The following is a 54060-nucleotide window of genomic DNA, read 5'->3' as shown; positions in this document are numbered from 1 at the left end:
TTCGATCGGATGTTTGATCGTCCGCGCCCCCATCGACTGCCGGAAAGCTCCTGATGCGTCGCGTCCTGACCGCCCTCGCCGCCTTCTCTGTCACGGCCGCGCTGATCCCCCAAGCCGCTGAGGCGCAAAGCGGACGCCCGCAACAAGGCCAGCAGGCCGAAAAGGCCCCCGCCCGTCCCGCGCGCATCGCACCGCTGAGCCGTCGCGCCAACGCCGGCCCCTGCCCCTTCGTGAAGATTCTCTACGATGCGGCCCGCTACGTCGAACTGTCGGACTATGAGCGCCCCTCGGCCAACGGCGTGGGCTTTACCGGCGAGATCGAGGGCGTCAGTTCCGACTGCGTCTATCGTGAAGACGACCCCATCCGCCTGGACATGAACCTGCTGTTCAGCCTGGGCAAGGGTCCGCAGGCCGAGGGCGACGCCCGCACCTATCGTTACTGGATCGCCGTGACCGAGCGGAACTCGGCGGTCCTGGCCAAGGAATATTTCGACCTGCCCGTGACCTTCGGCGGCGCCGATCGCACCCAGGCCGAAGCCAGCCAGACCATCGTCATCCCGCGCGCCGAATCCACCACCAGCGGCGGTAATTTCGAAGTCCTGATCGGCTTCGACGTCACGCCGCAGATGGCCGAGTTCAACCGATCCGGCAGCCGATTCCGCCCGACTTCGGGCCAGCAGACCAACTAAGACATGACCGACCTCAAGACTTCTCTCAGCGAAGCGGTCGGAGCCGCCTTCGCCGCCGAAGGCGTGGACAAGGCCCTGGCCCGCGTCACCGCGTCCGACCGTCCCGATCTGGCCGACTTCCAGTCGAACGGCGCCCTGGCCGCGGCCAAGGCGTTGAAGGCCAATCCGCGCGAACTGGCCGCCAAGGTGGCCGAGCGTCTGGCCGCCGATCCGCGTCTGTCATCGGTCGAGGTCGCCGGTCCCGGCTTCATCAACATGAAGCTGTCGAATGCGGCCCTGGCCCAGCGCGCAGCCGAGGTCGCGGCGGACAAGGAACTGGCCGGCGCCTCGCGCGTCGAACCGCGCAAGGTGGTCATCGACTACGGCGGCCCGAACGTGGCCAAGCCGATGCACGTCGGCCATTTGCGCAGCGCCATCATCGGCGAGAGCCTGAAGCGGCTGTTCCGCCTGCGCGGCGACCACGTGACCGGCGACGCGCACTTCGGCGACTGGGGTTTCCAAATGGGCCTGCTGATCACCGCCTGCGGCGACGAAGGGCTCGCGGACGCCTTCATGGTCGAGGGCGACGGCCCCTTCCCGGCCGAGACGCCGGTGACTCTGGCTGATCTGGACCGCCTCTATCCGCTGGCGGCGGGCAAGGCCAAGGAAGACCCCGCCTTCCGCGACCGCGCCCGCAAGGCGACCGCCGAACTGCAGGGCGGCCGCCCCGGCTATCGCGCGCTGTGGTCGCACTTCGTCGCCGTCAGCCGCGAGGCGCTGAAGCGCGAATATGACGACCTGTCGGTCGACTTCGACCTGTGGAACGGCGAAAGCGACGCCGATCCGCTGATGGACGAGATGATCGCCGACCTGAAGGCCAAGGGCCTGCTGGTCGAGGACGACGGCGCCCAGGTGGTCCACGTCGCCCGCGACGGCGAGACGCGCAAGAAGAAGCTGGCCGACGGCTCGGTGATCGAGGCGCCCTCGCCCCCGCCCCTGCTGGTCATCAGCTCCGAAGGCTCGGCCATGTACGGCACGACCGACCTGGCGACGATCCTGGACCGCAAGAAGTCGATTGCGCCCGACCTGATCCTCTACGTCGTCGACGAGCGTCAGGCCGAGCATTTCGAACAGGTCTTCCGCGCCGCCTATCTGGCCGGATACGCGCCCGAGAAGTCGCTGGAGCACCTCGGCTTCGGCACCATGAACGGCGCCGACGGCAAGCCGTTCAAGACCCGCGCGGGCGGCGTCCTGAAACTGCGCGACCTGATCGATCAGGCGACGGAAAAGGCGCGCGAGCGTCTGCATGAAGCCAAGCTGGGCGACGACCTGCCCGCCGAGGAGTTCGAGGACATCGCCCATAAGGTGGCGATCGCCGCGCTGAAGTTCTCGGACCTGTCGAACAACCGCACGACCAGCTACGTCTTCGACCTCGACCGCTTCATGAGCTTCGAAGGCAAGACCGGCCCCTATCTGCTATATCAGGCCGTGCGGGTGAAATCCTTGCTGCGCAAGGCGGCGGAACAGGGCGTGGCCCTGGCCCCCATCGTCATCGAGGAAGCCGCCGAACGCGATCTGGCCCTGACGCTGGACGCCTTCGACGCGGCCACGGCCGACGCCTATGACAAGCGTTCGCCCAATCTGATCGCCGAGCACGCCTATCGCCTGGCGCAGAGCTTCTCGAAATTCTACGCCGCCTGCCCGATCCTGGTCGCGCCGGACGCAGCGGCCAAGGGCTCGCGCCTGGCCCTGGCCGCCGCGACCCTGCACCAGCTGGAGACGGCGCTGCGCCTGCTGGGCATAGAGACGCCCGAGCGGATGTAGGAACAGCTTCCTTCTCCCGATGGGAGAAGGTGGCCCGAAGGGCCGGATGAGGGTTCCCGGCTGAAGTCGGCGCAAGCCGTCGTGCGCCCTTGCCAACGTCTCCGTCATCCTCGGGCTTGTCCCGAGGATCCAGACGCTCAGACCTTGCCGCTGTGCATGCTGAGCTTCGACTTCAGACGTTGTGTTTATGGATCCTCGGGACAAGCCCGAGGATGACGGCGACTTAAAAACCCGGCATGGATGACGGCAAAGGTCGGGACCGCTAGGCTGCACGCCACGCTACCGGAGCCCTCCATGTCCCTCGACGCCTTCATCGCCGGCCTGCCCAAGGCGGAACTGCACCTGCACATCGAGGGCTCGCTTGAGCCCGAACTGATGTTCGAACTGGCCCAGCGCAACGGCGTCGCCATCCCCTATGACAGCGTCGAGGCCGTGCGCGCGGCCTATGACTTCTCGAACCTGCAGGACTTCCTCGACATCTATTACGCGGGCGCGGCCGTGCTGCTGACCCGTCAGGATTTCGAGGATCTGGCCTTCGCCTATTTCCAGCGCGCCGCGGCCGACAACGTGCGCCACGCCGAGATCTTCTTCGACCCCCAGACCCACACCGACCGGGGCGTCTCCTTCGCCGTCGTGGTCGAGGGCCTGATCGCGGGGATGGATCGCGCCAAGGCGGAACTCGGCGTCACCAGCGGCCTGATCCTCAGCTTCCTGCGTCACCTCAGCGAGGACGAAGCCTTCGCCACGCTGGAGGCCGCCAAGCCCTATCTGCACCACTTCATCGGCGTCGGACTGGATTCCTCCGAGGTCGGCCACCCGCCGTCGAAGTTCCAGCGCGTCTTCGCCGCCGCCCGCGACTTAGGCCTTAAGCTGTGCGCCCACGCCGGCGAGGAAGGCCCGCCCGAATATGTGCGCGAGGCGCTGGACCTGCTGCACATCGACCGCATGGACCACGGCAACCGCTCAATGGAGGACGAGGCCCTGATCGCCCGTCTGGCCGCCGAACAGATGACGCTGACGGTCTGCCCCCTGTCGAACCTAAAGCTGTGCGTGGTCAAGGATCTGAAGGACCACCCGGTCCCCGAGATGCTGCGCCGGGGTCTGCACGTCACCCTGAACTCGGACGACCCGTCCTATTTCGGCGGCTATGTGAACGCCAACTACAGCCAGTTGGCCGAGGCGGTCGGTCTGACGCGCGAACAGGTGGTGCAACTGGCGAAGAACAGCTTCGAGGGCAGCTTCCTCAGCGACGCCGACAAGGCCGCGCGGATCGCCGAGGTGGAGGCCTACGCGGCGGCGAACTGAGCCGCCCTCCCCCTCTTCGCCGTCATCCTCGGGCTTGACCCGAGGATCCAGAACCGCTCCGGCCGGATGCGTGCAGACGCCAGTGTTTCATGCCGTGGCTGTCGGCCAGGCTGGATCCTCGGGTCAAGCCCGAGGATGACGGCAGTGGGGAACAGGCCGGTCATCCGACATCCGACTCCCACACGCACAATGTTCCTGATATGTTCACGTCATGGAGCATCCCGGCCGACAGCTTGATGAAGACGCCGCAGGCCTACGCTGGCTGTTCATCGACCTGAACGCCTTCTTCGCCAGCGTCGAGCAGCAGCGGAACCCCGACTGGCGCGGCAAGCCCGTCATCGTCCGCCCGGCGATCAGCGAATACTCCGGCGCCATCGCCGCCAGCTATGAGAGCAAGGCCTTCGGCGTCCGCACCGGGATGCAGGTGGCCGAGGCGCGCCGCCTGTGCCCCGACCTGATCGTCGCCGAGGCCCGGCCCGACCTCTACGTTCAGGTACACAAGCAGATCATGCATGAGATCGACCGGCACGTGCCGGTGTGGAAGGTCGGCTCCATCGACGAATGCTCGTGCCAGCTGATCGGGCCGGAGCGGCGCGAGACGAACGCCGTCGCCCTGGCACAGCGCATTCAGGCGGGCATCCTTGAGAACGTCGGCGAGTGCCTGCGGTCCTCCATCGGGCTGGCGCCTTCACGGTTTCTAGCCAAGACGGCCTGCGGCATGAAGAAGCCCGCCGGGCTGACCATATTGCGCGCCCATGAACTGCCCGGCGCCATCCTGCACCTGCCGCTGTCGCAGTATCCGGGTGTCGGCTCGCGCATGCAGCAAAGGCTGGCCGCAGCGGGCGTCACGGACACGGCGGGTCTGTGGAACATGACCGCCAAGGAAGCGCGGGCGGTCTGGAACAGCATCGAGGGCGAGCGTATCTGGCGTGGCCTGCACGGCCTCGACAGCGAGCCGGCGCCGGAAAAGCCCCCCGCCTCAATCAGCCACAGCCACGTCCTGGCCCAGGCGATGCGCAACCCGGACAAGGCGCGGGCCGTCGCGCGGCGGCTGATGGTCAAGTGCGGGGCGCGGCTGCGTCGGATGGGGCTGACGGGCGCCGGGATCAGCCTGCATCTCGACATGGGGCCGAAAGGCGCCAAACGCGGCTGGGACACGACGGGGCTGACCCGCGCCGTCGCCCCGACGCAGGACACCTTCGCCTTGCTGGCCGCGCTGGACGCGCTGTGGCGCCGGGTCGAGCCGGAGCTGGAGGCCGGGCGGCTGAGCTATGTCGGCGTCGGCGTCCACGGCCTGAAGGCGCGCGGCGCCTTCGAGGCCGATCTGTTCGACATCGGCCCGGATCAGGGCGGCGACGCGCCTTCCTTACGCCTGTCGCAGGCGCTGGACGCGCTGAACAAACGCTATGGCAAGGACACGGTCAGCATCGGCCCCAAGGCGGGCCTGCCCGACTACATCGGCGCCAAGATCGCCTTCACCCGCATCCCCGACGAGGCGGACTTCTATGAGTGAGGGATCAGGTCTGCGGCCGCGATCTCGGCGATCTTCAGCGCGCTGAAGCTGGCCTTGGCGGCGGCCGCCGTGTCCGGGGCGATGGCGCGGCAGGCGTCCGCGATGACTACGGCCTCGAAGCCCTCGCGCACCGCGTCCTCGGCGGTGAAGCGGACGCAGTAGTCATAGGCCAGACCGCACAGGAAGACGCGCTTCACGCCCAGATCGCGCAGCAGCCCCGCCAGACCTGTCGCCGTCCTGTGGTCGTTCTCATAAAAGCCGGAGTAGCTGTCGACCGCCGGATTATAGCCCTTGCGGACCACGGCCAGCGCCTTGGTCACGGCAGACGCCGCGTCGGGGTGGAAGTCCGCCCCCGGCGTCCCCTGCACGCAGTGATCCGGCCACAGCATCTGGGGGCCATAGGCGACCTCGATCTGCGTGAAGGGCGCCGCGCCCGCGTGGTTGGAGGCGAAGCTGATCTGGTCCGGCGTGTGCCAGTCCTGGGTGGCGATGACGGTCGTGAACCGCTCCGCCAGTCGGTTGATCAGGGGCATGATCGCCGCCCCGCCCTGCACCGCCAGGGCGCCGCCCTCGCAGAAGTCGTTCTGGACGTCGATGACCAGAAGGGCGTCAGAAGCGGCGATCTGCATGGCGTCAGGCCGCCGCGATCTGGTCGACTTCGGCGGCCGAGCCGAGGACGACCGGCACCCGCTGGTGCAGCTCGGTCGGCGTCACGTCCATGATGGCCTGCTTGCCGTCGGTGGTGGACTTGCCGCCCGCCTGCTCGACCAGGAAGGACATGGGGTTGCCCTCATACATCAGGCGCAGCTTGCCCGGCTTGTTCGGCTCGCGCTTATCCCACGGATAGAGGAAGACGCCGCCGCGCATCAGGATGCGGTGCACGTCGGCCACCATGGCGGCGACCCAGCGCATGTTGAAATTCTTGCCGCGCGGGCCGTCGGCGCCCTTCAGGCAGCCGTCGACGTAGCGCTGGACGCTCTCAGCCCAGTGGCGCTGGTTCGACATGTTGATGGCGAACTCTTTCGTATCGGCAGGAATGCGCACGTCCTCATGCGTCATCAGCCAGCGGCCGTCGGGCGCCAGGGTGAAGCCCGCCACTCCCTTGCCCGTCGTCAGCACCAGCATGGCTTGACCGGCGTAAACGGCGTAGAGCGCCGCGACCTGCTGACGGCCCGATTGCAGGAAGTCGGCCTCGGTCGGCTGGGCCGACGGCGCCTTCAGCACCGAGACGATGGTGCCGACCGGCGCATTGATGTCGATGTTGGACGAGCCGTCCAGCGGATCGAACAGCACCAGATACTCGCCCGCCGGGTTGGTGGAGGGCTGCACCGTGTCCATTTCCTCGGACGCCACGCCCGCCACCGCCGGATTGGCCAGCAACGCCTCGGTCAGGATGTCGTTGGCGATGACGTCGAGCTTCTTCTGCTCCTCGTCCTGCACATTGACGGCGCCCGATGCGCCCAGGGCGCCGACCAGGGCGCCGCCCGCCACCACCTGGCGGATCTCGACACAGGCGGCGGCCGCCGTCGTCAGCGTCTCGACCAGTCCCTGCGGCAGGTCGAGGGAGGCGAGGTGGGCGGCGAGATCGGTGCGGGCGGTCATGACGTCCTTGAAATCCTGTGGGCGAAGCGCGGTTCCACCCCCTCATGGCCGTTCGGATCGATCGCGGCAAGTCCGGCGCCGCTTGACTTCGCGCCGGAGTCGGGGCCTTAGGTCGAACGCTCTCGCGGGAGAGATCGGGTCCGTTCGCGGCGCCCGGAGCCGAAGGCGCAACCGCCCCGGAAACGCTCAGGCAAAAGGACCGCGAAAGCGCACGGACGCTGGAAAGTCGCCGAAGGATCGTCAAGAATCCGAGGGCGCGCCGACGGAGCAAGGCCGCCCCTTGGGAGGGAACGGTCGGAATCTCTCAGGCTTCAGGACAGCGGGGGCGCGACGACGGCGGAGCTATCGCCGCAACCCGCGACCCGGAGGCGACGCCATGAGCGATCAGGCCCTTAAGACTACCCCACTCAACGCCGCGCATCGCGCGCTGGGCGCCCGCATGGTCGGCTTCGGCGGCTATGACATGCCGGTCCAGTATGAAGGCGTGCTGGCCGAGCACCGCTGGACCCGCGAGCACGCCGGCCTGTTCGACGTCTCCCACATGGGTCAGGCGCGCATCACCGGCGCCGACGCCATCGCCCAGTTCGAGCGCTTCGTGCCCGGCGACTATGCGATCGTGAAGCCCGGCAAGCAGAAATACTCCCTGCTGCTGAACGGCCAGGGCGGGATCATGGACGACCTGATGGCGGGCAAGCCGTTCGAGGACGGCCTCTACGTCGTCGTCAACGCGGGCAACAAGGACGCCGACTTCGCCTTCCTGAACGCCCATCTGTCGGGCGATGCCAAGCTGGAGGTGCTGGACCGCGCCCTGCTGGCCATCCAGGGGCCGGAAGCCGCCGAAGTCATGGCCAAGCACGAACCGGCGCTGGGCGACATGGGCTTCATGGACTGCCGCACCATCAGCCTGTTCGACGAGGACTGCATCGTCTCGCGCTCGGGCTACACCGGCGAGGACGGCTATGAAATTTCGGTTCCGGCCGCCGCCGCAGAGCGCGTGTGGAACCTGCTGCTGACCGACGCCCGCGTGAAGCCGGTCGGCCTGGGCGCGCGCGACAGCTTGCGTCTGGAAGCCGGTCTGCCGCTGCACGGCCACGACATCGACGCCGAGACCACCCCGGTCGAGGCCGCACTGACCTTCGCCCTGTCCAAGTCGCGCAAGGAACGCGCCGACTTCGCCGGGGCTGACGTCATCCTGAAACAACTGGCCGAAAGCCCGGCTCGCGTCCGCGTCGGCCTGCACGTCAAGGAAGGCGCCCCCGCCCGCGAAGGCGCCGAGATCGCCGACGCCGACGGCGTCGTGATCGGCAAGATCACCTCGGGCGGCCCCTCGCCGACGCTGGGTCACAACATCGCCATGGGCTATGTGCCGCCGGCCTTCGCCGAGCTGGGCACGGTCCTGAAAGTCCTGGTGCGCGGCCGTCCCGCCGCCGCCGAAGTCATCGCCACGCCTTTCGTGGCGACCCGCTATTATCGCAAACCCAAGGCCTGAAGAGGGGTCAGTACATGAAGTTCACCAAGGATCACGAGTGGGTTCGCCTGGACGGCGACGTCGCCACAGTCGGCATCTCCAAGCACGCCGCTGACGCGCTGGGCGACGTAGTGTTCGTCGAGACGCCGGAAGCCGGCAAGACCGTCTCGGTCGGCGACAGCTTCGCCGTCGTGGAATCGGTCAAGGCCGCCTCGGACGTCTACGCCCCCATCGCGGGCGAAGTGATCGAGGGCAACGCCGCCCTGGCCGACGCCCCGGAAACCGTCAACGCCGATCCCGAAGGCGAAGGCTGGTTCGCCAAGATCAAGGTGTCCGACGCCTCGGTGCTGGACGGCCTGATGGATCAGGCCGCCTACGACGCCTATCTGACCACCCTCTAAGACCCGCCGTCGTCCCCGGACGGCGCGGCGCGCCGATCCGGGATCGCCGGATTCCCCGCCGCTTGAAGCGCTCCCGGAGCGTCGCCCCGCGCGACCTCCGGGATGCCGCCGAGGACTCGTAATGCGCTACCTCCCCCTGACGCCCGACGACCGTGAGGCCATGCTGGCCGCCATCGGCACCAAATCCATCGACGACCTGTTCATCGACGTGCCGCAGGCCGCGCGCCGCGACGGCTTCGTCGACCTGCCCCGCGTGGCGGGCGAACTGGAGGTCGAACGCGCCCTCTCGGCCATGGCGAGCAAGAACGCCACGGCGGGAACCGCGCCCTTCTTCTGCGGCGCTGGCGCCTATAAGCACCACATCCCGGCCACGGTGGACCATGTGATCCAGCGGTCGGAGTTTCTGACCAGCTACACCCCCTACCAGCCGGAAATCGCCCAGGGCACACTGCAGTACCTGTATGAGTTCCAGACCCAGGTCGCGAACCTGACCGGCATGGAAGTCGCCAACGCCTCCCTCTATGACGGCTCGACCGCCATGGCCGAGGGCGTGCTGATGGCCACCCGCGTGACCCGCCGCAACAAGGCCGTCATCTCGGGCGGCGTGCATCCCCACTACGTCAAGGCGACCGAGACCGTGGTCCACGCCGTCGGCGTCGAGACCCAGGCCCTGACCGCCGCCGTTGACGCCGAAGACGCCGTCATCGCCGCCATCGACAAGGACACGGCCTGCGTCGTGGTCCAGACCCCCAACGTCTTCGGCACGGCCACCGACGTGACCAAGATCGCCGAAGCCGCCCACGCCGCGGGCGCCCTGCTGATCGTCGTGGTGACGGAAGCCGTGTCGATGGGCCTGCTGAAGTCCCCCGGCGAAATGGGCGCCGACATCGTCGCGGCCGAAGGCCAGTCGATCGGCAACGCCCTGAACTTCGGCGGCCCCTACATCGGCCTGTTCGCCACCCGTGAGAAGCTGCTGCGCCAGACGCCCGGCCGCTACTGCGGCGAGACGGTGGACGCCGAGGGCAAGCGCGGCTTCGTCCTGACCCTGTCGACGCGCGAGCAGCACATCCGCCGCGACAAGGCCACGTCGAACATCTGCACCAACTCCGGCCTGTGCTGCCTGGCGTTCAGCATCCACATGAGCCTGCTGGGCGAGACAGGCCTGCGCCAGCTGGCCCTGCTGAACCACGAGAAGGCGCTCGCCACCCGCGACGCGCTGGCCGCCATTCCGGGCGTCGAAATCCTAACCCCGCGCTTCTTCAACGAGTTCGCGGTCAAGCTGTCGAAGAACGCGGCCGAGGTCGTGCAGACCATGGCCGACAACGGCATCCTGTGCGGCGTGCCCTACAGCCGTCTGGCCCCGGACGCGGGCCTCGACGACGTCCTGCTGGTCGCCGCCACCGAGACGACGCTGGACGCCGACATCAAGATCCTGGCGGGTGCGCTCGCCAAGGTTCTGGCCGCCTAAGGGGAGATTGGAACCATGAGCACGATGAACACTGTCGGCCGCCCGACCGCCCCGAACGCCGCCTCGGACGCGTCCTACAAGCCCGCCACCCTGACCGGCGGGCGCGGCCTGCTGCAGGACGAGCCGCTGATCTTCGAAGGCGAAGGCTGGGGCAAGACCGGCGTCGACCTGCCGAAACCCGCGACCAACGGCTCGGACCTGGGCGATCTGGTTCGCAAGGATCCGATCGGCCTGCCCGGCCTCAGCGAGCCCGAGGCCATGCGCCACTATGTGCGCCTGAGCCAGAAGAACCACGCCATCGATCTGGCGCTGTATCCGCTGGGCTCGTGCACGATGAAGCACAACCCGCGCCTGAACGAGAAGATGGCGCGCCTGCCGGGCTTCTCGGACATCCACCCGCTGCAGCCGCAGTCGACGGTGCAGGGCGCGCTGGAGCTGATGGACCAGCTGGCCCACTGGCTGACAACGCTGACGGGCATGCCCGCCGTCGCCCTGTCGCCCAAGGCGGGCGCGCACGGCGAGCTGTGCGGCCTGATGGCCATCCGCGCCGCCCACGAAGCCAAGGGCGAGCATGAGCAGCGCCGCAAGGTGCTGGTCCCGACCTCGGCCCACGGCACCAATCCGGCCACGGCCGCCTTCGTCGGCTATTCGGTGGTCGAAGTGGCCCAGACCGACGACGGCCGCGTCGACGTGGCCGATCTGGCGTCCAAGCTGGGCCCGGACGTGGCGGCCATCATGGTCACCAACCCGAACACCTGCGGCCTGTTCGAACGCGACATTCTGGAAATCAGCCGCCTGACGCACGAAGCAGGCGCCTACTTCTATTGCGACGGCGCCAACTTCAACGCCATCGTCGGTCGGGTGCGCCCCGGCGACCTGGGCGTCGACGCCATGCACATCAACCTGCACAAGACCTTCTCGACGCCGCACGGCGGCGGCGGTCCGGGCGCCGGTCCGGTCGTGCTGTCGGAGGCCCTGGCCCCCTTCGCCCCCGCTCCCTGGGTCGTGAACACCGGCGACGGCTACAAGCTGATCGAACGCGAGGAAGACGAGGCCGAGCAGGCCTTCGGCCGCCTGTGCGCCTTCCAGGGCCAGATGGGCATGTATGTGCGCGCCCTCAGCTACATGATGTCCCACGGCTCCGACGGCCTGCGTCAGGTCGCCGAGGACGCCGTGCTGAACGCCAACTACATCAAGGCCCGTCTGGAAGACCTGATGAGCCCGGCCTTCCCCGACGGCCCCTGCATGCACGAAGCCCTGTTCGACGACGAATGGCTGAAGGGCACGGATATCACCACGCTCGACTTCGCCAAGGCGATGATCGACGAGGGCTTCCACCCGATGACCATGTATTTCCCGCTGGTCGTCCACGGGGCCATGCTGATCGAGCCGACCGAGACGGAGTCCAAGGCCGAACTGGATCGCTTCATCGAGGCCATGCGCCTGCTGGCGGGCGCCGCCAAGGCCGGCGACGTCGAACGCTTCAAGGGCGCGCCCTTCCATGCGCCCCTGCGGCGTCTGGACGAGACCCGCGCCGCGCGCTCGCCGCGCCTGCGCTGGGCCGCGCCGGAAGGCTCCAACCGCGCCGGCTGATCCGGTCGGAACAGGCCTGAACACCGGGAACGCCGTGTCTTTCGGGACACGGCGTTCTGCATTTCTGGACCGACTTACGAAAGCGTCATGGCGACGCCGCCTTTCGGCCTTGTCTCGTGCGTTTACTGATTGTCGGCCCTCCCTGGCCGAACCCTTGTTCGAGACGCCGCCCCCGTGACCCTGGTCCTGCCCTCGCTGCGCCCGCCTCCGCCGCCCCGTCCGGGGCTGGCGCGGCGTCTGCGTCGCCTGGCGCTGATGGCGGTCGGTTTCCTCATCATCGTGCTGGGCATATTGATCGCCCCCCTGCCCGGCCCCGGCGGCGTGCCGGTCATCGCCCTGGGCCTCGTCATCGTCCTGCGCAACTCATGGTGGGCCAAGCGGCAGTTCATCCGCGCCCAGCGCGCACGGCCGAAGTGGATCTATCCCTTCCGCCGTCTGATGCGCAAAAAACCCGAGATCGCCCCGGTCTTCTGGCAGCAGACCCTGCGCGCCGAAAAGATGGTGCTGCGCCGCCGCCGTCGCCCCCTGGCGCGCTTCCGCCGGCGTCTGCGTCGCGCCTGGCGCGCCTTCCGGCGATAAAGGCCAAGCTAAGGCAAACACAGGAATGTGAACGACGTTCACGCCGTTTCCGCCTGGAACGGCGTATGCTCCTCCCTGCGTAGTCTCGAAGTTGATAGCGTTGGGAGGCGCTGTTCACATGATGTCACGCGTAAAAAAGGGAATCATCGCCGGCTTCGTCGCTACCGTCGCGGTTTCCGTGCTTGAGCTCGTCAATCTGTTCCTCAACCACATGTTCGATCCCTTTCCGGGGATCGTCGCCCAGATGTTCGGCATGCCGGGCAATATGGCGGCCGGATGGGCGCTTCACCTGATCATGGGCACCTTCGTCCTGGGGTCGCTCTTCGGCATCGCCTATCCGCGACTGCCGACCGCCACGCCGATCACTAAGGGCATCGTCTTCGCCGTCGGCGCGTGGGTGGCGATGATGCTGTTCCTCACCATGGTGGGCGACTACCGGACCTTCACCGGCTCGTCCGGCTTCGGCACCATCGGCTGGCTGCTGGCGCTTCACATGGTCTTCGGCGCCGTCCTGGGCAATGTCTACGCCCGCCTGGTCGAGCGTGAGAAGCGGGGCGCAGCCCCGATCGGAGCAGCCCCCGCCCACTGACCGTCCTCCATCCCGACAACAGGATATCGGACAAGCAAAAGGCCCCGCCGTCGCCGGCGGGGCCTGATGTTTTTTCAGGGCTGAGGTCGAGCGCGAAAGCGATCAGTTCAGCTTGTCGCCGATCTGGGCGATGGCCTGGTCGATCAGGGCGTCCGTCTTGGCGCCGGCGATGCGGGCGGCCAGGATCTGCTGCGCGGCCTTGGCGGCCAGGTCGGCGGCCGCGGCCTTGACCTCTTGCGTGGCCTCGGCCTCGGCCTGGGCGATGCGACGCTCGGCCAGGGCCTGACGGCGGGCGGTCGATTCCTCGATACGCGCCTTGGCGTCGGCTTCCAGACGCTTGGCGTCCGCTTCGGCCGTGGCCAGCAGGTCGGCGGCCTGAGCCTCGGCCTCGGCCTTCTCCTGACGGATCTGGGCCAGCATGGCTTCGGCTTCGGCGCGCAGGCGCGCGGCCTCGTCCAGTTCGGATTGGATCTTGGCGGCCTTGCCGTCCAGGGCGCCCGCGACCATGCGCGGAACCTTGGCCAGGACCAGGATGCCGAAGAAGATCAGCAGGCCGACGCCGACCCAGAGTTCGGCGTTGGACAGGTCGTAGAAACTGCCGTGCAGGAAGGCGGGCATGGTCAGGCGGCTCCCTTGACGGCGGCGGCGGCTTCATCGGCGCTGGGGGCCTGGCCCGTCAGACGCTCGACGATAGCGCGAGTGGTGTCGGCGGCGATGGCGCCGGCGTGGGCCAGCGCAGCGTCGCGAGTGGCGGCGATGCCGGCTTCGGCCGTGGCGATGCGGGCGGCGACGGCGGCTTCGTCCTCGGCCTGACGGGCCTGGATTTCAGCGGTCACGCGAGCCTTGGCGGCGATCGAGGCGGCGCGGGCGTCGGCGCGGGCCTTCTCGACCTCGGCGCGGGCGGCGTCGGCCTGGGCGGCGGCCTCGGTCTGGACCGAGCGCGCCGTGGCGACGGCCGTAGAAATGGTGTCGGCCCGCTCGTCGATCACGCGGCGCAGACGCGGCGCGAAGACCTTGGCGATGAGCAGGTACAGGATGACGAACAGGATCAGCAGGTAAACGACCTGCCCGGCCCAGTGCTGGAACTCGAACTGCGGCAGTCCGCCAGCGTCATGCTCGGCGGCGGCGGCAGCCGCGTTGGCGGGCACGTGCCCGGTTTCGGCCGCGTATTCAACGGCCTGTTCCACCGGCAAGACCGGCGGCGGAGCTGAGGGAGTGGCTGCCATAATGATCCGTCGTGAAAGCAAATGCGGCGGCGCAGCCGCTGATGGGCGCGCCGCCGCAGATCAGGGGTTCGGTATTAGCCGAGCCAGATCAGGATGCCGAGCACGAAGGCCAGGATGCCCAGGGCTTCGGCGAGGGCGGCGCCCACGAACAGGTTGCCGACTTGCGAAGCGGCGGCAGCCGGGTTGCGCAGGGCGCCGGCCAGGAACTGGCCGAAGATGTTGCCGACGGCCAGAGCCGAACCGACCATACCGATGGTGGCGATACCGGCGCCGATGAACTTGGCGGCTTCAGCTTCCATGATGATATTCCTAATTCTTGGAGCGTTTGGAGGGTGGGCTTACTTACTGGTCCGCAGCCTTAGTGGCCATGGCCCAGGTTGACCACATCATTGAGGTAGATGCAGGTCAGAACGGCGAAGACGAACGCCTGGAGGAAGGCCACCAGGAACTCGAAAGCGGTCAGGGCGATCACCATGCCCAGCGACAGGGCGGCGACCGGAAGAGCGAACAGGCCCACGCCGCCGGCGACGGCCAGGGCGCCCAGGGACACCACGAAGCCGGCGAAGATCTTCAGCGCCAGGTGGCCGCCCAGCAGGTTGCCGAACAGACGCAGGGCCAGGGTGAAGGGGCGCAGCAGGAAGGAGAAGAACTCGATCAGGCCCACGACCGGGCGCAGCACCAGCGGCGCGCTGGTCGGCCAGAACAGGCCGAAGAAGCCCAGGCCGTTCTTGGCGATGCCGACGCCGACCACGACCAGGAAGGTCAGCACGCCCAGGGTGGCCGTCACGGCCAGCTGCGAGGTGGCGGTGAAGGTCAGGAACATGCCCAGCAGGTTCATCATCAGGATGAACATGAACAGGGTGAAGACGAAGGGGAAATACTTGCGCGACTCATGGCCGATCGTGGACGCGGCCAGGTTGTCGATCATGCCGAACAGGGTCTCGCCCGCCGCCTGCATCCGGCCCGGCACCACCTTGGCGCCCGAGGTGGCCACGGTCAGGAACAGCACGGCCATGCCGAAGGCGATGGTCATCGCCAGGTGCGAATTGGTGAAGGCCAGGCTGACCTCGCCGACCAACGGAAGCGTGACGCTGCCGAAATCCGCCAGAGGCGTAACCTGAAACTGGTGAATCGGATCGGCCACGGGCCTCTCGCTCCTTAGTCTTCTTTTTCGCCGGCCTCGACGTAGGGAACGGCTTCACCCGTCACACCCGCCGCCTTGGCCTGCGCCATCAGCCGGTTGGCTGTGCGGCGCGCCATGTAGATCGCCAGGGCGAAGCCCAGAAGGACTCCCACCAGCAGGCCCCAGGGCGTCGTTCCTAAGAACCGATCCACCCCGAAACCGATAGCCAAACCAACGAAAACACCGCCGAGAAGCTCGGCGATGATCTTATAGGCCTGGCCCGTGACCGCATGCGCGGCGAAATCGGCCGATTGCCCGGCCTGGACCTTCGCCTCCAGTGCGGATGCGCTTTCGTGGAGGCGTTTGATCGCCTCTTCGCGCGATTCCTTCGTCGGGGACATGGGCCTGTTCGCTCAGCGCCCGGCGCAGGGCCGGAACGGGTCTGAATTTCGGCGCGGAACCTATAGGCGAGACGGCCTCAGGTCAAGGCGGCGCGCCTTGGACTTAAGTCCATGACTTTCCGACGCTTCTTGGGGGCGCGACGATCCGTCCCCATCAAGGTTGCGACTCTTCGTCCTCGCTGACGAAATCCTGGGCGAACTCGGGCGCCGCGTCGTCCAGCCCTGTCAGCAGATCCTCGCCTTCGTCGTCGCCTGCACGCGAGGGATCGGGCACCTCGAAACCGACCGGCATGGACAGATCCAGCAGGCCCGCCGCCTTCATCTCCTGCACGCCCGGAAGATCGTAGAGGCTGGCCAGGCTGAAATGCTCCAAAAAGCGGTCGGTCGTGGCGTAGGTGACGGGCCGGCCCGGCGTACGACGACGCCCGCGCAAGCGCACGAAGTCCATCTCCAGCAGCAGGTCCAGCGTGCCCTTGGACAAGGAGACGCCGCGCACGCTCTCGATCTCGGCGCGGGTGCAGGGCTGGTGGTAGGCGATGATGGCCAGGGTCTCGAGCGCGGCCTTGGACAGGCGGCGCGGCTCCTCGCGCTCTTCGGTCATCAGGAAGCCGAGGTCAGGCGCGGTACGGAACCGCCAGCGTTCGGCCACGCAGTCCAGTTCGACCCCGCGTCCCTGATAGCGCGCCTGAAGCGCGGTCAGCGCCCCGCCGACGTCGGCGCCCTCGGGCAGACGACGCGCGATCTCGGCCAGCGACAGCGGCGCGGCGGCGGCGAACAGCAGGGCCTCGACCCGACGTTCAATCTCGACGTGGTCGGGGGTGAAGTCGAGACTCACGGCGTCAGCTTCAACGGCTGACCCACCCCTCTGCGTTTCAGCCACACCGCGTCGAATGGCCGCTCCTGGCGGATGTCCATGCCGCCCTCCTTCACCAGCTCCAGACTGGCCGACAGGGTAGAGGCGGTATAGCTGGCCTGGCTGGGGCCTTCCTGCCCGTCCGGCTTCTGGGGCGCCACGCGCTCCAGCGGCGTCCATTCGGCCAGGCGCGGCATGATCTCGCGCAGCCAGTCGCGGGCGGCCTCCAGCTGGAAGGCCTCGACCCGCTGGCCGGGGGCGTATTTGCGGCGTTCCTCGCGGCGGCGCTGGGCGACATAGGCGCTCATCAGCTCATAGAGGCTGGCGTCCACCCGATCCGACGGGATGATGACCGTCGCCTGCGGGTCGCCGCGCGTGAAGACGTCACGCTTCAACTGCGGGCGGCCGGTAATGGCCTCCACCGCCGTGCGCATGGCCTCCAGCTTCTGCAGGCGGAAGGCCAGGGCGGCGGCGATCTCTTCGGCTGGCGGCTCCTCCGGCTTGTCCTTCTCGTTGCGCGGGATCAGCAGGCGCGACTTCAGATAGGCCAGCCACGACGCCATCACGAGATAGTCGGCCGCCAGCGCAAAATTGCGCCGCCGCGCCTCATGCACGAAGGCCAGATACTGTTCGGCCAGACGGGTGATGGACAGCTTCAGCAGGTCCACCTTCTGCGTCCGCGCCAGGGCCAGCAGGACGTGCAGCGGCCCTTCATAGCCCTCCAAGTCGACGACGAAGGCCTCCTGCGCCTCGACCTGTTCGACGGCGGTGAAGTCGAGGTTCGGCTGGAAGGCCTCGCTCATGCGCCCTCCCCGGCCATTCAGGCCTGCGCCTCGCCCACGTCAGGCCCCTTGGCGGCGTCGAAGCGGCCGTTCAGCGCCGCCTCCAGCCGGGCGCGGCCCTCGGCGACATCCAGCGGCTCAGGCGCGCGGACGATGCGGTTCAGCGCAGCCTCGGCGCGGCGCTTGGCCTCGCCCTTCAGCTTCTTCATCCCCTCGGCGACGGCGGCCATCTCCTTCAGGTCGCCGTTGCAGTGAAGCACCACGTCGCAGCCTGCCTTCAACGACTGCTCGGCGCGTTCGGTCAGCGTGCCCGACAGGGCCTGCATCGACAGGTCGTCCGACAGGATCAGGCCGGAGAAGCCCAGCCGCTCGCGCATCAGACGGATCGCCTTCTTCGACGTCGTGGCCGGGCGCTTAGCGTCGACGGTGGTGAAGACGACGTGCGCCGTCATCGCCATCGGCATGTCCGAAAGCGCCTTGAACGGCGCAAAGTCCCAGGCGTCCAGTTCCTCGATCGCCGTCTCGACCACCGGCAGGTCGTGGTGGCTGTCCGAAAAGGCGCGACCGTGGCCGGGAATGTGCTTGATGATCGGCAGGACGCCGCCCGCCAGCAGACCCTCGGCGGCGGCCCGGCCCAGTTGGGTCACGGTCGCCGGATCTTGGGCATAGGCGCGGTCGCCGATGATGTCGTGGGCGCCCGGCACCGGCACGTCCAGCACCGGCACGCAGTCGACGGTGATGCCCAGTTCGCGCAGGTCATGGGCGATCAGCCGCGCGCCAAGACGCACCAGTTCGCGCGCCGCCGCCGGGTCGTTGGTCGCCCTCAGATAGGCGGCGCCCGGCGGGTATTTCGGCCAGTGCGGCGGGCCGAGGCGTTGAACCCGGCCGCCCTCCTGATCGATCAGAACCGGGGCGTCGTCGCGGCCCACGCTGTCGCGCAGTTCGGAGACCAGCGCCTTGACCTGCTCGGGGCTGTCCACATTGCGGCGGAACAGGATGAAGCCCCAGGGCTTGGCCTCGGCGTAGAAGGCGCGTTCCTCCGCCGTCAGCCGGTGGCCGGAACAGCCGTAGATGGCGGCGGAGGTCATACTTGCGCGATCCCTAGCGGACGATGCAGTCGCGGCCCGCGGCCTTCAGCGCATTGCAGAAGGCGACGGCGCGGTCACGGCTCATGCCGGTGAAGGTGGTGCGGTAGACGGTCGAGCCGTTGGCGGCGGTGACTTCCTGCACGCGCTTTTCGGCGCCCGAAGCGTACTGGCCGAAGCGAGCGGCGACGGCGGCGTATTCACGGTCGGCGATGGCGGTCGAGGAGAAGGCGCCGATCTGCACGCCCGACGATCCGCCCGTCGCGGCCGGTGCGGGCGCGGGAGCCGGGGCCGGAGCCTTGGTCGCCGGAGCGGGGGTTGCGGGCGCAGGCGCGGTCGGAGCCTTGGTCGCAGGCGCGGGCGCGGCGGGCGGCAGGGTCGAGGATTCGACCGGCGCGGCGGGGGTCGCCGGCGCGGGGCGCGGCAGCACCTCTTCCGGGCCGGGGGTGAAGGTCGGCGCGGCGTCGCTCGGGGCGCCGCCGTCGCGATAGACGCGAATGTCCGCTTCCGGGTCGACCGGCTGGGCGTCCAGCGGGGCCTCGACCTTCATGCTCTCGACCGGCGTGCCGACGGCGGGCGGCGCGTCCGTCGAGGAGCGCACGCCCGAGCGATAGAAGACCACCACGGCAACGATCAGCAGCAGCAGCACGACAGCGCTGATGATCAGGGTGATCGGCGGCGATTTGGCGGCCGGGGCCCGGCGCGGGTCATAGCCGCCGCGCGTGAAGGGCAGGTCGTCGTCGGTCGGCGGCGTATAGGCGCCCCGGTCGCGGCCGGCGTTAGGGTTGCCTCGGTGATCGTCGTCGTAGGACATTGGGTCGCGCCTTGATGGTCGTGGGACACGCGCGCGAATCGGCGCGCGTCGGCGCTCAGTCTAACGCGCCGTGAAGCCCTTCTCGAATCACAGATCGAGGGCGAGGTCGAGGCTGAACAGCTTCCTGTGGACCTCGATAGCGTAACGATCTGTCATACCGGCGATGTAGTCGCACACCGCCCGCGCCCGCGCGTCCCGGTCGTCGGTCAGGGCCGAGGCCTGCCATTCCGGCGGCATCACCTCCGGCTCGGCCATGAACAGCTGGAACAGCTGGGCCAGCACCCGTCGCGCCTGACTGCGGGTCCGGTTGACGCGGTAGTGGCGATACATCCGCTCGAACAGGAAGCGGCGCAGCACCGCCAGTTCCGCCATCATGCCGCTGGAGAACTGCACCAGGGTCTCGGGCGCCATGCGGACGTCCTCGGCCGTCTCGATGCGGTGCTTGGCCAGACGGGCCTCGGTCTCGGCCAGAACGTCATCGACCATGACGCCGATCATGCGGCGCACGGCTTCAAGCCGCAGCATCCGCTCGTCGATGTCGGGCCAGTCGGCGCGCGCGCTGGCGATACAGCGTCCGATCAGCGGCACATCGGCCAGATCGGACAGGCTGAACAGCCCCGCCTGCACCCCGTCGTCCACGTCGTGGTTGTTGTAGGCGATGTCGTCGGCGATGGCCGCGCACTGGGCCTCCAGCGAGGCGAAGGTGCCCAGACGCAAGTCCCAGTCGGCCGCCCCGCCCGGCGCATAGGCGGCGACCGCCTTCCACGCCGGGTCCGTCAGTTGGTGCGCCACCGGGCCGTTGTGCTTGACCACGCCCTCGACCGTCTCCCAGCTGAGGTTCAGGCCGGGAAAGCCGGGATAGCGGGTCTCCAGCTCGGTCACGACGCGGAAGCTCTGGACGTTGTGATCGAAGCCGCCGAACGCCTTCATCTGTTCGTGCAGTTCGTCCTCGCCCGCGTGGCTGAACGGCGGGTGGCCCAGGTCGTGGGCCAGGGCGACCGTCTCGGCCAGATCGTCGTCCAGCCGCAGGGCGTGGGCCAGAGAGCGGGCGATCTGCGCCACCTCCAGACTGTGCGTCAGCCGGGTGCGATAGTGGTCGCCCTCATGCGCCACGAAGACCTGCGTCTTCTCCTTCAGGCGGCGGAAGGCGGTGGCGTGGATGATGCGGTCGCGGTCGCGGGCGAAGGCGGTGCGGGTGCGGCTGGCGGGCTCGAAAACATGGCGGCCGCGGCTGGCGGCGGGGTTTTCGGCGTAGGGGGCGCGGGTCTGGCTCAAGGCGGCAGGACTTCGTGATGGCGACAGGCCTTTGCGAACGCCTGTCGGCCCCTCATATAGAGGGCCGTGAGCACCGTCCAATCCACAGAATCAGCCCGCGACCTGTCGCTGTCGGTCGCAACCCGGTCGCCCGAGGGCATCACCCTGGCCGAAAGCGGCGCGCGCCGCCTGGCCAAGCTGTCCGAGGCGGAAGGCAAGCCGGTCCTGCTGCGCGTCGCCGTCGACGGCGGCGGCTGCTCGGGCTTCCAGTATCGCTTCGAACTGGTCGACGGTCCCGAGGCGGACGATCTGGTGGTGCGCCGCGACGGGCAGGCCGTGGTGATCGACCCGGTCTCCATCCCCTTCCTGAAGGATTCCGAGATCGCCTTCGTCGATGAACTGGCGGGCGCCCAGTTCGTGATCCGCAATCCCAACGCCTCTTCCAGCTGCGGCTGCGGCGTCAGCTTCGCGATCTGAAGCGCGAAAAGCCTCGCTTGGCGGCGAGGCGTAACACACCCATCTGTATGGGCATGACGCGCCTGTTCGCCCTGACCCTGCTGTTCTACGCCGCGCCCCTGGCGGCGAGCGCCCAGACCTGGCCCGGCTGGCCCGGCCCTCCTCCGGCGGGCTACGATCCCCACATCGCCCGCGCCGAGCAGCACGCCCAGGCCATGGAGCGTCTGCGCCTACAGGCCGACCAGCGTGAGGCCGAGGCCGCCCGCATGAGGCTGCAGACCAGTCAGACATTGCAGCGGCTTGAAGCCGCGCGGTCGCCGCTCCCGGCGACGCCGCCTGCGATGGCCTATGCGCCGCGCCCGACAGCCCTGCCCGCGCCGGCGACCCTGACGCCGCCGCTCGACCAGACCGCGCCCGGCGTGACGGAGATCGACGCCTGGCTGAGCCGTTCGCCGCACTGACCACAGCGTTACATTTGCATCTCTTCACCTGCCCCTGCGTTTCAGCCTAGCTTCGGACCAGACGACGAAAGCGGAGAGCGACAGATGCGTTGGCAGGGCGGACGGCGCGGCGGCGGGGTTGAAGACCGGCGCGGCATGGGCGGCGGCGCGGTCGCGGGCGGCGGCATCGGCGTGCTGGTGCTGGCGGCCATCGGCTATTTCGTCTTCGGCATCGACCCGAACACCACCCAGCAGCTGGCCAGCCAGTTCGGCGGCGCCGGCCAGGCCGAGCAGCAGGGCCAGATGGGCTCGCCCGAGGATCAGGACGGCCAATTCGTCGAAGTCATCGGCTCCAACATCAACGACGTGTGGAAGACCAAGCTGCGCGGCTACACCCCGCCGACCACCGTGCTTTATACGCAGGGCACCCAGACCGGCTGCGGCTACGGCCAGGCGGCGATGGGCCCCTTTTACTGCCCAGCCGATCAGAAGGTCTATCTGGACCTGAGCTTCTGGCGCGAGATGGAAAGCAAGCTGGGCGCGTCCGGCGCGGACTTCGCCAAGGCCTATGTCATCGCCCATGAGTTCGGCCACCACGTCCAGACCCTGACCGGCGCCAGCCAGCAGGTGCAGCGCGCCCAGCAATCGGCGCGCTCACAGGCCGAGGGCAACCGCTATTCCGTCGCGCTGGAGCTTCAGGCCGACTGCTACGCCGGGGTCTGGGCCAGCAACGCCGCCGCCGTGTCGAACGGCCAGGTGGCGCTGGAGCCGGGCGATCTGGAGGAGGGCATGAAGACCGCCCAGGCCATCGGCGACGACGCCCTGCAGCGTCGCGGCGGCGGCCGCGTCTCGCCCGAAAGCTTCACCCACGGCTCGTCAGCCCAGCGGGTCGAGTGGCTGCAACGCGGCTATCAGACGGGCGACCCGGCCGCCTGCGACACCTTCGCCCAGCTCTAGACCTGATGGATCAGGCGGCCTTCGTGCGTTTCAGGGGCGAAGGCCGTCCATAGGCGAACCAGCGCAACGCCCATTCCAGCGGCCCCATGCTGAAGACCTGCAGCCACAGAGCGCTGAAAGCCATCTGGAACACCCAGATTCCCGCCGCCACGCCCCACAGGCCCCACCAGTCCAGCCTGCCCCACAGGTCAAGGCCATAGAACAGCAGGCCCGCGATCGCCGACTGACCCAGGTAGTTGGTCAGGGCCATGCGCCCCAGATTCCTTAGGGCGCGCCCCACGACGCCGAGCGCGTTCATCTTCCACAGCGACAGCAGCAGACCGACGTGCCCCAGGGTCATGGCGCAGCGACCCAGTTCATAGCTGGTCTGAGCCGTCCAGGATTCGGACGAGAACTGGCTGGTCCACAGCATCACGGCCTGGGCGCCGTTCACCGCCAGACCCAGGGCGTAACCGCCCCCGGCCAGCGCCAGATAGAAGCCGAGCGACCGCGCCCCGCCCAACACCCCCAGCTTGAACAGCGCCATGCCCAGCAACATGAAGGCGACCGATTCAATGACCAGGGTGATGGTGTAGCTGGACGCCGCATAGTCCAGCCAGGTCCGCACGCTCCACTTCAGCAGACCGACGACGCCCCCCGTGCGCGTGGCGGTTTCTTCGGCGATGGTCTCAGGCGTCAGGGTCTGCGCCTCCTGCGCGCGCACATGGACCTTCATCGCCTCTGCGTCCTCGGCCGATAGGACAGCACCGGCCTCGACCTGGGTCGCCAGTTCGGCGCCGCGTCGCGCCTCCATCGCCTGATACGCCCCAACCACGGCCGATTCGACGGTCAGCAGCAGAAGCAGGGCGGCTGACAGAGCGATCAGCGTGCGCGGCCGGGCTGCCCGAAAAACGAACAACAGAAACCCTGACAGGCCGTAGACATAGAGAATGTCCCCCGGAAACAGCAGAACGGTGGCGTTGAACACGCCCAGCGCCAACAAGGCCATGCAGCGGCGGAAATAGACATCGGCCGCCTGGATCGTCCCGCGTCCGTCTTCGCCGCGCAGGGTGATCAGCAGCATCCCCGCCCCGAACAACAGGGTGAACAGGCCCCGCATCGAGCCCTGCGCGAACAGGTGCTGGATGATCCACGCCGACCAGTCAGGATTGGCCAGGGTCGGCGGCAAGTCCGGATGATACTGTCCCCAAAGCCCGCCCATCATCATGATGTTGACCAGCAGGATGCCGCACAGGGCGAACCCGCGCAGGAGATCCAGGCTCTCCAGCCGCTGACTGGACGACACCGATGTGATGCTGGGCGGTAAGGCGGTCATACGGGCCGCTTATCCTCGTTCAGGCTGCGGATAAAATGGATTCGACCATTGGGAAATCAACAAGACTAAACAATGGTCACATCCATCAACGGTGCGAGGTGCAGCCGTCCGTCGCCCAAATCCAAAATAACGTCGCGATCGGCGAAAGCCTCCATGCCCAGCAGCGCTTCAGGATAGTTCGGCAGCGCCCGGCTGGCGTAGACAGCGGTCGCCACATTGCGCCACGCCTCGTCGCCCAGCGCCACGCTTTGCGCCCGGATCATCCGCGTTCTGGCCACTCCGCCCAGAACGACGCTGGACCCCGATTGTTCAGGCCGTCCGTCCAACAGACCCGATGCCTGCGCCGCCACGTCGCTAAGCGCCAGAAGCGAGGACGAACCGGTGTCCACCACCGCCTTGACCGGCGCGCCCTCGACCACGACCTCGGCGATCAGAGCCGTGCCCGAACGTCGAACGGGCAAGGACCGATAAGCGGGCGTCAGCCCCGCCTGGGCCTCGACGAACAGCCGCAACCGCCGTCGACGCAAGTCCATCTCCAGCACCGCCTCCATCAACAGATCCTGCCCCAGGATCAGCGGCGCGCCGAGGCCCTCGTCGCCCCCCAACGGCCCCAGGTCCAGAATGCCCGCACGCAGACGCCCCACGCGCGCCGTCCCAACGGCGAGATCCAGCGTCACGCCCCGCCCCATCTGGGCGCGCCCGTCCACGCCATAGGCGATCAACGGCATGTCGAAGAGGTCGTCCAGCCCCAGCTCCGTCACCAGCCGCCGGTCGATCACCGAATACTGCGCCCCGCTGTCGATCAGGGCGGTCAGCTCCCGCCCCGCCAGCCGAACGCGCACCGTCGGCAACAGGGTCCGTGGCGCGACGAAAGGCAGCCAGCCGCTGGTCCCATCGGCGCCGAACGTCACGCTGGGTCGCCGCCACAGCACATGGTCCTTCAGCCACAGGCCGCCGCCGACGGCGGCGGCAATCGCTCCGGCACGGATGAGAAGGGAACGGCGGTTCATCCGCCTGACATGAACCGGCCGGCGGCGCGGCGCCAGCCCCCTTTCCCATCTCCGCGCGCCGGCCGCCGCCTTGGCGCCGGTTGAGCCAGGTTGTTGCGCCGTATTGCAACAATTCCGTTCGCACGCGCAAAATATTCATGACGAAATCGTAGATCACGGCTAGAAACAACCCGTCATGCCAGTCTCCCCTGATCGTTACCTCTCGACGCGCGGCGACGCCGCTCCGACTCGCTTCAGCGACGCCCTGCTGCGCGGCATAGCGCCGGACGGCGGCCTCTACATGCCGCAGGCCTGGCCTCCCCTGCCCGCCGACGCCACCCGTCCCGGCCGCGGCTACGCCGAGATCGCCAAGGCGGCGATGGCGCCCTTCATCGGCGACGCCCTGCCTGCGGGCGCGCTGGACCGCGCCCTGGACCGCCTGACCAAGGGCTTCGACCATCCGCTGGTGACGCCTCTGGTCGAGCTGGAGCCCGGACTGTTCGTGCTCGAACTGTTCCACGGCCCCACGGCGGCGTTCAAGGATCTGGCCATGCAGCTGGTCGCCGCCCTGTCGGACGAGGCCCTGGCCGCGACGGGCGAGACCCTGACCCTGCTGACCGCAACCAGCGGCGACACCGGCGCCGCCGCCGTGCGCGCCTTTGCGGGCGCCGCGCGCATCAAACTGATCGTCCTGCACCCGCTGGACCGGGTCTCGCCGGTGCAGCGCAAGCAGATGACGACGGTCGAGGCCGACAACGTCCTGAACCTGGCCGTGCGCGGCGACTTCGACGACTGCCAGCGTCTGGTGAAGGGGCTGCTGGCCGAGGAACGCTTACGCGAACAAGGCCGCCTGTCCTCGGTCAACTCGATCAACTGGGGCCGTCTGGCGGGCCAAATTCCCTACTATGTCTCAGCCACGGCCCAACTGGGCCAGGCGGCGACCTTCGTGGTGCCGACCGGCAATTTCGGCGACGCCTTCGCCGGGATCGCCGCCAGGAAGATGGGCCTGCCCGCCGCCGGTTTCGTCGCCGCCGTCAACCAGAACGACGCCCTGGCCCGCGCCATCAACGACGGCGTCTACGCCCGCCGCCCGGCGGTCGAGAGCGGTAGCGTCTCGATGGACGTTCAGGCGCCGTCTAACTTCGAACGTCTGGTCTATGAAGCCGCCGGCCGCGACGCCGAGGCGACCCGCGCCGTGTTCGAGACCTTTGCGCGCGAGGGCTCCGTGACCCTACCCGCCGACCTACTGGCCGCGCTGCGCGCCGAGGTCTCAGCCGTCTCGGTCGGCGAGACGACGACCAAGGCCGAGATCGCCCACGCCCACGCCGCCTGGGGCCGTATCGTCTGCCCGCATACGGCGGTCGCCCTGGCCGCGGCGCGCCGCCTAGACCGCAACGGTGCGCCGATCGTCGCCCTGTCCACCGCCCACCCGTCCAAGTTCGGCGCCTTCGTCTCGAGCGTCATCGGCGTAGAACCGGAACCGGCCCCCGTCATCCGCGCCTTGGGCGACCGCCCCGAGCGGCTGACGGTGATCGAGAACACGCCCGAAGCGGCCCTGGCGGCGGTGAAGGGGTTTGCTGAAGCGGGCTAATCGCCGCGCAGGCTGCTAGGCGATTTCTTGGGTGACATTTTCGTTTAGATTGACGGTCATCCGAGCCTGCATCCAAACGATGAAACGGTCGATACGCTCATCGCGTGAGTCTTCGGAGCGCAAGGCGACATAGGCCGTGCCGTCGGGCTTAAAACCCTCAGGCGCGAGCAGGCGACCCGCCTGCACTTCGCCCCGCGTCATATGGACCGAGGCCAGCGCCGCCCCCTGCCCCGCCTCCGCAGCCTGCAGGGCCAAGTAGAAGTGCTCATACTCGATGCCTGGCCCATCGAAACCTCCGTCACGACCGGCGCTCCAATTCCGCCAGGCGTGCGGCCGGGTGCGGCTGTGCAGGCGCGGTACATCCCTCTTCTCTCGCCCAGACAGAGATGGCGACAAAACCGGCCCCATCATTTCAGGCGCCAGCAACGTCGCCCTGACGCCGGACGGTAAGGGAAAGTCATTTCGTCTAACCGCTACATCAATGTTATTATTATGAAAATCTATAGCGCCGCCGGCCGCCAAAATGCGCACCTGCAACCCCGTTTCCCGCTCCAGATCGGCCATAGCCGGGATCAATAGGCGCAAGCTGAGCGTCGGCTCGCAGGAAATGGTCAGCGGAGCCGGCGTCGCCTCAAGGCCGCGAAATCCCACCATGATCTGATCCAGGCCCGCAAAGGCGCCGCCCAGCCGTTCGGCCAGCCACTCCCCCTTGCGGGTCAGGTGGACGCCCCGATTGCGACGCTCGAACAACACAGTGTCGAGATCGCGCTCCAAAGACTGAACCTGTTTGGACACTGCGCCATGCGTCACGTTCAGCTCTGCCGCCGCAGCCACCAGGCTACCGCTGCGCGCCGCAGCTTCGAACGCGCGAAGTGCATTGAGTGAAGGCATTCGGGCGGTCATGCCGATTTCCATGAGTGAGTAATTTTCACATATATAAACGAAATAGTTTCGTTTTTCAAAGCCGTTACGCCGGGCGACAAAAGCCTCGTCTTCAACCTTTGAGCGGCACGCGATGAGTCAGTTCTTCATGGTCCTCGGCGTGGTCTGGCTGGCCGTAATCAGCCCCGGCGCCGACTTCGCGATGGTGTCGCGAACCAGCGCAATCGAAGGACGCCGCGCCGGGCTGATGGTCGCAACGGGGGTGGCTGCGGCCTGCTGGCTGCACATAACCTATGCGGCGTTCGGACTGGCGCTGCTGTCGCGTGCGTTTCCCAATCTTCTGGATGTCGTGCGCCTGATCGGTGCCGCATACCTGATCTACATGGGAGCCGGAATGGCGCTGAAGACCCCCACGCCGCCTGCTCCCGCTGCCAGCGAAACCCCTTCGGTCGAGGGAGGGCGCGCCTTCGGCCGCGGGCTGCTGACCAATGCGCTCAACCCCAAGACCGCGATCTTCATCATCAGCCTGTACGCCCAGGTCGGAGGCGCCGACGCATCTTCGTTCGTGAAACTGGGCTACGGCGCCGTGATCTCCCTGTCCCACCTGATCTGGTTCGGTGCAGTCGCCGTCTTCCTGTCCCAGGCCGAAGTACGCCGCCGGGTGCTGCAACACCGACGAAAGGCCGATATCGTCATCGGCGGCGCACTGGTCCTATTAGGCGTAGCCCTAGCCCTCTACGACATGGACGGCGTTCAGGCCGGCTCCGCCGCCTTCCAGTAGTCCAGTCGCCGGAAGAAGGGCGTCGGATCCTTGGGCGTGACCAGATTGGCCGGGTCATGGAACAGCCGGTCATGCAGGCGCGTCAGGGTGAAGCGCACCACCGCCGCCGCACCGAGTTCCGGCAGGGCCTTGCGCTCGGCGCCCGACAGGGGTCGCACCGACTCATAGCCCTTCTGGAAGGCGCGCAGAGCCGACGGCATGGGCCGCCCCTCGGCGTCGAACCCCCAGGCGCTGAGCGCGATGGCCAGGTCATAGGCCAGCACGTCGACGCAGGCGAAATAGAAGTCGATCACGCCCCCCACATCCGTCGCCCCATGCTCGTTCGTCGCGAACAGGACGTTATCGGGGAAGTAATCGGCGTGGATCGGCCCGCGCGGCAAGGCGGGATCGCTCCACGGCCGGGCTAGGTCCGGCAGCAGGCGCTGCATCTGCTCCAGCATCCGGCGATCCTCGCCCACAGCGACCGTATCGCAACGTGCGGCCAGGTTCGCCCAGGCGCGCGGCCCGACCGGATTCTCGCGCACGCCGTCATAGTCGGCCGCATCCAGATGCAGCAGCGCCAGCACCTGACCGGCGCGATACTGATCCTTGTCCGTCGGCTGGCGCTTCCAGGCGCCGGGCGTCCATTCGACGATGGCGGCGGCGCGGTCGTTCAGGCGGCCGATCATTTGGCCGTGCAGGTCCGCCACCGGCGCAGGCGTCGGGAAGCCCTGCGCCGCCAGCCGCCCTGTCAGGCCGAGGCAGAACGGCAGGGCCGAGGCCTCGGTCCGCCCCTCGAACAGGGTCAGGACATAGGCGCCCTGCTCCGTGACCAGGCGATAGTTGGTGTTCTCGACCCCCTCGGCGATCGGGGTCAGTTCGACCAACCCGCCGAGAGGGTAGCGCATGAGATAGTCGTCGGCCTGTTGCGGCGTGACGGGCGTGAAAACGGCCATGACTAGACAAGCTCCGCAGCGGCGCGGCGGGCGCGCATGACGTCGGCGACATCGGCCAGCACGCTCTCGGTCGTGGCCCAGCGCCCGGCGCCGCGCCCTTTGCACGTCCACACTCGGCCGTCCTGACCATAGACCTTCAAGGCGTTGCGCTCTCCGTTCAGCGACAGGAAGAGCGCGTCTTCCAGTTCGCCGTCAAGCCGCACCGAGGCGTCCAGGGCGCCGTCACGCTCGAAGCAGGCGCCGATCTGGCGCACCGGCGCCTCGCCCAGCGGCGTCTCGGCGGCCAGGACATCGCGCGGCAGGTCGTCGGGCGAGCGGCCGAAGGCCTCGAACGACAACAGCTTGACCTTGGCCGCGGCGTCGAAACCCTCCAGATCGGACGCGGGGTCTTCCTCGGCGAAGCCGGCGGCGCGGGCGTCGGCCAGGGCGTCGGAGAAGGTCGCCCCCTCGCCCAGACGTTGCAGCATGAAGTTGACCGTGCCGTTCAGCACCGCCTCGAAACCGGCCACCGGACCGGCGGCGCGGGCGGCGCGCAACGTCTCGATCATCGGCGAGCCGCCGCCGACCGAGGCCGACCAGGCGACGCGACAGCCGTTGGCGTCGGCCAGGGCCTGAAGCCCCTTGGGATCGCGGGCCACGGCCTGTTTATTGGCGCTGACCACGTCGCAGCCCGCCTCCAGCGCGCGGCGGATCAGGGCATGACCCGCCTCGCCCTCGGACAGGGCCTCCAGCACCAGGTCCGGCTTCTTGGCCAGCAGGGCTTCGACGTCATTGGTGAACAGTTCGGCGGGCGCCGATACGTCGCGCTTTTTCAACGGGTTGCGCACCAGGACGCCGACCACTTCAAAGCGGTCGTCCGGCAGCAGGCGGCTGAGCAGACCGCCGCCGACCACGCCGCAGCCGGCCACGGCGACCTTCAGCGGTTCAGCCGCCTGCACCGGGCCGGGAGGAGCCCCGCGTTCGCCGACGATCGTGCCTTCAGCGCGCCCAAGCGCGGCGACCTCGATATCGACGCCGCGCGCCTCGGCCAGGTCGATGGCGTCATGCTGGACCAGGGCGCCGCCGACCTGGCGCGCCGTGTCCCAGCTGGCGCGGCGATAGCGCAGCGGCGTGCCCGTCTCGCAGGCCGGATCGCGGTCGTAGAGGCCGTCGACGTCCTTCACCAGACGCACGCGCTTCAGGCCCAGTTCAGCGGCCAGAACCACCGCCGTCAGGTCCGATCCGCCGCGGCCCAGCAGGGCCACGCGGCCGTTCGAACGCACCGCGCCGAAGCCCGGAACCACCACCACCTCATGCTCGGCCAGGGCCTGATGCAGACGCTCGCCCTTCAGCGACACGGGGCGGGCGTGCTGGGCCGGGCCTTCGGCGACGATGCCCAGTTCGCGCACCGACAGGCCGATGGCGTCCAGCCCCACCCGGTCGCAGGCGACGGCGACCAGGGCGGCGGCCTTTTCCTCGCCCAGCACGACATAGGCGGGCAGCAGCTCGTTCTCGTGATCCAGGCCCAGGCTGCGGGCGTCGGCCAGCAGCTGATCCGTCTGTCCGGCCAGGGCCGAGACCACGGCCACCACCTTCCGGCCGGCGCGGACGTGGCCGTAGATTTCGCTGGCGACGGCGGGGGCCTGGGCGGCGTCGCGCAGGACCGACGAACCGAACTTCAGCACCACCACATCGGCGGCGGGGGCGAGGGCTGCGACCGGTTTCAACTGATCGGCGACGAGGGCGAGAGAGGCGGACATGGGCGTTTCCTGAAGGCTGGATCTGGGAGGATTTCGGGAGAGGTCGGAGGTGGGTTCGGGCCAATAAAAAACCCGCCCGGGGGTCCGGGCGGGTGATCGGTTTTCTGCGTTTTCTCGCCTAGACGGCGCGCATCATCCGGTCCCCGCCCGCAAGGGCATGGTGGTGGTACCGGTGGTCGTAATCATGGACGCGAAGAGGCCCGTCGCCGAGGCGGCGATCGCGGTCGTCTTCATGCTGGCGAGGCGGTAAGGCACAGGCGGCGTCCGGTTGAAAATCGTGCCTTAGGGTGAGCCAGGGCGCCGCGCCGCGTCAACCCCGTCTCGAAAGAATTTTTCGCAACATCGTCTCAGGACGCCGTTTTCGCCACTCACATGAACCACATGCGCAAAAATGGGGTGAAATTTTTCGCTTGACCGGCGCTCTTCGCAACCGCACCGTAAGCTCACTCATCAAGACCGGCTGAGGGATTAGGCCCTTTGACGCCGGGGCAACCATCGGGTTCCGCCCGAAACGGTGCCAACTCCTGCGGGGTTCTTCGGGCTTGCCTGAAAGGACCGCGAGAGATGGGTGGAGCGTCGATAAGGCGGCGCGCCACAGGTCTGTCACGCATGGGTTTCGCCGGTGAGCCGAACCTTTGAGTGATGCGATGACCCTGGCCCTGATTTCCACCGAAACCACCGAAGAGCCTTCCTGTAAGGCCTCCGCCGCTGCGCCTGCGCCCAAGGGCGGCGCCCAGATCGGCGTGAAGGCCGCGCGCCGTCCGTCGGAACTGCTTCAGCGCGACGGCGCCCATGACGTCGAGGTTGCGATCCCCGACGGCTTCGAACTGGATTTCGGCGGAACCCTGACCCAGAAGCGGGTCCTCGGCCGCCTGCACGGCAAGGCTAACGCCCCCCTGATCGTGGTCGCAGGCGGCATTTCCGCCGACCGTTACGTCCACCGCACCGAGACGAAGGGGCTGGGCTGGTGGTCCGGCGCCGTCGGCGTGCGCGCCCCGATCGACCTGACCCGCTTCCGCGTCCTGGCCTTTGATTTCGCGCCTGAATTCGGCGAAGGCGTCAAGGACGCCAAGACCCCGCTGACCATCACGACCCAGGATCAGGCGCGGCTTCTGGCCCTGCTGCTGGACCATCTGGGCGTGGACAAGGTCGCCGCCTTCATCGGCTGTTCCTACGGCGGCATGATCGCCCTGGCCTTCGGCGAGTTGTTCCCCGACTGGGCCGAGCAGCTGGTGGTGGTTTCCGCCGCCCATCGCCCGCATCCGCTGGCCACGGCCTGGCGCGGCATCCAGCGCCGCATCCTGCAACTGGGTCTTGAGACCGGCCGCATCGATCAGGCCGTCGGTCTGGCGCGCGAACTGGCCATGACCACCTACCGCACCCAGGAAGAGTTCGGCGACCGCTTCGATTCCGAGGCTCCCAGCCACGCGGGCCAGGCCTATCCGGTGTGCGACTATCTGCAGGCGCGCGGCCGGGCCTATCGCGACCGCACCACGCCTTCGCGCTGGCTGACCCTGTCGGACTCCATCGACCGCCATCGCGTCGAGCCCGAGGCGATCAGCGCCCCCGTCACCCTGGTCGGCTTCACCACCGACCGCCTCTGCCCCATCGACGACATGAGAGAGCTGGCCGATCGTCTGCCCAACCTCTGGCGCTTTGAACAACACCCCTCCGTCTACGGCCACGACGCCTTCCTGAAGGAAGACAGGCTGGTCGCCGACATCCTCACCTCCGTACTGAAGGACATCGACCAATGAGCCGCGCCCGTCACGCCGATCCCCGCACCATCGCCGCCCGCTCGGGCGTCGATACGGACACGGCCCACGGCGCGGTCATGCCGGCGCTGTATCTGTCGTCCAACTATTCCTTCGCCGCCTTCGGCCAGCCGCGCAAATACGACTATTCGCGCTCGGGCAATCCGACCCGCGACGTCCTGGCCGAGACCCTGGCCGAGCTGGAAGGCGGCGCCGGCGCCGTCATCACCGCCACCGGCATGGCCGCGGTCGACCTGCCGCTCAGCCTGCTGGAGCCGGACGACCTGTTGATCGCGCCGCATGACTGTTACGGCGGTACGCACCGTCTGCTGTGCGCCCGCGCCAAGAAGGGTCACTTCCGCGTCGCCTTCGTCGATCAGAACGACGGCCCCGCCCTGGACGCCGCCCTGGCCGACGGGTGCAAGCTGGTGCTGGTCGAGACCCCGTCCAACCCCCTGCTGCGCGTCACCGACATCGCTGACGTCTGTCGCCGCGCCCATGCCGTGGGGGCCAAGGTGGTGTGCGACAACACCTTCCTGTCGCCGGCCCTGCAACGGCCGTTGGAGCTGGGCGCCGACATCGTGGTCCACTCGACCACCAAATACATCAACGGCCATTCCGACGTGGTCGGCGGCGCCGTGGTCGCGGCCGATCCGGCCGATCATGAAAAGCTGGCCTGGTGGGCCAACTGCCTGGGCGTCACCGGCTCGCCGTTCGACGCCTATCAGACCCTGCGCGGCCTGCGGACCCTGTTCACCCGCATCGAGCGCCAGCAGGCGACGGCCGGCCTGGTCGCGGCGGTGCTGGAGCTGCACCCGGCGGTCAAAGCCGTCCACTATCCGGGCCTGACCAGCCATCCCGGCCACGACCTGGCGGCGCGGCAACAGTCGGGGCCGGGCGCCATGCTCAGCTTCGAACTGAACGGCGGGACCGACGCGGTGCGCCAGGTGATCGAACGGCTGGAGGTCTTCACCCTGGCGGAATCCCTGGGCGGGGTCGAAAGCCTGGTCGCCCACCCGGCCACCATGACCCACGCCGCCATGACGCCCGAGGCCCGCGTGACGGCCGGCATCACCGACGGCCTGCTGCGCCTGTCGGTCGGGCTGGAGCATCAGGACGACATCCTGGCCGACCTGACCCAAGCCCTGGACGCGGTGACGCTGAAGGCGGCGGCGTAAGCGCGGAAAGCGCGCGCGTCTCCCTCCCCTTCATGGGAGGGAGAATTTGACGCTTAAGCCACGGCCCGCGCCAGGGCGTCCATCCGTCCGCGCGCGTCCAGGTCGCGCACATCGTCCAAGGCGAACTGACCCATCATGCGATCCAGCTCGATCGCGTCGGAGGCCAGGGCGTGGCTGGCGGCGGTCGATTCCTCAACCATGGCCGCATTCTGCTGCGTCACCTGATCCATCTGGTTCACGGCGATGTTGACCTGCTGCAGGCCGCTGGACTGTTCGTGCGAAGAGGCGGCAATCTCTTCGGCGATGACGGTCAGGCGCTGAATCTGACCGGCGATCCGCTCCAGCGCATGGCCGGTGTCGCCGACCAGGGCCACGCCCGCGCCGACCTGACGGCCCGACTCGGTGATCAGGGTCTTGATCTCCTTGGCCGCCGAGGCCGAGCGCTGCGCCAGCGCCCGCACTTCCGAAGCCACCACGGCGAAGCCGCGACCGGCGTCGCCCGCGCGCGCCGCCTCGACGCCCGCGTTCAACGCCAGCAGGTTGGTCTGGAAGGCGATCTCGTCGATCACCCCGATGATGGCGCCGATCTCGGACGAAGAGCGTTCGATCTCGCCCATGGCGGCGATGGCGCGGCCGACCACGGCCTGACCGTCCACCGCCTCGGACTGGGCGCCGCGCACCACGCCGCCCGCCTCCGTCGCGCCCTCGGCCGAACGGGCCACGGTGGCCGTGATCTGCTCCAGGGCGGCGGCGGTTTCTTCCAGGCTGGCGGCCTGCTGTTCGGTGCGGCGCGACAGATCGTCGGACGCCTGTGAAATCTCACGGGCGCTGGCGCCGATGGCGGCGGCGCGCTCGACGATCACCCGCATCACGCCCTGCAGCTTGTCCATCGCCGCGTTGAAGTCGGTGCGCAGCCCCTCATACTCAGGCGCGAACGGATCGTTGAGGCGGAAGGCCAGTTGGCCGTGCGACAGCCGGTCCAGACCCTTGGCCACCCCCTCGACCACGCGGGCCTGCTGGCGGGCGGCCTCGGCGTCGCGCTCGGCCTGGGCCTGGCGTTCGGCTTCGGCGGCGTGGCGCGCGGCCTCGGCCTCGGCCTCCAGACGCACCTTTTCCTCGGCGTTCTGCTTGAAGGTCAGGACGGCGTCGGCCATACGGCCGATCTCGTCGCGGCGGCCGATCGCGGGGATGGCCACATTCAGATCGCCGCCCGCCAGACGCCCCATGGCGCGGGTCATGGCCTCGACCGGACGGCTCAGCGCCCCGATCAGCCACAGGGCCGCGCCCACGGCGATGCCCAGCGCCAGAACCCCGCCTACGGCGAAGGCGACATAGGCCTCGGTGAAGGCGAAGGCCTTGGCCTTGGCCCGCTCCTCGGCCAGCACGACTTCCTGCTTCTGGATCGAACCCACCGCCTGTCGAATGTCCGACAGGCGCGCGGCAGAGGCCAGTTGAGCCAGGGCGGCTTCATGCGTCGCAGGCTCGCGGGCCAGGGCCATGACCCCCTGGGCGCTCTTCTCGAATTCAGCGGTGGCGGCGATCAGCGCCGTCTGCTCGGCGGCGTAGGCCCCGTCGACATCCGACGCGGCCAGGTCCGCCATCCGCGACTTCACGTCCGCGCCGCCCTGATTGAAGGCTTCGATGAAGCCGGGGTCGCGGCTGGCGACATAGCCGCGCATGGCGTTCTGCTGCTCGACGGCGGCGGCCATCAGGCGGTCCGACGCCTTCATCACCTCGCGCGAGGCCGTGTCCGCCGCATCGGCGCGCTGCAAGGACGCCACGCACCACAGGACGATCAGGGTCGCCGCCCCGCACGCCGCGATCACCGCCATGAAAGACAAGATCAGCTTCTTGGGGACCGACAGGTTCTGCAACATGACTTCAAGGCTCGGGGAGGGAGGTTCAGCCTCGCTCCCTAGCCCGCGCTTGTTCGACAAAGTGTTAGCGCCCGCCTGCGGGCATCTACTTAATCGCGCTCACAGCGCCTTCAGCACCACCGACAGGGCCGTCAGCAGCAGATAGACCGCAAAGGCCCGGCGCAGCATCTTCCGATCCAACCGATGCGCCAGCCGCGCGCCATAAGGCGCCGTCAATGCCGTCAGCAACCCCATGATCACCGCCGCCGGCACATTGACGTAGCCCAGCGACAGCGGCGGCCGCCCCGGCGCGTCCCAGCCGAACACCGCGAATCCCAGGGCCGCCGCAGACCCGATGGCCAAACCGAAGCCCGAGGCCGTCGCCACCGCCTGATGGATCGGCCGCCCGCACAGGGTCATGGTCATGCCGCCGAAACTGCCGCCGCCGACGCCCATCATGGCCGACAGCAGGCCGATGCCCGTGCCCACGCCGCGCCGCCCCCAGCCCGTCGGCAGATCCTTTCGCAGGGTGAATCGCTCGGGCAGCAGCCCCATCTGCGCCGCGATCAGCAGCAGGCAGACGCCATAGACGATCGCCAGCCCCTCCATGGAGGTGAAGCCCGCGACCGCCGCCCCGATCAGCCCCCCGAACGCCACCCAGGGCGTCCAGGTCTTCAGTACCTGTTCGTCCACCGCCCCGTGCGCCCGATGCGTCGCCAGCGATCGCAGCGAGGTGGCGACGATGGTCAGCAGCGAGGTGCCGATGGCGACGTGCAGATTGCCCTCCCCGCCCACGCCCAGCACCGAGAAGGCGTAGAACAGCGCCGGCACCAGCACCGTCCCGCCGCCGACGCCGAACAGGCCGCCGATCACGCCCGCGACCGCCCCCGCCCCGACCAGGGCGGCGAGCATCAGGGCGAGTTCAGACAGGGGCAGGGTCATGAGCCATGGCTTAGCCGCCCGCCGTCGCGCCGTCAGCCCCTTCGCCGAGATGAGCGGAGGCGAGCGCTCTACGCCGCCTTGCGCGCCTCGGCCTCGCGCACGGCTTCGACCGCGCGATCGACGACCTCCAGCCCCGCGCCGGGCTTCACGCCCTCGACCGTCAGGATGCGGCGGAAGGCGCGCGCCCCCGCCCGGCCGTGCATCAGGCCCAGCATGTGCCGGGTCATGCTCGCCAGATTGGCGCCCTCGTCCAGCCGCGCGGCCATGTAGGGTCGGTAACGCTCAAGCGCCTCGAACACATCCACGTCCGGCGTCGTCTCGCCGAAGATGCGCCGATCAACCTGCCCCATCAGGGCGGGCTCATGATAGGCGGCGCGGCCCAGCATGACGCCGTCCAGTTGCACGCCGTCGTCGGCCCTCAGATGCGCCTCGGCCTGATCCAGATCGCCGATGCCGCCGTTGATGCTGATGGACAGATGCGGCCGCTCGCGCTTCAACCGCCGCACCAGCGCATAGTCCAGCGGCGGCACGTCGCGGTTCTCCTTGGGCGACAGGCCTTTCAACCACGCCTTGCGCGCGTGAATGATGAAGCTGCCGATGCCGACGGCGGCCGAGGCGTCGACCGTGGCGAACAGGCTGACCTCGGGATCCTGATCATCGACGCCGATGCGGCATTTGACGGTGGCGGGGACGCTGACCGCCTCCTTGATCGCCGCCATGCAGTCGGCCACCAGTTCAGGCTCGCGCATCAGGCAGGCGCCGAACTTGCCCGACTGCACCCGATCCGAAGGGCAGCCGACGTTCAGATTGATCTCGCCATAGCCATAGGCCTCGCCGATCTTCGCCGCCTCGGCCAGCTGCGCCGGGTCCGACCCGCCCAGTTGCAGCGCCACCGGGTGCTCGACCGCATCAAAGCCCAGCAGGCGGTCGCGGTCGCCGTGGATCACCGCCGGGGCCGTCACCATCTCCGTATAGAGCAGGGCGCGCGTGCTCAGCGCGCGGTGAAACGCCCGACAATTGCGGTCGGTCCAGTCCATCATGGGGGCGACGGAAAACCGGTGGGGCGGATGCTGGCTCATGGCCAGCCCCTATAGAGAAAAGGGGGCGGATTGGCGACCGGCCCCGTCGGGATCAGCCGCGCGCCACCTGGAAGCCCGCGAACGACTGGCTGACCGGCATCAGCTCCAGCGCGTTGATGTTCAGGTGCGCCGGCAGGGTCGCGACCCAGAACAGCGTCTCGGCGATGTCCTCGCCGGTCATCGGCGCCGCCCCGCCGTAGAGGGCGTCGGACGCCGCCTGGTCGCCACCGGTGCGGACCAGGGTGAACTCCGTCTCGGCCATGCCCGGCTCGATGGAGGTGACGCGCACCCCTGTCCCGTGCAGGTCCGAGCGCAGCCCCAGCGAGAACTGGCGCACGAAGGCCTTGGTCCCGCCATAGGCGTTGCCGCCCTTGTACGGGTAGGTCGCCGCCACCGAACTGATGTTCAGGATCGCCCCCTTGCGCGCGATCAGGCGCGGCAGCAGGCGATGCGTCAGCGTCACCAGGCCGGTGATGTTGGTGTCGATCATCTGGCGCCACTGGGCCAGGTCCGCCTCCTGCGCGGTGGCTGTGCCCAGCGCCAGACCGGCGTTGTTGATCAGCACGTCGATGTCGCGGAAGCCTTCGGGCAAGGCGTCCAGCGCCGCGTCGATAGCGGCCTCGTCCCGCATGTCGAAAGGCGCGGCGTGAACCCGGTCAGCGCCCAGCTCCGCGACCAGTTCGTCCAGACGCTCCTGACGGCGGCCGGTGGCGATGACCTTCCAGCCCGCGCCCGCGAAACGACGCGCCGCCGCCCGGCCGATGCCCGAGGTGGCTCCGGTGATCAGAATGACGCCGCTCATGATGTCCGTCCTGGCTGAGGCTTTACTGTCGGCCCGACTTAATCCCGCACCAGCCCGCCGTCGACCACCAGATTCTGCCCCGTCACCGCTCGGCTCCACGGCGAGGCGAAGAAGAGGGCCGCATCGGCGAACTCTTCCGGCGTCGTCACCGACCGCAGCGGCGTCATGCCGGCGATCAGGTCGAACACCGCCTCTGGCGTCGCGGCGCTGGCGTCGGTCGTCCGCAGAAGCCCGCCCGAGATCATGTTGACGGTGATCCCCGACGGCCCCAGATCGCCCGCCGCCGTCCGCGTCAGGCTGAGCAGGGCGGCCTTGGCGGCGGTGTAGTCGTGATAGGGCACGACCGGGTTCTGGAACAGGTTGGTGCCGATGTTGATCACCCGGCCGAAGCCTTGCGCGCCCATGCCCGGCGCCGTCGCCTGAATGACGTTCAGGGCGCCGCGGATCACGGTCGCGAACTGACGCTCCATATCTTCCCACGGGATGTCCGCCATCTGGGCGCGGGCGTCGCCGTTGAAGCTGTAGTCCAGCGCATTGTTGACCACAGTGCTGACCGCCCCGCCGAAATGGCCCTGAACCTTCGCCACCATGGCGTCCACGGCCGCGCGGTCCGTCACATCAGCCTGAACGGCGAAGGCGCGCTCGCCCAGTTCCGCCGCCAGCGCCTCGGCCCGCTCGCCGCTGCTGCGCCAGTTGATCGCCACCCGCGCGCCCTGCCCCGCAAAGGCTCGCGCCGCCGCAGCGCCCACGCCGCGCGCCCCGCCGGTGATGAGAACGATCTGATCGCGGATTTCCATGAGAACAACTCGCAAATTCTGAAACAACCTCAGCCATAGGCCGCGCCCGCCGCCAAGGCCAGCCGCCCCTTAAAGAACAAGGGTTGCATTTAGGAAATTTCCTAATTAGGATTTTACCTATGAACAGCCTGTTCAAGGCCCTGTCCCATCCTGTGCGACGGCGCATCATCGCCATGCTGCGCAAGGGACCGCTGGCGTCCGGCGACATCGCCGCCGCCTTTGACATGAGTTGGCCGACCATCACCGGCCACCTCAACGCGCTGAAGGAAGCCGGTCTGGTCAGCCCTGAGCGCGACGGCCAGTCGATCCGCTATCGGCTGGAGATTTCGGCGGTCGAGGAGGCCCTGGCCTTCCTGATGAACCTCAGCGGAACAGGCGAAACGGACGAGAAGGAGACGCCGACATGACGAGAACCCGCTTCACGGTACTGGACGCCTTCACCGCCTTGACGGTCGCAGGCCTCGTCGCCCTCGCCGTCTGGATTCTGACCGCAGGTCCGACCACGCCCCTGCCCATGCATTTCGACATCCACGGCCAGCCCGATCGTTGGGGCGATCGCAACGAACTGGCCGGCGTAATCGGCTTCATGGCCGTCATGGCCGCGATCACGGCCGGACCGATGAGCTGGTACGCCAAGCGCACGCCTGACACCGCCCGGCGGCGCGGGCTGGAGGTCGGCCAATTCGTCTCGCTGCTGGCCATTGGCGGCGTCAGCGCCTTCATGGTCTGGACGATCCTGGGCCACGCTGCGTCACAAGCGGCTCCGTCGATGACCCTGATCGGCGCCCTGATGAGCCTGCTGTTCGCCGTCATGGGCGCCTTCATGGGCCGGATCGCGCCCAATCCCATCGTCGGCCTGCGCACCCCCTGGAATTATAAGAGCCGCCTGGCCTGGGATCGCTCCAACCGGCTGGCGGGCCGCCTCTTCTTCTGGCTGGGCGTGCTCGGCCTGATCACCGCCCCCGTCGCGCCCCAGCCCCTGGGCTTCAGCCTGCTGATCGGCGGCGTCCTGATCGCCGCCCTCTGGTCCGTGTTCGAAAGCTGGCGCGTGTGGCGCGCCGATCCCGACCGCCAACCCTTCTGATCTCAAGACGGAGACAAGCATGCTGACCCTCGCCGCCGCCCTGCTGCTCTCGCCGGTTTCGACGCCGGTCGAACTGGCCTCGACGCCCGCTCCCCTGCACGGAACCCTGCTGACACCGGAAGATCAGACACGCGCCGCCGCCGTCATCATCGCCGGCTCCGGCCCGACCGACCGCGATGGGAACAGTCCGATCGGCGTGACGGGCGGCGTCTATCGCCAACTGGCCGAAGGCCTGGCCGAGCGCGGCGTGGCGACCGTACGCTATGACAAGCGCGGTATCGCCGCCAGCACGGCGGCGGCGACGGACGAGGCCAATCTGACCTTCGACACCATGATCGACGACGCCAAGGCCTGGGCCCGGTTGACGGCGGAGCGGACAGGCCAGCCTTGCGTCTGGCTGATCGGACACAGCGAAGGCGCCCTGATCGGACAGGCCGCGGCGGCCGACAACACTCTGGTCTGCGGCCTGGTCCTGCTGTCGCCGGTCGGTGAGCGCGCGGGCGTCGCCGTACGCCGCCAGCTTGAGGCCGCCCTGCCCGAAGCCATGAAGGCCGACGCCTTCGCCATTCTGGACGAACTGGAAGCGGGACGCACCGTCGCCCAGACGCCGCCCGCCCTGGCCGCCCTGTTTCGCCCGTCGGTCCAGCCGTACCTGATCTCCTACTTCGTGGTCGATCCCGAGGCGCTGATCGCTGACTACGACCGTCCGATCCTGCTCGGTCACGGCTCCACCGACATCCAGGTGCCCCCATCCAATACGGAGCGCCTGGCGAAGGCCCAACCCAGGGCTGAGGTCGTGATCTTCGACGGCCTCAACCACGTCCTGCGCCTGGCCCCGATGGACCGCGCCGGCAACGCCGCGACCTATGGCGACGCCTCCATTCCTTTGGGCGCCGAAGTCGCGCCCGCCGTGGCGGATTTCATCCTGAAACCGCGCTAGGCCCTAATCGTCCAGTTCCGCCCGCGCCTGTTCGGCCAGATCGAAGAAGCGGCGGCGGACTTCGGCGGCGAAGGGGTTGTCGTGCTCGATGGCGCGGAACACCGCCGCACTGTCGTGACGGACCATGTCGACGCCCTGCATGACGCGCTCGAAGCTGATCGTCGTCATGCGCGTGGGCAGAGGCTCCATCGCCAACAGCACCTTGGCGATCAGATGGGTCAGGCCCTGCACCGTCGCCGCCTCGCGGTCGTGATCCTCGGGCGTGACGACAAAGACCTTCAGCCCCAGCGCCTTGCGGCAGAAGGCGGCCACGCGCCATGTCGCCTTGTCGCCGCGCACCGGACAGACGGCGACCCTCAACCCCGCGATACCGTCCTTGCCGCTCTGAGGACCGAACAGGGGGTGGGTGCCGACGATGGCGACGCCTTCGGGCAGGCCCTCCAGCATGACCTTGGCCGGCTTCACCTTCACCGAGCCGACGTCGAGGATCAGGGCGCCCGGCGTCAGATGAGGCGCGATCGCCGCAACCGTTTCCGCCAGCGCGCCGACCGGCACGGCCAGCACCACCACCGGACAGGACGCCGCTTCTTCCAGCGTCGTCATGCGCGCCAGCCCCTCGCCGTCGCCTACAACCGGGTCATGGGCGAGGATGTCGAACCACGGCGACAGATGTTTCGCCGTCAGTCGCCCGAAGGCGCCGAAGCCGATCAGGCCGAGTTGGAGTTTCGCGCCGCTTCCCAAGTTCTCGTCACCCTCGGGCTTGTCCCGAGGGTCCATCTCTGCGGCCGCCGGTTCCCGTCCAATTGGATCAGGCCAGACGATCCGGCCCTCTTGCCCATTCAACCCTAGGCCCTCGGGACGAGCCCGAGGGTGACGGTCTGATTCACCCCGCCAACGTCTCCTGGAACCGCACTGGGCGGCCATGCGCCTGGCCGATCAATTCGCCGTCCTTCATCACCACGCGGCCGCGCACGATGGTGGCGACCGGCCAGCCCGTCGCCTCGAAGCCGTCGAAGGGGGTCCAGCCGCAGCGCGTGGCCTGCTGGTCGTGGGTGATGGTCTTCTTCGCCTTCAGGTCCACGATAGTCAGATCGGCGTCATAGCTGACGGCCATCCGGCCCTTGTTGGCGGTGCCGAACACCCGCTGCGCCCCGCCCGAGGTCAGGTCGATGAAGCGTTCCAGCGACAGGCGGCCGTTGGCCACATGGGTCAGCATCAGCGGCACCAGGGTCTGCACCCCCGGCATGCCCGAGGGTGAGGCCGGATAGGGCTTGGACTTCTCTTCCTTGGTGTGCGGCGCGTGGTCGGAGCCCAGCACATCGGCCACCCCTTGCTGCATGCCCCACAGCCACAGGGCGTCGACATGCTCCTGCGAGCGGATCGGCGGGTTCATCTGGGCGTAGGCGCCGAGGCGTTCATAGGCTTCGGGCGCGACCAGCGTCAGGTGCTGGGGCGTAATCTCGACGGTGGCGACGTCCTTGTGAAAGCGCAGGAACTCCATCTCGTCCTTCGTCGTGACGTGCAGGACGTGGATGCGGGCGCCGGTCTCCTTGGCCAGTCCGACCAGACGGCGGGTGGACATGATGGCGCTTTCGGCGTCGCGGACCTCGGGGTGGCTGGTCCAGTCGCCGGTGCGGGCCAGGTTGCGGCGCTCAACCAGACGGTATTCGTCTTCCGAGTGGAAGGTGGCGCGGCGGCGCACGTTCGACAGCACCTTGCGCACGCCCTCGTCGTCGGCGATCAGCAGGTCGCCGGTCGAGGCGCCCATGAAGACCTTGACCCCGCAGCAGCCGGGCAGGCGCTCCAGATCGGCCAGATGCGCGGCGTTCTCATGCGTGCCGCCGACGTAGAAGGCGTGGTCCGTCCACATCCGGTCGCGCGCCCGCGCCAGCTTGTCGGCCATGGTGTCGGGATCGGTCGTATTTGGGTTGGTGTTCGGCATCTCGAACACGGCGACGACGCCGCCCAGAGCCGCCGCTCGGCTGCCGGTCTCCAGGTCTTCCTTCCACTCCAGCCCCGGCTCGCGGAAGTGGACCTGGGTGTCGATGACGCCCGGCAGCACGGTCAAGCCCGTCGCGTCGAACACCTCTCCGGCCGAGGCCTGCGACAGGTCGCCGATGAAGGCGATGCGGCCGTCGATGACGCCGACGTCGGCCTTGCCCCGCCCGGCGTGGTTGGCCACCTCGCCGCCCCGAACGATCAGGTCATAGGTCTGGGTCATCGCGCATCTCCTGAAACTCCGGCGCTTATGCGCGCCGAAGGCTTGGAGACGCAAGCCGAGGGGCGATCAGGCCGCCCGTTCGACCAGCAGCTTCTTCGCCGCCTTCAGCACCCGCTCATAGGGCAGGTCCATCATGTGCTGGATGTGCTGGTTCAGGCGCGGGTCCAGTTCGCGGAACTCGTTGAGGGTGCGCGGGCCGCGTACGGCGACACCGGTCCACGGGCGTTTCAGCGTCTCATCCGAAGGGCCGAAGACCGCCACCGCCGGAACGCCCGCCGCCACGGCCAGCTGGGTCCACAGGGAGTCGCCGCCCAGATAGAGATCCGCGTGCGACAGGGCCGCCGCCGTCTGCAGTCGGGTCAGCCGTCCCTGCAGCTCGATCACCCGGTCGCGCTTGACCGCCGAGCGGACGGTTTGCGCCGCGTCGCGGTCCGCCTCCTCGCCCACGATCATCAGCCGCCCGCCGGCCAGCGGTCCGCCCTCGCCCAGCAGAGAGATGGCGATCTTGGCGTAGCGATCGGCGGGCCAGCGCTTGCCGATCCAGTCGGCGCCCGGCCCAATGGCCAGAATCGGGCCCTCACCTAACGGGATCAGGGCGTCGGCGGCTTCCTGCGTGTCGCGGCTGATGAACAGTTTCGGCGACGGAATCTCATCCAGTTGCAGGGTCCGCGCCGCCTGCTCGACCAGATGCACGCCCGGCGCCGCCTTGCCCTTCACCGCCCGACGCTGACGCCGCAGCTTGCCCGACAGGGTCGAGCCGCGCATGTCAACCACCAGCCCCCAGTTGGTCTCGCGCACCTGGTTCCACAGGGCGATCCAGTCCCAGCGCCCGTCGCGGTCCAGGGTGATCAGCCGCTGAAGGCGCGGCAGGTCGGCGAACAGCGGCGCGCTGGCCGGCGAACCGACGACGGTGAAGGTCGCCTGAGGGATGGCCTCGACAAGCTGGGCCAGCGCCCCCGACGACAGGACCGCCTCCTCGGCGTCCGCCTCGGCGATGTAGAGGATCGGAAAACGACCATGCATGAGATCAGCCTATCCGGATTCTCAAGGCGATTCAGCGGCGAAACTGAATCAAGGCCTGAAACCGAATTTCATCGCGCCAGGGCCCGCCGCGCGGGGTCGAAAGGCAGCACCTCCCGGATCGAAATCAAAGTCTTGAACGCGCGCACGCGCGCGTCATCATTCAGCATCTCGCGGGTGAAGACCTCATAGGCCTCCATCGTCGGCACGACGACATAGAGGATCAGGTCGGTGTCGCCGGTCACATACCAGGCCGCCTGCACCTCGGGGCGGGCGGTCAGCTTGTCGATCAGGGCGTCCAGAACGGCGGTGCCCTCGCGCTCCATCTCGACCAGGACGTGCATGGTCAGGGCGCGACCCAGCCGGGCGGGATCGACCACCGAGACGTCGGCGATGATGACCCCTTCGTCGCGCAGGCGCCGCAGCCGTCGCGACACCGCCGATTCCGACAGGCCGACCTTTTCCGCCAGCACGCGCGCGGGCTGAAGATTGTCGCGGCGGACCAGGGCCAGCAGTCGGCGGTCGAAGGAATCGAGATCGATGTTTTCTTGCATTGGATGAAAATATACGCCTGTTTCTTGCATCATGGCAGGTGAAATCAGCGAGAAACACAGACGAGTTTTGGCTAGGTTCCGCGCCATGTCCTCCCTGACGCTCGCCCTTCGCACGCCGCGCATCGCGGCCATCTTGCCCTATCTCGCCCTGATCGGCGGGATGGTGTCCCTTTCGGCCGGCACCTCCTTCGCCAAGACCCTGTACCCCATGGTCGGACCGGCCGGGACGGCGGCTCTGCGCGTGGGGCTGTCCGCCCTGTTCCTTCTGCTGGTCTTCCGGCCCTGGCGCAGCACCTTCACCCGCAGCGACCTGCGCGCCCTGGCCATCTACGGCGCGGTCATGGGATTGATGAACCTCAGCTTCTACATGGCGCTGAACACCATTCCGCTGGGCGTGGCGCTGGCGATCGAGTTCATGGGACCGCTGTCGGTCGCCCTGTTCAACTCGCGCCGTCTGATCCACTTCGCCTGGGTCGGCCTGGCGATCCTGGGTCTGGGCCTGCTGTTGCCGCTGGACGGCGGCGTGGCGACGCTGGACCCCGTCGGCTGCGCCTATGCGGCGGCGGCGGCGGTGTTCTGGGCGGGCTACATCGTCTTCGGCAAGCGCGTCAGCCACCTGCCCAGCGGCGCGACGGTCGCCATCGGCATGTCGGTGGCGGCCATGACGGTCGTGCCGTTCGGCATCGCCGGCGCGGGCCTGGCCTTGTTCGACCCGAAAATCCTGGTCCTGGGCCTGGTGGTCGCCCTGGTGTCCAGCGCCCTGCCCTATACGCTGGACATGATCGCCCTGCGCCACATTCCCAAGCGCACCTTCGGCGTGGCGGTCAGCGGCGATCCGGCCATCGGCGCCCTGGCGGGCCTGTTCGTCCTGGGCGAACACCTCAGCACCCTGCAATGGCTGGCCATCGCCGCCATCATCACCGCCTCGGTCGGCGCGGTGCTGACCTCGCCGTCAGACGAGGATCAGCCGCTGCAGGATCCGGCCGCCCCGGCCTGACCACAGGCGCGTTTCGATGAAGTTCCTGCTGTCCCGGCTTCAACGGCCGATCCCCAACCTGATCGCCTGCCTGGTGTTCGGCGCCGTGCTTGCCCTGTTGATGCGGGGCGCGGTGAAGCTGCTGTTCTAACTTCTAGAACTCGGTCCATTCCTCCACCGCCGGACCGTTGACCACGGCGCGCAGGCGGGCGCGCTGCGCCTCCAGCGCCGGGGGCGGGCCGCCGCGCTTCGCCAGCTCGCGCACCACGCCGTCGTCGGCGCCCGTGCGGAAGCGACCGACCAGTTCGGCCAGGTGCTCGGCCTCGGTCTTCAGATTGGCTGCCGCCGCCGTCGTCTGCTCGACCATCGCCGCGTTCTGCTGGGTGACCTGATCCATCTGATTCACCGCCTGATTGACCTGGCCCAGGCCCGAGGCCTGCTCCTGAGCCGAGGCGGCGATTTCGGCGACCAGACCATCCATCTCATTGACCTGTCCAGCGATCAGCTCCAGGGCGCGGCAGGTCTCCGCGACCAACTCCACGCCCTGCGCCACCTCGGCGCCCGACGCGGCGATCAGCGTCTTGATCTCCTTGGCGGCCTCGGCCGAACGCTGGGCCAGGGCCCGAACCTCGGAGGCGACCACGGCGAAGCCGCGCCCGCTGTCGCCCGCCCGCGCCGCCTCGACCCCGGCGTTCAGCGCCAGCAAGTTGGTCTGGAAGGCGATCTCGTCGATCACCCCGACGATGTCGCTGATCTCGGACGAACGGCGGCTGATGCCGTCCATGGCGGCAACCGCGCGGCGCATCACCTCGCCCGAGCGACCCGCTTCGGTATGGGCCTTTGACGCGACCGACGCCGCCTGGCGGGCGCCCTCGGCGCTGCGCTGAACCGTGGCGGTGATCTGATCCAGCGCCGCCGCCGTCTGCTCCAGCGACGCCGCCTGTTGTTCCGTGCGGCGCGACAGGTCATCGGACGCCTGGCTGATCTCGTCCGAGCCGCCGCGCAGCGCCGCCACCGCCGCCAGCACCTGCTCCAACGCCGTCCTGAGACTGGCCACCGCGCCGTTGAAGTCCGCCTTCACGGCCTGATGGGCGCCCTCCATCTCCTGTTCGATGGCGGCCCTCAGATCACCGTCCGACAGGCGTGAAAGCTGTTCGGCCAGAGCGCCGACCAGCCGGGCCTGCGCCGCCTCGGCCGCCATGCGCGCCTGCTCCGCCCGCTGCGACGCCTGTTCGGCCTCGGTGATGTCGACGGCCAGCTTGATCACCTTCAGCGGCCGCCCCGTCTCGTCCAGCACCGGGTTGTAGGAGGCCTCCAGCCAGACCTCGCGCCCGCCCTTGGCCATGCGGCGGAACTTGCGGGCGACGAAGCGGCCCTCGTTCAGCTCGCGCCAGAAGGCGGCGTAGTCGGACGTCGCCGCCTCGGCCGGATCCATGAACATGCGGTGATGCTGGCCCCGGATCTCGTCCATGCCGTAGCCCATGGTCTGCAACAGGTTGTCGTTGGCGTCCCGGATCGTGCCGTCCAGGTCGAACTCGATCACCGCCTGGGACCGTCCGATCGCCGCCATGCGGCGGTCCAGTTCCTCGAGCCGCTCTCGATCCGCAGCCTGTTTTAACCGACGACTTCCACTGAACATCCGAACCGCTCCCCTTCAGAATAACGGCGATGGATTAGACAAGCCTGTCGATAACAACGGCGCTTCAAAGGTTTCATCTTTATTACTTGCAATCATAAGTTGAAAAATTATGCCTGACTTCATCCCCTGTTAACCATGATCGAGCATGTTTGCGGGGAACGGCTGCGCCTCTTGCGGCCCAGGGGCCTTCTTTGCGCAATCTCGTCGCCGCCGTCGAAGCGATCGACCCGCTGGTCGTCACCGGCAAGGTGGCGGGCGTCAGCGGCCTGCTGATCGAGTCGCGCGGCGGCCTGTCGCGTCTGGCCGTCGGGGCGCGGGCCGAGATCGAGCGACGCGGCCAGCCCCCCCTGCCCGCCGAGGTCGTCGGCTTTCGCGAGGCCAAGGCCCTGCTGATGCCCTTCGGCCCGGTCGAGGGCGTGGCGCCGGGCGCCGACATCCGCATCATCGACGCCGCCGCCAGCGTGCGCCCGACCGCCGCCTGGCTGGGCCGCATCATCGATTCCTTCGGCGAGCCGATCGACGGCCTGGGGCCGTTGACGCCGGGCCTCGTCCCCTACCCCCTGCGCGCCCCGCCGCCGCCCGCGCATTCGCGCGGCCGTGTGGGCGAGCGGCTGGACCTGGGCGTGCGGGCGATGGACGTCTTCACCACCACCAGCCGGGGCCAGCGTCTGGGCATCTTCGCCGGTTCGGGCGTGGGCAAGTCGGTGCTGCTGTCCATGCTGGCGCGTCAGGCCACCTGCGACGTGGTCGTCGTCGGCCTGATCGGCGAACGGGGCCGCGAGGTCCGTGAGTTCATCGAGGAGACCCTCGGCGAAGAAGGCCTGAAACGCGCCGTCGTCGTGGTCGCCACTAGCGACGAACCGGCGCTGAAGCGGCGTCAGGCGGCATACATGACCATGGCCGTGGCCGAGTTCTTCCGCGATCAGGGGCTGGAGGTGCTGTGCCTGATGGACAGCGTCACCCGCTTCGCCATGGCCCAGCGCGAGATCGGCCTGGCGGCGGGCGAACCGCCGACGACCAAGGGCTATACCCCCACCGTCTTCACCGAACTGCCCAAGCTGCTGGAGCGCGCCGGGCCGGGGCCGATCCGGCCGGACGGGACCGAGGCGGGACCGATCACCGCCCTGTTCACCGTGCTGGTGGACGGGGGCGACCATGACGAGCCGATCGCCGACGCCGTGCGCGGCATTCTGGACGGCCACATCGTCATGGACCGCAAGATCGCCGAACGCGGCCGCTTCCCCGCCATCGACGTGCTGAAGTCGGTCAGCCGCACCATGCCCGGCAACCAGTCCCCGCCCGAGCGCGAACTGAACCGCCGCGCGCGCCAGTGCCTGAGCGCCTATTCCAACATGGAAGAGCTGATCCGCATCGGGGCCTATCGCACCGGGGCCGACCCCATCGTCGACCGCGCCATCGCCCTGAATCCGGCCCTGGAAGGTTTCTTGACCCAGGACAAGGACGACGTGACGCGCCTGAACGAAAGTTTCGACAGACTTGAAACCATCCTGAACCAGGGCATGGTGGACCAATGATCACGGGAGACGACGCATGACGACCTGGGCCCAATCCCTGATCCGCATCTCCAACTATGAGGTCGAGACGCTGCAGAAGCGTCTGGCCGAGATCAGCGCCCGCAGGGCCGAGGCCGAGATGCGCGTCGCCGTGCTGGACGCCGAGGCCGAGGTCGAGCGTGAGAACGCGCGGCACGATCCGTCCTCCGGGATGATGCTGCAGGCCTATCTCAACGGCTGGAAGCAGCGCCGCGCCGACGCCGAGGCCGAGGTCGCCGCCGTCGCCGCCGAAGAGGAAGGCGCCCGTGACGCCCTGACCGGCGCCTTCGAGGAGCTGAAGAAGTTCGAGCACGTCGCCGAAACCACCCGGCTGAACAAGCTGACGGCCGCCGCCAAGCGCGAGGCCGCCGCCTATGACGAAATGGGCCTGCGTCGCCGCGCCGAGGGCTAGACGTGATCGACCGTCGCGCCCTGCTGGCCTCGACCCTCGCGCTCGCCTCCTGCGGCGCGGGCGAGGCGCCCGCCACGCCGCCGACCGGCCCTGTTCGGCCGCTGAAAGCCGTCGCCCCCTTCCCGGTCGGCACCGTCGCCATGTCGGGCCAGCTGTCGGATCAGGACTGGTTCCAGCTGGTCTCCACCCACTTCTCCCAACTCACGCCCGAGTGGGAGATGAAGATGGAGTATATCCTTCAGGAGGACGGCTCCCTGCGCTTCGACGCGCCGGACCGCATCGCCTATTTCGCGCGTGATCTAGGCGTCCGCCTCTTCGGTCACGCCCTGATCTGGTATGCGCAGGACCACCCGTGGTTCACCGCCCTCGTCGACGACCGCCCGCGCTTCATCGCCGAACACGACCGCTATATCGCCGAGGTCGCCGGGCGCTGGCGCAGCCAGATCGTCGGCTGGGACGTGGTCAACGAGCCGGTCGAGGACGACGGAAGCGGCTATCGCGACTGCGTCTGGAGCCGGGGCCTGGGCGGCATCGACGCCTATATCATCCGCGCCTTCGAACAGGCGCGCATCGCCGCGCCCGAGGCGACCCTGTTTCTGAACGACTACAATCTGGAGAACACGCCCAAGAAGGGCGCGGCCTTCCTGCGCCTGGTCGAGCGGCTGCTGAAGGCGGGCGCGCCGGTTCAGGGCATCGGCATCCAGTCCCACCTCGACATCGAAATCCCCAAGGGCCAGATCGCGGGCTTCATGAACGAGGCCCGTCAGTTCGGCCTGCCCATCCATGTCTCCGAACTGGATGCGTCGCTGAAGCGCGGCGGCCGGATGCCGGACCTGCGTTCCCGCGCCCAGCGCCGCGAGCAGCAGACGGCGCGCGTGGCGGAACTGGCCGAGGCCTTCGTGAGCCTGCCCCCCGCACAACGCTTCGCCTTCACCGTCTGGGGCGTGCGCGACAGCGATTCCTGGCTGCGGCGCGGCGAGAACGACGACGGCCAGGACAGCCCCCTGCTGTTCAATGACGAGGGGCGGCCCAACCCAACGTTCAGCGTGCTGACCGAGGCGTTCGCGCGGTAATCCCTTCTCCCCTTGTGGGAGAAGGACAAATAAAAACGCCCGCCGAGTTCATCGGCAGGCGTTTCTGGATCGTTCCTGAGTGGAGGCTCAGACGGGATCTGTTCAGGCGGCGACTGTGATCGCGCCTTCGGCCGGGTCGCGCAGGACATAGCCGCGGCCCCAGACGGTCTCGATGTAGTGCTTGCCGCCGGCGGCCGTCGCCAGCTTCTTGCGCAGCTTGCAGATGAAGACGTCGATGATCTTCAGCTCCGGCTCGTCCATGCCGCCGTACAGGTGGTTCAGGAACATTTCCTTGGTCAGGGTCGTGCCCTTACGCAGGGAGAGCAGCTCCAGCATCTGATATTCCTTGCCGGTCAGATGCACGCGGTGGCTGTTCACCTCGACGGTCTTGGCGTCCAGGTTCACCGCGATCTCGCCGGTGTGGATGATGGCCTGGGCGTGGCCCTTGGAGCGACGAACCACGGCGTGGGTGCGCGCGATCAGCTCGTCCTTGTGGAAGGGCTTGGTCAGATAGTCGTCAGCGCCGCCGCCGAAGGTCTTGACCTTGGTGTCGATCTCATGGCTGCCCGAGAGGATCATCACCGGCGTATTGATCTTGCCGTTGCGCAGCTGGCGCAGAACCTCAAGCCCGCTCATGTCTGGCAGGTTCAGGTCCAGCAGAATGAGGTCGTAGTCATAGATCTTGCCCAGATCGATGCCTTCCTCACCCAGGTCCGTCGTATAGACGTTAAAGCCTTCCGACTTGAGCATCAGCTCAATGCTTTGGGCTGTCGCATGGTCGTCTTCGATCAGCAGGACGCGCATTCTTGCCCCTCCAGGCAAAGCTTGGGATAGCCGCGCGGGAGCGACGGCCGGGTAACCTTGTTCCAACGTTAACGGGCCAAAACCTTAAGAAGGGTTAACGCATCCCGATATGAAACGCCTAAGGTGATTTGCGAATCGCCGTCCAGAGTCCTGAGTCAAGGATTCGTTAATTTATTTGACGCCGCCCCCTCATTCCCCTGTTGACGTCTGACGCGTCTTCCACAGGGGCCGTGCACAACCGCCCCCGCCGATGCCTGTCTCCGCCTGGGGAAGCGACCGTTTCTGACGTTTGATAGGACAACATTCCTATCTCGGTCGCCGAACGCACTCATAATGGCGGCATCCACAGGAATGACGGGAGGAAGCGAAGATCATGGAACCCTATCGCGTGCCGGTGACGGAGGGCGACCGCATCCGGGCGGATGCGGCCCTGTCGCTGTCGGGTCTGGCCCTGGGCGTGCCGGTCGCGGAAATGACGCGACGCGAGCGGGTGCGGCCCAGGGCCTGCCGGGCGCGCTGGTCGGCCATGTATCTGGCGCACGTCTCCTTCGGCTGGCCGTTGGAGCGGGTGGCCCACGCCTTCGGCCTGAACCGGGCGACGGCGGGCGCGGCCTGTCGATGGGCCGAGGATGAACGCGACCGGCCCGACTATGACGCGCTGATGGATGGGCTGGAGGGGTCGCTGCGGGCGGTGATGGAGCTGCCTCTGGTCGATCTGGCCCCCGAGATCGGAGCCCGCCGATGAGCCGCCAACTGGAACGCGCCCGCAGCCTGCTGCAACGGCCCGGCGCCTGGCTGGATCAGGCGAACGGCGCCTATCCCTTGCGCCTCGGCGGCGATCGACGCAGCCGGGTGGTGTTGACCCTGGACGAGGCCGTCTTCCGCGCCGTGATCGAACGGCCGGGCCTGCGGTTGCGCGAAGGCGGCGGCTGGCTGCCTCGCGCGGCCAACGACCATGCTCCCGCCTCGACCCCGCCCGGCCGCCCCGGCGTCATCGAGGGCGAGCGCGCGGTGATGGAGGGCGACGGCCGCCTGACGATGCGCCGCGCCAATCTGGGCGAGAGCCCGATCCTGTGGCTGGCTCGGCGCAAGGACCAGTCGGGCCGTCCGTGGCTGACCCCGGCCGAGGTCGCGGCGGGCGAGCGCCTGCGCGCCGAGGCCGAGATCGCGGCGGCCGGTCCGTCCCTGACCATGCGCTGGGACGCCCTGCCGCGCACAGGGTCCGGCGGCGGCGCGAGGCGGATCGAGCCGGGCGACCGCGCCCTGTCGGCCTCGGCGCGGGTGCAGGCGGCGCTGGACGCCTGCGGCCCGCGTCTGCGCGCCATGGTCGAACAGGTCTGCATCCACGGCACGTCGCTGCAACTGGCGGAGCAGGCCCTGTCCCTGCGCCGCCGACAGGGCAAGACCCTGCTGAAACAGGGCCTGCAGGCGCTGGCCGATCACTACGGCTTCAGATGACGGAGCGAGCTGAGCGGGAGGATGCAATCAAAGATTGCTGATCTACGATTACTTAAGCACGGCCGTTCTACCCAAGGGCGATTCTCTCGGTCGCAGTGAGTAAACTCCCCATGACGTTCCTCCGCCCCGCCTCGCTTCTTTTCGGTCTGGCGAGCCTCGCCGTCGCCGGTTCCGCCAGCGCCCAGGCCGGCGCCGACGACCAGTGGCGCGTCACCGTCAGCCCCTATGTCTGGACCACCTCCCTGGACGGCAACGTCACCCTGGCCGGGCACAAGGCGCCGGTGGACGTGTCCGCCTCGGACGCCTTCGACCAGTTGGAGAGCGTCGTCATGGGCGACGTCGAGGTGCGCAAGGGCCGCTGGGGCGCCTTCGTCGACTATCAGTACGCCAAGACCCATGAGGGCGTGTCCCTGATGGGCGTTCCGGCCGCGCTGGGCACCCGGTCGACCACCGTCTCGGGCGGCGTGCTGTTCCGCCTGATCGACGATCCCGTGGGCGGTCGCACCGCCTTCGGCGACGCGCGCAGCTTCCGCGTCGAGCCGCTGATCGGCGCCCGCTGGAGCAAGCTGCGGGCCGAGTTGAACACCCCGCTGGGCGCCACGCACAAGGGCGCCGAATGGACCGACCTGCTGCTGGGCCTGCGGGTCGAGAGCGACGTGTCCGAACGCTGGACCCTGCGGACCCAGGTCGACGCCGGCGGCCTGGGCGACAATGACCGTCACAGCCTGGCCTGGCAGGCCCTGGCCTCCTATCGCACCCCGCTGGCGGGCGGCGCCGTCTCGATCAACGCCGGCTATCGCATGCTGCACCAGAACTATGAGCAGGACGATTTCACCGGCCAGCGCTTCGACTGGAAAGTGACCCGCCACGGCCCGGTGCTGGGCCTGTCGCTGACCTACTGATCCTCCCTCCCCCGATGATCCTCTCACCTCAGGAGACGACATGCGTATTGGAATGAAGAAGGGCGTCGCCGCCCTGGCCGCCGCCTTCATGCTGGCCGTTCCGGCGGCCGAGGCCTGCACCCGCCTTGTCTATCACGGCCACAACGGCGCGGTGATCACCGCCCGGTCGATGGACTGGAAGGACGAGATCATGACCAACCTCTGGATCTTTCCGCGCGGCATGGCGCGGGACGGGTCCGGCGGCCCGAACTCCCTGACCTGGACGTCCAAATACGGCAGCGTCATCGTGACGTGCCCCTGAGAATTTGATCTGCTCCCCGAAAACTGGATCACCGGACGTTAGAGTTTTCCGCTGAGATTTCCCTGGCTGGGAAGGAGCGGAA

56 protein-coding genes and 2 riboswitches are annotated in these 54060 nt (G+C 68.3%); of the genes, 28 read left to right on the top strand and 28 right to left on the bottom strand.

What is annotated here, in order from left to right; translation table 11 throughout:
• Nucleotides 1-53: 53 nt before the first annotated feature.
• The 4 genes from EGK63_RS03600 (at nucleotide 54) to EGK63_RS03585 (ending at nucleotide 5310) form a co-directional block, all read left to right on the top strand.
• The gene (locus EGK63_RS03600; RefSeq protein ID WP_125899968.1) at nucleotides 54-689 is read left to right on the top strand and encodes a Tat pathway signal sequence domain protein; all 636 of its coding nucleotides are present in this window, start codon (nucleotides 54-56) and stop codon (nucleotides 687-689) included.
• Between the two features lie 3 nt (nucleotides 690-692).
• Complete coding sequence (argS, locus tag EGK63_RS03595; RefSeq protein WP_125899967.1) at nucleotides 693-2492, top strand: arginine--tRNA ligase; 1800 nt, start codon at nucleotides 693-695, stop codon at nucleotides 2490-2492.
• A gap of 294 nt (nucleotides 2493-2786) precedes the next feature.
• Complete coding sequence (locus tag EGK63_RS03590; protein WP_125899966.1) at nucleotides 2787-3797, top strand: adenosine deaminase; 1011 nt, start codon at nucleotides 2787-2789, stop codon at nucleotides 3795-3797.
• 211 nt (nucleotides 3798-4008) lie between these two features.
• Entirely contained in the window at nucleotides 4009-5310 is a 1302-nt protein-coding gene (locus tag EGK63_RS03585) for a type VI secretion protein ImpB (protein ID WP_125899965.1), read from the top strand.
• On the opposite strand, the gene pncA is transcribed toward EGK63_RS03585, so the two are convergent.
• Together pncA and EGK63_RS03575 are read right to left on the bottom strand one after the other, a co-directional pair.
• Nucleotides 5301-5939: a bifunctional nicotinamidase/pyrazinamidase gene (gene pncA, locus EGK63_RS03580; RefSeq protein WP_125899964.1), complete on the bottom strand. Its 639-nt coding sequence runs from the start codon at nucleotides 5937-5939 to the stop codon at nucleotides 5301-5303. The two genes, EGK63_RS03585 and pncA, sit on opposite strands and share 10 nt — an antisense overlap.
• Before the next feature lie 4 nt (nucleotides 5940-5943).
• A complete protein-coding gene (locus tag EGK63_RS03575) occupies nucleotides 5944-6912 on the bottom strand; it encodes a class 1 fructose-bisphosphatase (RefSeq protein ID WP_125899963.1) in 969 nt (322 codons plus the stop codon).
• Between the two features lie 115 nt (nucleotides 6913-7027).
• Nucleotides 7028-7124: riboswitch (glycine riboswitch) on the top strand.
• Nucleotides 7125-7288: 164 nt separating this feature from the next.
• Between EGK63_RS03575 and gcvT the strand changes: the two genes are divergently transcribed.
• From gcvT to EGK63_RS03545, 6 genes are all read left to right on the top strand, one after another.
• Complete coding sequence (gene gcvT, locus EGK63_RS03570; RefSeq protein ID WP_125899962.1) at nucleotides 7289-8401, top strand: glycine cleavage system aminomethyltransferase GcvT; 1113 nt, start codon at nucleotides 7289-7291, stop codon at nucleotides 8399-8401.
• 14 nt (nucleotides 8402-8415) lie between these two features.
• The gene (gcvH, locus tag EGK63_RS03565; RefSeq protein WP_123155206.1) at nucleotides 8416-8781 is read left to right on the top strand and encodes a glycine cleavage system protein GcvH; all 366 of its coding nucleotides are present in this window, start codon (nucleotides 8416-8418) and stop codon (nucleotides 8779-8781) included.
• A 121-nt stretch (nucleotides 8782-8902) separates the two neighbouring features.
• Nucleotides 8903-10249, top strand: coding sequence for an aminomethyl-transferring glycine dehydrogenase subunit GcvPA (gene gcvPA, locus EGK63_RS03560; RefSeq protein ID WP_125899961.1), 1347 nt, complete (start codon nucleotides 8903-8905; stop codon nucleotides 10247-10249).
• Nucleotides 10250-10264: 15 nt separating this feature from the next.
• Nucleotides 10265-11842 carry an aminomethyl-transferring glycine dehydrogenase subunit GcvPB gene (gene gcvPB, locus EGK63_RS03555; protein ID WP_165906520.1) on the top strand — a complete coding sequence of 526 codons (1578 nt, stop codon included), beginning with the start codon at nucleotides 10265-10267 and terminating at the stop codon, nucleotides 11840-11842.
• Nucleotides 11843-12016: 174 nt separating this feature from the next.
• On the top strand, nucleotides 12017-12421 hold the full coding sequence (locus tag EGK63_RS03550; RefSeq protein WP_243637555.1) for a PGPGW domain-containing protein: 405 nt from the start codon (nucleotides 12017-12019) through the stop codon (nucleotides 12419-12421).
• A 118-nt stretch (nucleotides 12422-12539) separates the two neighbouring features.
• The gene (locus tag EGK63_RS03545) at nucleotides 12540-13010 is read left to right on the top strand and encodes a DUF6789 family protein (protein WP_125899960.1); all 471 of its coding nucleotides are present in this window, start codon (nucleotides 12540-12542) and stop codon (nucleotides 13008-13010) included.
• Nucleotides 13011-13112: 102 nt separating this feature from the next.
• Here EGK63_RS03545 and EGK63_RS03540 read toward each other — a convergent pair whose 3' ends face one another.
• From EGK63_RS03540 to EGK63_RS03495, 10 genes are all read right to left on the bottom strand, one after another.
• Nucleotides 13113-13628 (bottom strand): F0F1 ATP synthase subunit B, encoded by a 516-nt coding sequence (locus EGK63_RS03540; RefSeq protein ID WP_125899959.1) that lies wholly within the window; start codon nucleotides 13626-13628, stop codon nucleotides 13113-13115.
• Nucleotides 13629-13630: 2 nt separating this feature from the next.
• A complete protein-coding gene (locus EGK63_RS03535; protein ID WP_125899958.1) occupies nucleotides 13631-14236 on the bottom strand; it encodes a hypothetical protein in 606 nt (201 codons plus the stop codon).
• Between the two features lie 74 nt (nucleotides 14237-14310).
• Entirely contained in the window at nucleotides 14311-14535 is a 225-nt protein-coding gene (locus EGK63_RS03530) for a F0F1 ATP synthase subunit C (RefSeq protein ID WP_046651755.1), read from the bottom strand.
• 59 nt (nucleotides 14536-14594) lie between these two features.
• Entirely contained in the window at nucleotides 14595-15380 is a 786-nt protein-coding gene (locus tag EGK63_RS03525; RefSeq protein ID WP_046651757.1) for a F0F1 ATP synthase subunit A, read from the bottom strand.
• Between the two features lie 14 nt (nucleotides 15381-15394).
• Entirely contained in the window at nucleotides 15395-15760 is a 366-nt protein-coding gene (locus EGK63_RS03520; RefSeq protein ID WP_125899957.1) for an AtpZ/AtpI family protein, read from the bottom strand.
• A 154-nt stretch (nucleotides 15761-15914) separates the two neighbouring features.
• The gene (gene scpB, locus EGK63_RS03515; RefSeq protein WP_125899956.1) at nucleotides 15915-16595 is read right to left on the bottom strand and encodes an SMC-Scp complex subunit ScpB; all 681 of its coding nucleotides are present in this window, start codon (nucleotides 16593-16595) and stop codon (nucleotides 15915-15917) included.
• On the bottom strand, nucleotides 16592-17416 hold the full coding sequence (locus tag EGK63_RS03510; protein WP_125899955.1) for a ScpA family protein: 825 nt from the start codon (nucleotides 17414-17416) through the stop codon (nucleotides 16592-16594). Before EGK63_RS03510 ends, scpB begins: the two co-directional genes overlap by 4 nt.
• A gap of 17 nt (nucleotides 17417-17433) precedes the next feature.
• Complete coding sequence (nagZ, locus tag EGK63_RS03505; protein WP_125899954.1) at nucleotides 17434-18483, bottom strand: beta-N-acetylhexosaminidase; 1050 nt, start codon at nucleotides 18481-18483, stop codon at nucleotides 17434-17436.
• A gap of 13 nt (nucleotides 18484-18496) precedes the next feature.
• The gene (locus EGK63_RS03500) at nucleotides 18497-19294 is read right to left on the bottom strand and encodes an SPOR domain-containing protein (protein ID WP_125899953.1); all 798 of its coding nucleotides are present in this window, start codon (nucleotides 19292-19294) and stop codon (nucleotides 18497-18499) included.
• A gap of 87 nt (nucleotides 19295-19381) precedes the next feature.
• A complete protein-coding gene (locus EGK63_RS03495) occupies nucleotides 19382-20569 on the bottom strand; it encodes a deoxyguanosinetriphosphate triphosphohydrolase (RefSeq protein WP_125899952.1) in 1188 nt (395 codons plus the stop codon).
• A 108-nt stretch (nucleotides 20570-20677) separates the two neighbouring features.
• Here EGK63_RS03495 and EGK63_RS03490 point away from each other — a divergent pair, with 108 nt between their 5' ends.
• The 3 genes from EGK63_RS03490 (at nucleotide 20678) to EGK63_RS03480 (ending at nucleotide 22401) form a co-directional block, all read left to right on the top strand.
• Nucleotides 20678-21025 (top strand): iron-sulfur cluster assembly accessory protein, encoded by a 348-nt coding sequence (locus EGK63_RS03490; RefSeq protein WP_165906529.1) that lies wholly within the window; start codon nucleotides 20678-20680, stop codon nucleotides 21023-21025.
• 53 nt (nucleotides 21026-21078) lie between these two features.
• A complete protein-coding gene (locus EGK63_RS03485) occupies nucleotides 21079-21465 on the top strand; it encodes a hypothetical protein (protein WP_243637554.1) in 387 nt (128 codons plus the stop codon).
• Nucleotides 21466-21549: 84 nt separating this feature from the next.
• On the top strand, nucleotides 21550-22401 hold the full coding sequence (locus tag EGK63_RS03480) for a neutral zinc metallopeptidase (RefSeq protein ID WP_125899949.1): 852 nt from the start codon (nucleotides 21550-21552) through the stop codon (nucleotides 22399-22401).
• 10 nt (nucleotides 22402-22411) lie between these two features.
• On the opposite strand, the gene EGK63_RS03475 is transcribed toward EGK63_RS03480, so the two are convergent.
• Together EGK63_RS03475 and EGK63_RS03470 are read right to left on the bottom strand one after the other, a co-directional pair.
• The gene (locus EGK63_RS03475; RefSeq protein WP_125899948.1) at nucleotides 22412-23716 is read right to left on the bottom strand and encodes a DUF418 domain-containing protein; all 1305 of its coding nucleotides are present in this window, start codon (nucleotides 23714-23716) and stop codon (nucleotides 22412-22414) included.
• Nucleotides 23717-23781: 65 nt separating this feature from the next.
• Complete coding sequence (locus EGK63_RS03470; RefSeq protein ID WP_125899947.1) at nucleotides 23782-24726, bottom strand: aspartyl protease family protein; 945 nt, start codon at nucleotides 24724-24726, stop codon at nucleotides 23782-23784.
• 175 nt (nucleotides 24727-24901) lie between these two features.
• Between EGK63_RS03470 and thrC the strand changes: the two genes are divergently transcribed.
• Nucleotides 24902-26296, top strand: coding sequence for a threonine synthase (thrC, locus tag EGK63_RS03465; protein WP_125899946.1), 1395 nt, complete (start codon nucleotides 24902-24904; stop codon nucleotides 26294-26296).
• Nucleotides 26297-26311: 15 nt separating this feature from the next.
• On the opposite strand, the gene EGK63_RS03460 is transcribed toward thrC, so the two are convergent.
• On the bottom strand, nucleotides 26312-27199 hold the full coding sequence (locus tag EGK63_RS03460; RefSeq protein WP_125900110.1) for a LysR family transcriptional regulator: 888 nt from the start codon (nucleotides 27197-27199) through the stop codon (nucleotides 26312-26314).
• Nucleotides 27200-27311: 112 nt separating this feature from the next.
• On the opposite strand from EGK63_RS03460, the gene EGK63_RS03455 reads away from it, so the two are divergent.
• Nucleotides 27312-27959 carry a LysE family translocator gene (locus EGK63_RS03455; protein WP_125899945.1) on the top strand — a complete coding sequence of 216 codons (648 nt, stop codon included), beginning with the start codon at nucleotides 27312-27314 and terminating at the stop codon, nucleotides 27957-27959.
• Here the strand turns inward: EGK63_RS03455 and EGK63_RS03450 are convergent.
• Both EGK63_RS03450 and EGK63_RS03445 read right to left on the bottom strand, forming a co-directional pair.
• Nucleotides 27932-28894, bottom strand: a complete 963-nt coding sequence (locus EGK63_RS03450) for a homoserine kinase (protein ID WP_125899944.1) — start codon at nucleotides 28892-28894, stop codon at nucleotides 27932-27934. The genes EGK63_RS03455 and EGK63_RS03450 overlap by 28 nt on opposite strands.
• Before the next feature lie 2 nt (nucleotides 28895-28896).
• Complete coding sequence (locus EGK63_RS03445; RefSeq protein ID WP_125899943.1) at nucleotides 28897-30633, bottom strand: homoserine dehydrogenase; 1737 nt, start codon at nucleotides 30631-30633, stop codon at nucleotides 28897-28899.
• Nucleotides 30634-31077: 444 nt separating this feature from the next.
• Nucleotides 31078-31204: riboswitch (SAM riboswitch) on the top strand.
• Nucleotides 31205-31280: 76 nt separating this feature from the next.
• Between EGK63_RS03445 and EGK63_RS03440 the strand changes: the two genes are divergently transcribed.
• Together EGK63_RS03440 and metB are read left to right on the top strand one after the other, a co-directional pair.
• A complete protein-coding gene (locus EGK63_RS03440) occupies nucleotides 31281-32390 on the top strand; it encodes a homoserine O-succinyltransferase (protein ID WP_125899942.1) in 1110 nt (369 codons plus the stop codon).
• Nucleotides 32387-33565 carry a cystathionine gamma-synthase gene (gene metB / locus EGK63_RS03435; RefSeq protein WP_125899941.1) on the top strand — a complete coding sequence of 393 codons (1179 nt, stop codon included), beginning with the start codon at nucleotides 32387-32389 and terminating at the stop codon, nucleotides 33563-33565. The genes EGK63_RS03440 and metB overlap by 4 nt, the downstream gene beginning before the upstream one ends.
• Nucleotides 33566-33618: 53 nt before the next feature.
• On the opposite strand, the gene EGK63_RS03430 is transcribed toward metB, so the two are convergent.
• The 5 genes from EGK63_RS03430 to EGK63_RS03410 all read right to left on the bottom strand — a co-directional run bounded on the left by EGK63_RS03430 (nucleotide 33619) and on the right by EGK63_RS03410 (nucleotide 39041).
• Nucleotides 33619-35442 carry a methyl-accepting chemotaxis protein gene (locus tag EGK63_RS03430; protein WP_125899940.1) on the bottom strand — a complete coding sequence of 608 codons (1824 nt, stop codon included), beginning with the start codon at nucleotides 35440-35442 and terminating at the stop codon, nucleotides 33619-33621.
• A gap of 99 nt (nucleotides 35443-35541) precedes the next feature.
• Nucleotides 35542-36363: a sulfite exporter TauE/SafE family protein gene (locus EGK63_RS03425; protein ID WP_125899939.1), complete on the bottom strand. Its 822-nt coding sequence runs from the start codon at nucleotides 36361-36363 to the stop codon at nucleotides 35542-35544.
• A 68-nt stretch (nucleotides 36364-36431) separates the two neighbouring features.
• On the bottom strand, nucleotides 36432-37442 hold the full coding sequence (dusA, locus tag EGK63_RS03420; RefSeq protein ID WP_125899938.1) for a tRNA dihydrouridine(20/20a) synthase DusA: 1011 nt from the start codon (nucleotides 37440-37442) through the stop codon (nucleotides 36432-36434).
• A 52-nt stretch (nucleotides 37443-37494) separates the two neighbouring features.
• Nucleotides 37495-38244 (bottom strand): SDR family NAD(P)-dependent oxidoreductase, encoded by a 750-nt coding sequence (locus tag EGK63_RS03415; RefSeq protein ID WP_125899937.1) that lies wholly within the window; start codon nucleotides 38242-38244, stop codon nucleotides 37495-37497.
• Nucleotides 38245-38282: 38 nt separating this feature from the next.
• Nucleotides 38283-39041 carry a 3-oxoacyl-ACP reductase gene (locus EGK63_RS03410; protein WP_125899936.1) on the bottom strand — a complete coding sequence of 253 codons (759 nt, stop codon included), beginning with the start codon at nucleotides 39039-39041 and terminating at the stop codon, nucleotides 38283-38285.
• A 119-nt stretch (nucleotides 39042-39160) separates the two neighbouring features.
• On the opposite strand from EGK63_RS03410, the gene EGK63_RS03405 reads away from it, so the two are divergent.
• From EGK63_RS03405 to EGK63_RS03395, 3 genes are read left to right on the top strand one after another with little or no spacing between them, the layout of a single operon-like run.
• Nucleotides 39161-39448 carry a metalloregulator ArsR/SmtB family transcription factor gene (locus tag EGK63_RS03405; RefSeq protein WP_125899935.1) on the top strand — a complete coding sequence of 96 codons (288 nt, stop codon included), beginning with the start codon at nucleotides 39161-39163 and terminating at the stop codon, nucleotides 39446-39448.
• Complete coding sequence (locus EGK63_RS03400) at nucleotides 39445-40125, top strand: SdpI family protein (RefSeq protein WP_125899934.1); 681 nt, start codon at nucleotides 39445-39447, stop codon at nucleotides 40123-40125. Before EGK63_RS03405 ends, EGK63_RS03400 begins: the two co-directional genes overlap by 4 nt.
• Nucleotides 40126-40144: 19 nt before the next feature.
• Nucleotides 40145-41065 carry an alpha/beta hydrolase gene (locus EGK63_RS03395; protein WP_125899933.1) on the top strand — a complete coding sequence of 307 codons (921 nt, stop codon included), beginning with the start codon at nucleotides 40145-40147 and terminating at the stop codon, nucleotides 41063-41065.
• 3 nt (nucleotides 41066-41068) lie between these two features.
• On the opposite strand, the gene EGK63_RS03390 is transcribed toward EGK63_RS03395, so the two are convergent.
• From EGK63_RS03390 to EGK63_RS03375, 4 genes are all read right to left on the bottom strand, one after another.
• Complete coding sequence (locus tag EGK63_RS03390; protein WP_125899932.1) at nucleotides 41069-41842, bottom strand: prephenate dehydrogenase; 774 nt, start codon at nucleotides 41840-41842, stop codon at nucleotides 41069-41071.
• Nucleotides 41843-41948: 106 nt separating this feature from the next.
• Nucleotides 41949-43286, bottom strand: a complete 1338-nt coding sequence (locus EGK63_RS03385; protein WP_125899931.1) for a dihydroorotase — start codon at nucleotides 43284-43286, stop codon at nucleotides 41949-41951.
• A gap of 66 nt (nucleotides 43287-43352) precedes the next feature.
• Nucleotides 43353-44309, bottom strand: a complete 957-nt coding sequence (locus EGK63_RS03380; protein ID WP_125899930.1) for a glycosyltransferase family 9 protein — start codon at nucleotides 44307-44309, stop codon at nucleotides 43353-43355.
• 68 nt (nucleotides 44310-44377) lie between these two features.
• The gene (locus EGK63_RS03375) at nucleotides 44378-44860 is read right to left on the bottom strand and encodes an Lrp/AsnC family transcriptional regulator (RefSeq protein WP_125899929.1); all 483 of its coding nucleotides are present in this window, start codon (nucleotides 44858-44860) and stop codon (nucleotides 44378-44380) included.
• 85 nt (nucleotides 44861-44945) lie between these two features.
• Between EGK63_RS03375 and EGK63_RS03370 the strand changes: the two genes are divergently transcribed.
• Nucleotides 44946-45857, top strand: a complete 912-nt coding sequence (locus tag EGK63_RS03370) for a DMT family transporter (RefSeq protein WP_125899928.1) — start codon at nucleotides 44946-44948, stop codon at nucleotides 45855-45857.
• Nucleotides 45858-45990: 133 nt separating this feature from the next.
• Here the strand turns inward: EGK63_RS03370 and EGK63_RS03365 are convergent, their stop codons facing one another.
• The gene (locus tag EGK63_RS03365; protein ID WP_125899927.1) at nucleotides 45991-47475 is read right to left on the bottom strand and encodes a PAS domain-containing methyl-accepting chemotaxis protein; all 1485 of its coding nucleotides are present in this window, start codon (nucleotides 47473-47475) and stop codon (nucleotides 45991-45993) included.
• 191 nt (nucleotides 47476-47666) lie between these two features.
• On the opposite strand from EGK63_RS03365, the gene fliI reads away from it, so the two are divergent.
• From fliI to EGK63_RS03350, 3 genes are read left to right on the top strand one after another with little or no spacing between them, the layout of a single operon-like run.
• Complete coding sequence (gene fliI / locus EGK63_RS03360) at nucleotides 47667-49010, top strand: flagellar protein export ATPase FliI (RefSeq protein WP_046651651.1); 1344 nt, start codon at nucleotides 47667-47669, stop codon at nucleotides 49008-49010.
• 16 nt (nucleotides 49011-49026) lie between these two features.
• Complete coding sequence (locus EGK63_RS03355; RefSeq protein ID WP_046651652.1) at nucleotides 49027-49440, top strand: flagellar FliJ family protein; 414 nt, start codon at nucleotides 49027-49029, stop codon at nucleotides 49438-49440.
• A 2-nt stretch (nucleotides 49441-49442) separates the two neighbouring features.
• Nucleotides 49443-50513, top strand: coding sequence for an endo-1,4-beta-xylanase (locus EGK63_RS03350; protein ID WP_125899926.1), 1071 nt, complete (start codon nucleotides 49443-49445; stop codon nucleotides 50511-50513).
• A gap of 102 nt (nucleotides 50514-50615) precedes the next feature.
• On the opposite strand, the gene ctrA is transcribed toward EGK63_RS03350, so the two are convergent.
• A complete protein-coding gene (gene ctrA / locus EGK63_RS03345; RefSeq protein WP_125899925.1) occupies nucleotides 50616-51317 on the bottom strand; it encodes a response regulator transcription factor CtrA in 702 nt (233 codons plus the stop codon).
• A gap of 373 nt (nucleotides 51318-51690) precedes the next feature.
• Between ctrA and EGK63_RS03340 the strand changes: the two genes are divergently transcribed.
• The 4 genes from EGK63_RS03340 (at nucleotide 51691) to EGK63_RS03325 (ending at nucleotide 53978) form a co-directional block, all read left to right on the top strand.
• Entirely contained in the window at nucleotides 51691-52062 is a 372-nt protein-coding gene (locus tag EGK63_RS03340) for a chromosomal replication initiator DnaA (RefSeq protein WP_125899924.1), read from the top strand.
• Nucleotides 52059-52775, top strand: coding sequence for a DUF6456 domain-containing protein (locus EGK63_RS03335; protein WP_125899923.1), 717 nt, complete (start codon nucleotides 52059-52061; stop codon nucleotides 52773-52775). The genes EGK63_RS03340 and EGK63_RS03335 overlap by 4 nt, the downstream gene beginning before the upstream one ends.
• A gap of 110 nt (nucleotides 52776-52885) precedes the next feature.
• Complete coding sequence (locus tag EGK63_RS03330) at nucleotides 52886-53677, top strand: hypothetical protein (RefSeq protein WP_125899922.1); 792 nt, start codon at nucleotides 52886-52888, stop codon at nucleotides 53675-53677.
• A 40-nt stretch (nucleotides 53678-53717) separates the two neighbouring features.
• On the top strand, nucleotides 53718-53978 hold the full coding sequence (locus tag EGK63_RS03325) for a linear amide C-N hydrolase (RefSeq protein WP_243637553.1): 261 nt from the start codon (nucleotides 53718-53720) through the stop codon (nucleotides 53976-53978).
• The last annotated feature ends 82 nt before the right edge of the window (nucleotides 53979-54060 follow it).

Origin of the sequence: Brevundimonas sp. 357 (genome assembly GCF_003938605.1) — a bacterium.
Lineage (GTDB): Bacteria > Pseudomonadota > Alphaproteobacteria > Caulobacterales > Caulobacteraceae > Brevundimonas.
The sequence above is the reverse complement of the archived record's forward strand: the minus strand, read 5'-3'. Positions and strand labels throughout refer to the sequence as shown.

What these genes read in the sequence shown, in the direction of transcription:
- EGK63_RS03600 (WP_125899968.1), top strand. Translation starts at nt 54, where the DNA reads ATGCGTCGCGTCCTGACCGCCCTCGCCGCCTTCTCTGTCACGGCCGCG.
- argS (WP_125899967.1), top strand. Translation starts at nt 693, where the DNA reads ATGACCGACCTCAAGACTTCTCTCAGCGAAGCGGTCGGAGCCGCCTTC.
- EGK63_RS03590 (WP_125899966.1), top strand. Translation starts at nt 2,787, where the DNA reads ATGTCCCTCGACGCCTTCATCGCCGGCCTGCCCAAGGCGGAACTGCAC.
- EGK63_RS03585 (WP_125899965.1), top strand. Translation starts at nt 4,009, where the DNA reads ATGGAGCATCCCGGCCGACAGCTTGATGAAGACGCCGCAGGCCTACGC.
- pncA (WP_125899964.1), bottom strand. Translation starts at nt 5,939, where the DNA reads ATGCAGATCGCCGCTTCTGACGCCCTTCTGGTCATCGACGTCCAGAAC.
- EGK63_RS03575 (WP_125899963.1), bottom strand. Translation starts at nt 6,912, where the DNA reads ATGACCGCCCGCACCGATCTCGCCGCCCACCTCGCCTCCCTCGACCTG.
- gcvT (WP_125899962.1), top strand. Translation starts at nt 7,289, where the DNA reads ATGAGCGATCAGGCCCTTAAGACTACCCCACTCAACGCCGCGCATCGC.
- gcvH (WP_123155206.1), top strand. Translation starts at nt 8,416, where the DNA reads ATGAAGTTCACCAAGGATCACGAGTGGGTTCGCCTGGACGGCGACGTC.
- gcvPA (WP_125899961.1), top strand. Translation starts at nt 8,903, where the DNA reads ATGCGCTACCTCCCCCTGACGCCCGACGACCGTGAGGCCATGCTGGCC.
- gcvPB (WP_165906520.1), top strand. Translation starts at nt 10,265, where the DNA reads ATGAGCACGATGAACACTGTCGGCCGCCCGACCGCCCCGAACGCCGCC.
- EGK63_RS03545 (WP_125899960.1), top strand. Translation starts at nt 12,540, where the DNA reads ATGATGTCACGCGTAAAAAAGGGAATCATCGCCGGCTTCGTCGCTACC.
- EGK63_RS03540 (WP_125899959.1), bottom strand. Translation starts at nt 13,628, where the DNA reads ATGCCCGCCTTCCTGCACGGCAGTTTCTACGACCTGTCCAACGCCGAA.
- EGK63_RS03535 (WP_125899958.1), bottom strand. Translation starts at nt 14,236, where the DNA reads ATGGCAGCCACTCCCTCAGCTCCGCCGCCGGTCTTGCCGGTGGAACAG.
- EGK63_RS03530 (WP_046651755.1), bottom strand. Translation starts at nt 14,535, where the DNA reads ATGGAAGCTGAAGCCGCCAAGTTCATCGGCGCCGGTATCGCCACCATC.
- EGK63_RS03520 (WP_125899957.1), bottom strand. Translation starts at nt 15,760, where the DNA reads ATGTCCCCGACGAAGGAATCGCGCGAAGAGGCGATCAAACGCCTCCAC.
- EGK63_RS03510 (WP_125899955.1), bottom strand. Translation starts at nt 17,416, where the DNA reads ATGAGCGAGGCCTTCCAGCCGAACCTCGACTTCACCGCCGTCGAACAG.
- nagZ (WP_125899954.1), bottom strand. Translation starts at nt 18,483, where the DNA reads ATGACCTCCGCCGCCATCTACGGCTGTTCCGGCCACCGGCTGACGGCG.
- EGK63_RS03500 (WP_125899953.1), bottom strand. Translation starts at nt 19,294, where the DNA reads ATGTCCTACGACGACGATCACCGAGGCAACCCTAACGCCGGCCGCGAC.
- EGK63_RS03485 (WP_243637554.1), top strand. Translation starts at nt 21,079, where the DNA reads ATGACGCGCCTGTTCGCCCTGACCCTGCTGTTCTACGCCGCGCCCCTG.
- EGK63_RS03480 (WP_125899949.1), top strand. Translation starts at nt 21,550, where the DNA reads ATGCGTTGGCAGGGCGGACGGCGCGGCGGCGGGGTTGAAGACCGGCGC.
- EGK63_RS03475 (WP_125899948.1), bottom strand. Translation starts at nt 23,716, where the DNA reads ATGACCGCCTTACCGCCCAGCATCACATCGGTGTCGTCCAGTCAGCGG.
- EGK63_RS03470 (WP_125899947.1), bottom strand. Translation starts at nt 24,726, where the DNA reads ATGAACCGCCGTTCCCTTCTCATCCGTGCCGGAGCGATTGCCGCCGCC.
- thrC (WP_125899946.1), top strand. Translation starts at nt 24,902, where the DNA reads ATGCCAGTCTCCCCTGATCGTTACCTCTCGACGCGCGGCGACGCCGCT.
- EGK63_RS03460 (WP_125900110.1), bottom strand. Translation starts at nt 27,199, where the DNA reads ATGACCGCCCGAATGCCTTCACTCAATGCACTTCGCGCGTTCGAAGCT.
- EGK63_RS03455 (WP_125899945.1), top strand. Translation starts at nt 27,312, where the DNA reads ATGAGTCAGTTCTTCATGGTCCTCGGCGTGGTCTGGCTGGCCGTAATC.
- EGK63_RS03450 (WP_125899944.1), bottom strand. Translation starts at nt 28,894, where the DNA reads ATGGCCGTTTTCACGCCCGTCACGCCGCAACAGGCCGACGACTATCTC.
- EGK63_RS03445 (WP_125899943.1), bottom strand. Translation starts at nt 30,633, where the DNA reads ATGTCCGCCTCTCTCGCCCTCGTCGCCGATCAGTTGAAACCGGTCGCA.
- EGK63_RS03440 (WP_125899942.1), top strand. Translation starts at nt 31,281, where the DNA reads ATGACCCTGGCCCTGATTTCCACCGAAACCACCGAAGAGCCTTCCTGT.
- metB (WP_125899941.1), top strand. Translation starts at nt 32,387, where the DNA reads ATGAGCCGCGCCCGTCACGCCGATCCCCGCACCATCGCCGCCCGCTCG.
- EGK63_RS03430 (WP_125899940.1), bottom strand. Translation starts at nt 35,442, where the DNA reads ATGTTGCAGAACCTGTCGGTCCCCAAGAAGCTGATCTTGTCTTTCATG.
- EGK63_RS03425 (WP_125899939.1), bottom strand. Translation starts at nt 36,363, where the DNA reads ATGACCCTGCCCCTGTCTGAACTCGCCCTGATGCTCGCCGCCCTGGTC.
- dusA (WP_125899938.1), bottom strand. Translation starts at nt 37,442, where the DNA reads ATGAGCCAGCATCCGCCCCACCGGTTTTCCGTCGCCCCCATGATGGAC.
- EGK63_RS03415 (WP_125899937.1), bottom strand. Translation starts at nt 38,244, where the DNA reads ATGAGCGGCGTCATTCTGATCACCGGAGCCACCTCGGGCATCGGCCGG.
- EGK63_RS03410 (WP_125899936.1), bottom strand. Translation starts at nt 39,041, where the DNA reads ATGGAAATCCGCGATCAGATCGTTCTCATCACCGGCGGGGCGCGCGGC.
- EGK63_RS03405 (WP_125899935.1), top strand. Translation starts at nt 39,161, where the DNA reads ATGAACAGCCTGTTCAAGGCCCTGTCCCATCCTGTGCGACGGCGCATC.
- EGK63_RS03400 (WP_125899934.1), top strand. Translation starts at nt 39,445, where the DNA reads ATGACGAGAACCCGCTTCACGGTACTGGACGCCTTCACCGCCTTGACG.
- EGK63_RS03395 (WP_125899933.1), top strand. Translation starts at nt 40,145, where the DNA reads ATGCTGACCCTCGCCGCCGCCCTGCTGCTCTCGCCGGTTTCGACGCCG.
- EGK63_RS03390 (WP_125899932.1), bottom strand. Translation starts at nt 41,842, where the DNA reads ATGGACCCTCGGGACAAGCCCGAGGGTGACGAGAACTTGGGAAGCGGC.
- EGK63_RS03385 (WP_125899931.1), bottom strand. Translation starts at nt 43,286, where the DNA reads ATGACCCAGACCTATGACCTGATCGTTCGGGGCGGCGAGGTGGCCAAC.
- EGK63_RS03380 (WP_125899930.1), bottom strand. Translation starts at nt 44,309, where the DNA reads ATGCATGGTCGTTTTCCGATCCTCTACATCGCCGAGGCGGACGCCGAG.
- EGK63_RS03375 (WP_125899929.1), bottom strand. Translation starts at nt 44,860, where the DNA reads ATGCAAGAAAACATCGATCTCGATTCCTTCGACCGCCGACTGCTGGCC.
- EGK63_RS03370 (WP_125899928.1), top strand. Translation starts at nt 44,946, where the DNA reads ATGTCCTCCCTGACGCTCGCCCTTCGCACGCCGCGCATCGCGGCCATC.
- EGK63_RS03365 (WP_125899927.1), bottom strand. Translation starts at nt 47,475, where the DNA reads ATGTTCAGTGGAAGTCGTCGGTTAAAACAGGCTGCGGATCGAGAGCGG.
- EGK63_RS03355 (WP_046651652.1), top strand. Translation starts at nt 49,027, where the DNA reads ATGACGACCTGGGCCCAATCCCTGATCCGCATCTCCAACTATGAGGTC.
- ctrA (WP_125899925.1), bottom strand. Translation starts at nt 51,317, where the DNA reads ATGCGCGTCCTGCTGATCGAAGACGACCATGCGACAGCCCAAAGCATT.
- EGK63_RS03340 (WP_125899924.1), top strand. Translation starts at nt 51,691, where the DNA reads ATGGAACCCTATCGCGTGCCGGTGACGGAGGGCGACCGCATCCGGGCG.
- EGK63_RS03335 (WP_125899923.1), top strand. Translation starts at nt 52,059, where the DNA reads ATGAGCCGCCAACTGGAACGCGCCCGCAGCCTGCTGCAACGGCCCGGC.
- EGK63_RS03330 (WP_125899922.1), top strand. Translation starts at nt 52,886, where the DNA reads ATGACGTTCCTCCGCCCCGCCTCGCTTCTTTTCGGTCTGGCGAGCCTC.
- EGK63_RS03325 (WP_243637553.1), top strand. Translation starts at nt 53,718, where the DNA reads ATGCGTATTGGAATGAAGAAGGGCGTCGCCGCCCTGGCCGCCGCCTTC.